Below are 57,671 nucleotides of genomic sequence, written 5' to 3'. Positions count from 1 at the left end.
CTTCTGAATCGGGAAATACATTACTACTGCTTTCTTCACCCACTCATTCACCTGCCATCCGTTTTCTGTAGGCTCAGCTGTACGAAGCTCGCCTTTGTCAACCAAAGAAATAACCTCTCTTATAGCCTTTTGGCTGTCTTCATTCTGCAATAATTCTCTGTTGTCCCAGATATTTTCAATAGTTTGTTGTAACGACATAATTATGTTTATAATTTGTTAAAAAATTCACTGCCAAATATACAAAAAAGTTAGGCAAAATCTTTTGAATGTTCTATTACAAAAACTAAATATTTATCCAAGATTAGTCTTTCTATCTTGTTTATATAATAAGAATAGGTGTTTTAGCTTTATTAAAAAAAATGATTGTAAAACGAGTATAAAAAAGATCTACATAAAATTTATGCTAGATAAAGCGTTTCATTTATTTTGAATAAAAAATGCATTTCTCTTGCAAAATTTATTGAAACTATAAAACTCTTTGTGCGTGTAGATAGGCTTTGTTCCAGTATTTTTCCTTTAATGAAGATATGATTACTCCTTTAGAAGTAGAGGCATGGATAAATTTTACTTCACCATCATTTTCAATGGTGTGAACAATCCCTACGTGGGAAACCCTACTTCCGCCAGCCGTAGCAAAAAACAGCAAATCGCCTGGTTTTACGGTTTTAATATCAATAGATTTCCCGGAATCTGCCTGATCTGAAGATCTTCTGGGTAAACTGAAATTATTATCCTGAAAAACCTTCACGGTAAATCCGGAACAGTCAAAACCTGAAGAACTATTGCCTCCAAATTTATACGGAGCTCCCAAATACGTTTCAGCATCTTTTAAAAGACTCTTTACAGAGCCCGGAACTTTACCATCGAAATCAGAATCCAATTTTCTTAGATTTTCAGCTTTACTTATACTTTTCGATGATGTTTTCTTAGAATTAGAAGAAGAAACATTTTTCGAGCTTCCACAAGAAATAATTGTTGTTGAAATTATTGCTAAAACAGCAAACCTTTTATATAATTTAATTTCCGAAAAACGCAAATCCTTATTCATTTGAAAATCAATTAGATATTTATGGTTACAAATATAATTTAATTTTTTTAATTATACAATAACTATACTATAACTATACTTTAATTATATAGCAATATATTTAATTGTCAATTTTTATGTTTATATTTGGTGCTATTTTAGAAATATGGCGACTTACGAAAGTTTCATTAAACTCAACGGATCCATTGGTGATCTGGTTTTTTATAATTTGAATGGTAAAAATATTGTTCGGAAAAAAAGTGGGTTCAATAAAACTGCCTATAAAAAAAGCCCCACTTACGAAAAGGTGAGGCAAAACAGTTCTGAATTTGGGCACTGCTCAAAAATTGGAAAGTTAATCCGTTCCTGCATCTCAAAATATATTGAATTGGCGGATGAAGCCCTACTCTATCAACGGTTTGCAAAGACGATGACCAAAATCAAAGATCTGGATATTGAAAATGAAAAAGGAAAGAGATCGGTAAAAAATGGCTTAAAAACTAAAGAAGGACGAGTAATACTCCAGCAATTTGAGTTCGGTGATATTTCTAATTTTAATCAGAATACTCAGATTTTCCTTGGATTGTGGGACAAAAGTCTGCATTTGGATAAAGCGATTTTTGCTGATGAAGTAGCAATTGTCAGTATAAAAATTGATTTTGAAAACTATCTTACAGAGTCTTTTGAAGAAAAAATAAAGTTGCAGGAAAGTCAAAATGAAGTAATTTTTGAAAATCATTTTTCAGAAGAAGATGATGAGATTCATTTTGTTGCAGTAAAGAGAGATTCTCACGTTGTACAAATGGGATTTGTTTAAATAAAAAAATCGGCTGCAAACTTTGTTTGCAGCCGATTTTTAATTTATAATAGTTGATCTATTTATTTTTCTCTCCAGACCAAGATCCGCTTCTGACAGGAGTTGGCGACTCGTTCGTCCAATTTCCACTTCCCTTTTCTTCAACGTTTAGTGTTCCGTTAAATTGTCCGTCTGCAGGTAAAACCAATTCAGCAGTCAACTGACCGGATCTGTCCAGGAATCCTGAAATATTGTAGTTTTCATTGTTTGTTTCATTGTACATTGTTCCGGTAACTTTTCCGTCGGAAGCAACTACAAATTTCCAAAGACCTTTTTCGGTTCCTTCGTAAGTTCCAGACCATGTTCCTACATAATCAACAAGAGTCTCGTCATCTGCAGTACATCCAATCAATGAAAAAATAGTCAATAAAAGTAAAAATAGTTTCTTCATAGGTTACAATAGTTTATGAAATAAGTTTATTATTCAATTTATTCTTAAAAATAAGGGAAAAAATTTCAAGATTGTTTTTAAAATTGATGATATCTCTATATTTTTTGAATTGGGCAAATATATTAATTTAATTTTATAGTTTAATCTTTTACAGATGATAATTTTTATCTGTTTAGAGGAATTTCATCTTTAAAATTGTTTTCATGACTTTTTTTATTGAGTAAGGGGTAATTCTAAAATTAAATGAAATTAAAAATTTCTAAAAGGGTATAAGTAGTTATTAGCGCATCGTTTGATTTGAGCCAATTTATAACCTCGAATATTTTATTAAGATAAATCTAAAAAAACCTTCCGAATTGGAAGGTTTTATAAAGTGGAGAATACGGGGATCGAACCCGTCACCTTTAGACTGCCAGTCTAACGCTCTAGCCAGATGAGCTAATTCCCCTTTTTCAGATTGTTATTTCTGAAGCCGTACAAAAGTAAGTATTTAAAGGACATATGCAAACTTTTTATTAAAATTTCCTTGAACTATTTTAATATTAATAATCATTTGCAAACTTTCTTTAAATGAAACGATAAAAAGAAAATTAAAAACAATCAATTTATTAACATTACTTATTGGTTGTTTTTCAATTGTAAAACTCTTTGTAAAAAAGACTGTTTGGCAATTTTTTCTTCTGCTTCATTAATTGCTTTCAATAAATGATTCTCATTATCTGCTATCTCTTCCAACACTTTAGAGATAATTTCCCATGCAGGTTTCATTTTTTCTATCAATTCAATACCTTTTGGTGCCAATTCAATTAAGCGTTTACGTTCATCCGTTTTATCTTTTTTAGATATAATCATTTGTTGCTTTTCAAGTTCTTTTAAAAGGCTGATTGTTGAAGGATGCGTGTATCCTATTTCATTAGCAATTTCTACAACGCTGAGTAAATTTTTGTGATGTAATGTAAAGATTACCGGAAACCATTTGGGTTCGAAATCAATACCAAATTCTTTATAAACTAAGGCTCCCTCTTTACGTAATTGCTCGCTAAGGCGTTGTAATCTTGTAGATAAAGCTAAAGTTCCGGATTCGTTGATGACATTCATAAGCTATGATTTTAGATTTAGAAAACAAAATACATTATCAGCAGTCATTAAAGGAAATTTTAAGGGAAGCTGTTCTTTTTCAATTCGTATAAAGTGATTACGTTCGTAAAAACGCAATGCAGCCTCGAGTATCGATACAGTTCCTAAATATACTTCATCTATTCCGTTTTTCTGGCAATAAGCAATCAGGATTTCCAATAGCTTTTGAGCGATACCGTGTTCTTTACCTCTGAATTCTTTTTTTACAAACATCTTTCGGATTGCAGCTGCTTTTTCATCAAATTTAACCAAAGCAATGGTTCCAACAAGTTCACCGTCTATGAAAGCTCCCCAAAAACTTCCGCCATTGGCAAAATAAAAATCTTCGATTTGCATAAGGTCTGGCTGATCTTCTATCGTAATGGGAACATTAAATTCCTTTTGCTGAATAGTAAGAATTAAGTCTATTATTTCTTTTGAATAGGTATTGTTTACAAGATTAATTTCTAACATGACTTTTAATTTATGTACAAAACTACGTAGTTAGCTACATATATGTAATGGAAAATTGAAATATAATTTTAAAATATAGAAAATCAGTTGTTTGTAATTTTAATTAAATAAAAAACGTGCACTGTTTCCAGTACACGTCTTAACAAGATTTGAATATATAATAACTAACTTTTCATTATTTCCATCCGCCGCCTAAAGCCTGGTACAAATCTACTGCAGCTTTCATTTTACTGTATTCTGCATTTGAAATATTAAGCTCGGCATTCAATGAATTTACACTTGCATTTAAAACTTCAAGGTAGTTTGCCATACCATAGTTGACCAATTCCTGAGAATAATCAACTGATTTTTTGTAAGAATCCAGCTCTTTTTTCTTTAAATCTATAAAAGAATCCTGAACCGAAAATACTCTTATTGCATCAGAAACTTCTTTTCCAGCCATCAAAATAGATTTTCTGAAATTCAGATAAGCCGTTTCTTTGTTTGCTAAACTTACATCGTAATTGGTTTTGATCTGTCTTCTGTTTAAAATTGGTTGCGCTAAACCAGCTACAACATTGGCAAAAAGAGAGTTTACACTAAACAAATGGTCGATGTCTACTGATTGTACTCCACCGCTTCCAGTTAGTTTTAGCGTTGGATAAAACTGAGCTTTGGCAACATTTGTCAACTCAAAAGCATTCATTAAATTAAATTCTGCCTGCATCACATCCGGACGGTTTGATAACAAACTTGCAGGATATCCTAAAGCAAGACTTTCTGGTAACGACTGTGATCTTAAAGATGATCTGGCAATAGTCTGCGAAGGCTCACCCATCAACATGCTTACTGTATTTTCCAAAAGTTGAATTTGAGTATCAATGTCGATCAGTAAAGATTTAGCATTATAAACCAAAGCTTCACTTTGCTGCACAGCAACTTCCGTCAATGTTCCTGCTTCCTTTAAAGCTTTTGTGGTTTCTAAATTATTTTCTCTTACTTTAATTGTTTCTTCAATGATTCTTTTCTGATCATCATAAGTCAACAACTGAAAATAGGCCGAAGCGATTGATGCTACCAAATCACTTTTTACCGCTTTGTGAGCCGCTAAAGTTCCTAAATAAGTAGCCAACTGAGCTTTTTGCTGAGACTTCATTTTTCCCCACAAATCTGCTTCCCAACCGATTGTTGCCGTAATATCAAACTGGTTTACATAACGTCTTTCTCCGATAATCTGACCAAACTGTGTGTTGATAGACTGTGTCTGAAAAGTGTAATTCGGACCGATTGATAAAGTGGGTTCGTATGCTGCTTTTGCCTGTTTCAGATAAGCTTCGGCAGAAGTGATATTCTGTACTGCAATTCTTACATCAAGATTGTTTTCCAAGGCTTTTGTGATGTGCGCCTGAAGAATAGGATCTGTGAAAATCTCTTTCCAGGAAACATTCGCAATACTTGTACTGTCTTGAGGCAGCATATCTGTACGGAATAGTTTTTCGTCAACTGCCGCTGCAGGTCTTTCGTACTCTTTTCTTACCATGCACGATGATAAAACGGCGAACGTGACCACTGAAAAAGCAGTTCCTTTTATAATTATTGATAATTTTTTCATTATTTAAATCTTAAAGATTTCTTATTCAGCTAAATTGATGTCTTCGTGCTTGATAGGTTTTATTTTTTCCTGTAAAGTCTGGAAAATCACATACAAAACCGGAATCACAAATACTCCTAAAATAGTTCCTATTAATAGCCCGATCGATGCACCTGTTGCAATTGATCTGTTACCAACCGCACCAATTCCGCTTGCTAAAACCAATGGTAATAAACCGAAGATAAATGCCAATGATGTCATTAAAATTGGTCTCAATCTCGCTTTGGCTGCATTAATTGCAGATTCTACAATGGTCTCGCCATGATGTCTCCTCTGAACAGCAAATTCGATAATCAAAATCGCATTTTTTGCCAATAAGCCGACCAACATAATCAATGCAATCTGGAAGTAAATATTGTTTTCTAAGCCCATTATTTTCTGTCCGAAATAAGCTCCCATTACCCCAAGAGGAAGTGAAATTACCACCACTAAAGGAAGAATGTAACTTTCGTACTGAGCAGAAAGAATGAAATAAACAAACACCAAACTCAAAGCAAAGATCAATAACGTCTGAGATCCTGAATTTAATTCTTCTCTTGTAAGACCTGTAAACTCAACATCATAATTTTGATCAAGCGTCTCTTTAGCTACCGCCTGTACCGCCGTAATTGCATCACCCGAACTGTAACCAGCTTTGTTTGCTCCTGTAATTTTCACTGAAGTAAACAGGTTATAACGACCTACAGACTGAGGACCGTAAGATTTAGTCAATGTCACAAATTGTGAAATCGGTGACATCTCTCCGGAACCGGTTTTAATATAATATTGATTAAGATTATCAGCATTTACTCTGTTTTCAGGAAGCGCCTGAATCATTACTCTGAACTGTTTTCCATATTTGGTAAAATCAGCTCCGTAAATTCCACCAATATATCCCTGCATTGTAGATAAAATATCATTTACAGAAACACCTTTTTGTTTAGCTAACGGAACATTGATTTCCATTAAATACTGTGGATATTTTGTATTAAATGAAGTCTGAGCAAATTCAATTTCCGGTCTTTGCATCAGATTCCCGATAAACTCGTTTGATTTGGCATCAAGCTGAGCAAAATCACCTCCGGATTTATCTAAAAGTACCATCTCAAAACCTGCGCTACTACCAAATCCCGGTACACTTGGAGGCTGGAAGAAAACAACTTTAGCATCAGGCACTTTTACTGCAAGACCAAATAATCTTTTTGTAATCTCTTCAGATGATAAGCCGTCCCCTTTTCTGTCGTCGAAAGGTTTAAGTTTAACAAAGGCAAGACCATTATTACTTCCGTTTCCGGATAATAATCCTCTACCTGTAGAAATAGTCACATTTTGAATTCCCGGAATTTTCATGGCATCTTTCTGCAAAGTCTTCAATACATTGTAAGTTCTTTCCATTGATGCTCCCGGTGGAAGCTGCACGTCTGTAAAGATGATTCCTCTATCTTCTGTAGGTACAAAACCTTTCTTCATACTTCCATTTGCCCAATAGATGATTCCTCCGGTAACGATAAGAATTACTAAAGTCACCCATTTATGTTTAATCAGAAAATTAAATCCTCTTCCGTAACGCTCGGTTGCCGTTTTGAAACCGATATTAAATTTGTAGAAGAATTTCTGTATGAAATTTTTATTCTTGTAATCTTCATGATGATCTTCGTGAGGTTTTAAGAATAATGAACATAAAACCGGACTTAAAGTCAATGCATTTACCGCCGAAATGATGATCGCAATAATTAAGGTAATCCCAAACTGCTGATAAAATACTCCGGTAGGTCCTGTAATAAATGTAACAGGGATAAATACCGCTGCCATTACCAATGTAATTGAAATAATCGCACCTGTAATTTCGTCCATTGCTTCTACCGTTGCCTTTTTCGCATTGGAAATTCCTTGTTCCATTTTAGCGTGTACAGCCTCGACGACGACAATCGCATCATCTACCACAATACCAATCGCTAAAACCAATGCAAAAAGCGTTAATAGGTTTAATGAATATCCAAAAAGATTCAGGAAGAAAAATGTTCCCACAATAGATACCGGAACCGCAATCGCCGGAATTAATGTTGATCTGAAATCCTGTAAGAAAATATAAACTACAATAAATACCAAGATAAAGGCTTCGATCAAAGTATGAATTACTTTTTCGATAGAAGCATCAAGGAATTCGTTGGTATCAAAGTTAAATGTATATTTTACACCTTCAGGATAAGAACTTTCATTTTCTTTAAGCTGTTTTTTGATGTTTTCGATAATTTCCTGAGCATTGGATCCTGGAGTTTGGAATACCCCCATACTGATTGATGGGTAATCTCCGTTTTCACCAACTCCACTGTAAGATAAACCGCCTAATTCTACCTTTGCAACATCTTTCAACATTAAATTCTGTCCGTCCGGAAGAGATTTGATGATAATGTCATCATACTGTTCCTTTTCACTGAATTTTCCTACATATTTAATGATATATTCAAAAGAGCTTCCGCTGTTTTGTCCTAAAGATCCTGCTGCAGCTTCTCTACTCTGATCATTAATAGCGGTGGTAACTTCATTGGGTGTAATTCCGTAGGCTGCCAATTTTGCAGGGTCAAGCCAAATTCTCATCGAGTAATTTTTACCACCAAAAACGTTGGCTTCACCTACTCCGTTAATCCTTTGTAGATTTGGAATCACGTTAATATTCAGGAAGTTTTGAAGATATACATCATCAATATTTTTATTTTCTGAATAGAAAGAAAGATACATCAAAGCACTCGTTTGTTGCTTCTGAGTTACAACACCTGCACGGGTAACTTCACTAGGAAGTAACGGGCTAGCTCTAGAAACACGGTTCTGAACGTTTACCGCAGCAATATCTGCATCTATTCCTTGTTTGAAAAATACCTGAATCTGTGCTGAACCGTCATTACCTGCTGTTGAAGTAATATAATCCATCCCTTCAACTCCATTGATCTGTTCTTCCAAAGGAACAACCACACTCTTCATTACGGTTTCAGCATTGGCTCCTGTATAATTGGCTCTCACACTCACCGTTGCCGGAGCAATATCGGGATATTGTGTAACCGGAAGTGCTGTAAGTCCCAAAACACCAAGAATAACAATCAAGATGGAGATTACAGTTGATAAAACCGGTCTGTTAATAAAGTTCTTTATCATTAGAATTTCGGTTTTACTGATTGAACGAGGCTATCCATACTTACTTTTTTAGGCTTTACGGCTGTACCCGGCTTTATATTTCCGGTTCCGGCTGCAATAATTACTTCTCCTTTTTTAACCCCGGATTTTATTAAAGCTAAATTGTCTATTCTTTCAATGACTTCAACAACTGTATTTCGTGCAGTATCCTTTTCAACTTTATAAACGTAAACAATTCCTTGCTGTTCGTAAGTTGCACTTTCCGGTACTACCAAAACGTTGTCATAACGTTTAGGGAATCTTATGGTTCCACTGTTTCCGTTACTTAAAAGTTTTTGAGCATTTTTAAAAGAAACTCTGAACTGAATAGTTCCTGTTGTAGGATCTAAAGAACCGGTAATTGCTTCGATTCTTCCTTTTTCAGGATAAATACTTCCGTTTGCCAATTCAAGTTCAACCATCGGAAGATTTTTTATTTTTTCCGGAACATTGGCTCCAACTGAATTTTCTAAGAAATCAAAATAGGATTTTTCATTCATTGAAAAATAAGCGAATATCTCTGAAGTATCTGAAATCGTGGTTAAAGCAACCTGATCTGTAGGACCTACCAAACTTCCCACTTTTAAAGGAAGTTTACCAATCACTCCGGAAATAGGAGCACGGATCACAGAGTAATCAATGTTTGCTTCTACACCTTTATAGTTGGCAACAGCTTGTCTTTTTGCCGCAATAGCCTGCTGTAAACCAGCCTGAGCCTGAGCCAAATTGGCCTGCGCCGTCTGTAACTGTACGTTGCTGATGATGTTTTTCTGAACAAGTGGCTTCAGTTTATTCACTTCTACATTAGCGGCATTTACCTGAGCCTGAGCTGCGGCGATATTTGATTCGGCAGCACCAATTCCTGCTTTTGAAGCAGCAGCGTTTTCTGTAAGAATATTGGTTTCTAGTCTGAATAAAGGTTGCCCTTTAGTTACATACTGACCTTCATCCACCAAAACCTGAGTAATATAACCCTGAATTTTTGCTCTTACATCATTATTTACTCTGCCTTCAATACTTGCAGGGAAAGTGTCGTACCCTACTACATTTTTATTCTCTACCGAAACTACAGGAAAAGGTTTTGGGCCATCCTGTTTCGGAGCTTCTTTTTTGCAGGCAGTCAGTGAAAATGCTGCTACAGAAAATAGTATAAGCTTGTTTGTCATTTTATAGTTTATTAAGAGATTCCTGAATATTTGATATGTTTTTGTTTAAAAGAGCTTTGTAGACTTCAATTCTTTCTTCGTCTTCTTTATGCTCCGTTTTTCTGAAATTTTTAAGATCGTCTAGTAGTTTCAATTCATCTTGCATTTTTTGAACAATTTTCTCGAACCTTATTTTTTTGTAATCATCATTGGCAAAAAAATAACGTTTTCTTTCATCCATCTTATTAACATCAATGATTAATTCTGAATTGATAAGTAAATTGAGGTTGGTAGAAACCGAGCTTTTGCTTGCTGAAAAGACTTCAACAAACTCATCAAAAGTAATTCCCACCTTATCAAAATCGAAAATGAGGTACGAATAAATTTTTGAAGCCAAAGGCGGTAGATTAAGAACGGTACCGTAAAACTTCACAGCATCCTGAAAGATTTTCTCATCTACTTCTAAACTTTTTTTCATTATTGAAAAATTTTGACAAATGTAGAAATTAGTTCGGAACTAAACGAACAAAGGTGATAGAGTTTATAAATAAACAGTTTCTTAAAGAATCAATGAGTTTTTAATTTAACCTTTTGTGTTTTTTTAAATCAACACTTTTTCAAAGGCTTTTCTTACGCCTCCTGCAAGAACAACTTCACCACAATAAGTGTATCCTTTAGATTCTAAAATCTTCAGCATGGCAATGTTGTCATAATTGGTATCAACTTTTACGCTAGCAACATTCTGAGACTTCGTAAAATCTTCAATATAATCGAAAAGTTTTTTGGCAAGTCCTTGTCCGGCAAATTTTTCTGAAACTGCAACTCTATGTACAACTACAAACTCTCCGGTTGTTAACCATTCACCATCAATTGAACTGTAGGCTGGTTCGTCGTTGAAAATCAGTGCAACGTAAACCGCAACATCATTATTAACTGTCAAAACATGGCCAAACCCTTTAGAAACATCACTTTCTACGGTTTGTAAATTGGGATATCCGTTTTGCCATTGATCACTGCCATCTTTTCTTCTGCGTTCGATAGACTGCTGTATAATTTTCCAGATGGTATCAATATCATTCGATTCCGCTTTTCTAAAATGGATTTCATTTTTATCGGTCATAAGAAGTTTATATTACAAATTTGAAAATAAAGAAATAACATATTCAATGCTACAGATTTTACCTTAAAATTTTATTAAGAATATTTTTTTAAGCTTAACACCAAAAAAACCGAAAATTAATGAGAATTAATTTTCGGTTCCGAAGTAGTAAAATTTAAAATTATGAAATTGTTTTTATTGATTCTGATTTTGTTGAAGATAAGCATCAATAATTTCAAATGCTTTCTTCTCGTCATGTAAATCTACCATTACTTTTAAACTTGTTGCTGTAGGCGTAGTTGTAAAAGTGAGATAATTATTTTCAACATCATTAGTGATCTGTGCATCGTCTAATTTAGACTTAATTAACTGAATTTCTGCAGATTTATCGCTTTCAAAAACTGAGACTCTAGTGTTACGTTCCATATAATTACATTTTGAGTATCTAAATATAGAACGTTTTTTTTAAAATTCCAAATTTGAAAGTTTTAAATTTTATTAATATTGTTTTCGATTTTGTCTATTGCAATTTGAATTTCCTCTGTTGTAACATTCAAATGTGGTCTGAATCTGATTGACTGATCGCCACAAGAAAGAATAATTAAACCATCGTTGTAAAGCTCATTTCTTAAATGATCTCTTTGCTGAGGAGATGGTAAATCTATTGCGCACATCAAACCTTTTCCTCTTGCATTAGATAATTTTTCAGGATATTTTTGAGCTAAATTCTGAAGACCTTCCAGTAGATATTCACCAACAATATTGGCATTTTCTAAAAGGTTTTCTTTTTCGATAACTTCCATTACCAATTGAAAACGCAACATGTCTATAAAGTTACCTCCAAAGGTAGAATTGATTCTTGAGCTTTCTCTGAAGACATTGTTTGGTATTTCATCAAATTTTTCTTTATTCGCCAAAACTCCACAAACCTGGGTTTTCTTGCCAAAAGAAATAATATCCGGTCTCACGCTTAAGTGTTCAAAAGCCCACATTTTGCCTGTTATTCCTATTCCGGTTTGTACTTCATCGAATATCAAAAGAACCTCATGCTCGTCACAAATATTTCTTAAACCGACAAAAAATTCGTCTCTGAAATGATTATCACCACCTTCAGCCTGTATTGGCTCTATAATGATGCATGCTACCTGATCAGGATTTGATAAAATAGCTTCTGTAATTTGAATTAACGCTAAATTTTCGTTCTTAATAGTTTCTTCTAAATTTTCTTCTGTAATTGGAAAATGTAATTTAGGATTCAGAATTCTTGGCCATTCAAACATTGGAAAATATTGATATTTTCTAGGATCTGAAGTGTTGGTCAAACTTAAAGTATAGCCGCTTCTTCCATGAAATGCCTGTCTGAAATGGATGCAGATTCCAGCTTCAATATCCAATCCTTTGTCGAAATTTTTTCTTGTTTTCCAGTCAAAACATGCTTTCATCGCATTTTCAACACCCAAAGCTCCACCTTCAATAAAAAATGCATACTGTAATTCTTTTGGCAAAACAACTCTCTCGAAAACTTCCAGAAAATGAGCATATTCTTTAGAATAAACATCTGCCAAAGTAGGTTTGTTAATTGCCATTTTTCCCAGCCAATCAGATTTTTCAACCAGATAAGGGTGATTGTACCCAATAGAAGCCGAGCCGAACATTGAGAACATATCAAGAAAATTTTTCCCTGAAACAGAATCATGAATCCAAGATCCGTGAGAGTTTTCGATATCCATTACAAAATCAAAACCGTCTGCCAAAACATGTTTACCAACGGTTTCTTTTATTTTATTTGACTGAATTTCTAATATATTGTTCATATTAATTTTAAAATTTTAAGTGAAATGGATCAGGAGATTCTGTACATTCATCTCCAAAATCTCCTGATTCTAAATTATTTTAAAGATCAAATTTAATTCCCTGAGCTAATGGAAGACTTGCTGTGTAATTAATAGTATTGGTTTGTCTTCTCATGTAGTATTTCCAGACATCAGAACCAGATTCTCTACCGCCTCCAGTTTCTTTTTCGCCACCGAAAGCTCCACCGATCTCGGCACCTGAAGTTCCAATATTTACATTGGCAATTCCACAGTCTGAACCCGCATGAGAAAGGAATAATTCTGCTTCTCTTAAATTCTGAGTCATGATTGCTGAAGATAAACCCTGTGGAACATCATTCTGAATGGCAATTGCTTCTTCTAAAGTTTTGTATTTAATTAGATATAAAATGGGTGCAAAAGTCTCGTGCTGTACGATTTCGTAAGAGTTTTTAACTTCAGCGATACATGGTTTTACATAACAACCAGATTCGTAATCTTTACCTTTCAGAACTCCACCTTCAACAACGAATTTCCCACCTTCTTTCTTACATTTTTCGATTGCCAATTCGTACTGATTGACAGCTTCAACATCGATAAGCGGCCCAACGTGCATATTTTCATCCAAAGGATTTCCGATTTTTAATTGTCCGTAAGCTTTTGCCAAGCGGTTTTTCACTTCGTCATAAACAGATTCGTGAATAATCAATCTTCTCGTAGAAGTACATCTTTGTCCTGCAGTTCCTACCGCTCCGAAAACCGCTCCGATAATTGACATATCAAGATCAGCATCTTTAGAAATAATGATTGCATTATTACCACCTAATTCTAAGATTGATTTACCAAATCTTTCAGCAACTTTAGAAGAAACCATTCTTCCGACTCTTGTAGAACCGGTGAATGAAACCAAAGCAATTCGTTTGTCATCAACCAATTTTTGTCCGATTGTGTGGTCTGCAACCAATACACTGGAAATTCCTTCAGAAAGATTATTTTCTGCTAAAACTTCATTCATAATATTCTGACATGCGATTGCACAAAGCGGAGTTTTTTCTGATGGTTTCCAGATGGTAACGTTTCCGCAAATCCAAGCTAAAGCGGTGTTCCAAGCCCAAACAGCTACCGGAAAGTTGAATGCTGTGATGATACTTACAATTCCTAGCGGATGATATTGCTCGTACATTCTGTGACCAGGTCTTTCTGAATGCATGGTGTACCCGTGAAGCTGTCTTGATAAACCCACTGCAAAATCGCAGATGTCTATCATTTCCTGCACTTCACCAAGACCTTCCTGCAAAGATTTCCCCATTTCGTAAGAAACCAGTTTACCAAGATCGTCTTTGTATTCTCTTAATTTTTGCCCAAGCTGACGTACAATTTCACCTCTTTTCGGTGCCGGTACCGTTCTGAATTCCAGAAATGCTTTTTGAGCAGATTCTATTACTTTGTCGTAATCTTTTTCGTTTGATAGTTTTACTTTGGCTATTAATCTTCCGTCTGCCGGAGAATAACTTTCTATAGATTTTCCTGATGCAAAAAATTTACCTCCTGTAGAAGTTCCCTTATTTTCATCTTTGATTCCTAAATTTTGTAATGATTTTTCAATCCCGAAATCTTTGATTTTCTTTGACATAAAAATTTAACTTTTCGTTTCCCCTAAGATAAAAAATATTATGAACCTGGAAAATTTTAATTTTTTGAATGATTTTATTTGGACTAATTATAAACATGTTTATCTTTGTAAGTAAACCTTTATAATTGCAGAAATGGAAACGAAAGAAGCTACAAACGAAGAGAATGTGGAAAAAAAGTCAAGGTGGAAGAAAATGCTGAAGAAATTCGGTATTGGCGGAATCATCTTTTTTACTGTAAAAGGAATTATCACTTCTACGCTGATTTATTTCTTAGGGAAAAACTTCTGGAGTGTAATCAGTGGTTATTTTACCGGGATTTTTCAATAAAAAAAGCAAAGAAACTTTTCTCTGCTTTTAATTTTGTTTTAATTATAAAATTTATTCTTTTTTCTTTCTTCCCGAATTGACCAAATTCTGATTAAGAAGATATTCAATCTGCCCGTTGACGCTTCTAAATTCGTCACCTGCCCATTTTTCAAGAAGTTTATAGGTAGACTCATCTATCCTTATCACGAAAGATTTTTTGCTTTTGTTTTCGGGAGAGTTCTGAGCTTTTTCTGATTTCATTTTATTATTTTTCTAGTCCAAAATTTCTTTTTAACGCAAAGGTCGCAAAGACTTTTTCTTAAAATTATTGAGTATCTTTTTCGTTCGTAAAGGCCTTCACTTAGTAAAGACCTATACTTTCTTTAATAATGAGTCTTATTTTATGAACCTTAAACTTAGCCTCAACCTTAGTTATACAAAGTTCCTGCATTTAAAATTGGCTGAGCTGCTTTCTCTCCGCATAATACCACCATTAAATTGCTTACCATTGCTGCTTTTCTTTCGTCATCCAATTCAACAATATTTTCTGCGGAAAGCTTTTTTAAAGCTAAATCTACCATTCCAACTGCACCTTCTACGATCTTAGTTCTCGCCGCTACAATTGCCGTTGCTTGTTGTCTTTGAAGCATTGCTCCTGCAATTTCAGACGCATAAGCCAAATGTGAGATTCTCGCTTCCTGAATAATAATTCCGGCTTTTGAGAGTCTGTCTGTTAATTCCTGTTCAAGTATTGAATTGATTTTTTCACCACCTTCTCTTAAAGTAATCGGCGCGTGATCGTCTTCAAGATTATCATAAGGAAAACTCATTGCCAAATGACGAACTGCCGCCTCACTCTGCATTTTTACAAAATCTGAATATCTTTCTACATCAAATGCTGCTTTGTAGGTATCTCCTACTTTCCAAACCATTACCACTGCAATTTCTATTGGATTTCCCATTTTGTCATTTACCTTCAAAGTCTGTCCCTGTAAGTTTTCTGAACGTAAAGACATTTTTTGAGATGAATACAAAGGATTAATAAAAAACAATCCGTTGTCTTTTACAGAGCCTACATATTTTCCAAAGAAATTAAGCACTCTTGAATGATTGGGTTGAATAATCATTAAACCCTTTAATAAAAAACAGGTAATAAAAAATGAAATAAGTGAAATGATGACATACGTGATATCTGGATTTTCACCATCATTGATACCATAAATAAAAAGATAAGCTGAACCTCCCAATAAAAGAAGAGAGATTACTAATGCCAAATAACCTGACATTGGTTTTAGAACTTTTTCCATGATTTTGATTTTTAGAGTGATATTATTTTGATATCATAAAGATATATATAAGTTTTGAATTATATATAATATATTATATATTATATATTATATATTATTAGTTATTAGTTATTAGTTATTAGTTTTTTTATTAAGTTTTAACCAAAAAAAATCCCGAAAGTAACTTCCGGGATTCTATATAATATATATGAATGATCTTATTTTTTCTTTAAAGCAACAAACTTAAAGTAAGATACTAAGGCTAAAGTAAACATGGTTGCCAAGCCGATGTATACCCAAGCCGGAACCGGAACCGGATCACCTGCAGCGTAAGAGTGTAATCCGCTTAAGTAATAATTTACTCCGAAATACGTCATTACCATCGAGCAGAATGCAAACATTGTTGCTACGTGGAATGCCCATCTGCTTCTCAATCCCGGAACCAATCTCATGTGTAAAACAAAAGCATATACCATGATTGAAATAAATGCCCAAGTTTCTTTTGGATCCCAACTCCAGTATCTTCCCCAAGATTCATTCGCCCAGATTCCTCCTAAGAAGTTTCCTACTGTTAATGCAAAAAGTCCGATCGTTAAAGACATTTCAGATACAATTGCCAATTCTTTTAAAGTAGAGTCATTATGAACTTTAAATAAATTCTTATCTGAGATAATATAGAATACTAATGAAATTACAGCAATAATCATTGACAATGCAAAGAAACCGTAGCTCGATACAATAATGGCAACGTGTACAATTAACCAATAAGATTTCAGTACAGGAACCAACGGTGTAATCTGCGGATCAAGCGCTGAACCTCCGTGTGCAAATCCCATCATGATAACAGCAACCATAAATCCTGCTGCAGGAATTAAAGCATTGGAAGTATTTCCTTTTTTTACAGGCTTCACTGTAGAATCTAACGTCTTTTTCCCTAAGCTTGGTTTTCCAAATCCGAAATAGAACATTAATCCTGCAGAAATTCCGACCCATGAAATGAAGATAATTGCTTCGTAACCGTTACTCCAAGGAGCGTGACCTGATATATACCATCTTGCAATCAATCCTAAGAAGTGAGCAACATACCCTGCAATTCCTACATAAATAATTCCTTTGATGATTCTGTTAAGAGTTTTATTAGGCTTAAATAATTCTACAAAACCTAAAATCAATAGTAAACCACCGATGATTGTATAGAAAATCAATAATTTGAAATTGATATCAGCTTTATTAATGAAAACTTCAAGATTCACTTTAGTTTCTGACGGAACTACTGCTTTCGCCCATTTTTGCTGATAGTCTGAAAGCTTTTTCAACTCAGCATCTGCTTTGCTCCAGTCGCCTGTTTTTTGTGCCTGAAGTGCTTCTGCGAAATACGGTCCCATTACTTTCTGAGATTCCATATCCGGCTCCATTTTTTGGTCTAACCAAGAATGCCAGGTATGATTCGGGTCGTTTTTCACAGGAACGATTCTCATAAACTGTCCGCTGAAGAATTCATTAAAAATCTGTACTCTTTCGTTTAGTTTAATAATTTGCTTATCGTATTCAGATTGTTCTGCTGGTTTTTTACGGAATGCGGTGTTGTAATCGGCATCCAAAATATAAGTAAGGTTTCCGCTTCCATCAGACGGGAAAAGATTCATCAAAGAAGTGTAACCATCTTCGTCGGCTTTTGTTTTTCTCAGAAGTTCTTCACCTCCTTTTGCATCCACTTTGATTAAAGGAACCATTGTCCAGCTTGGTGTATCTGTATTGATCGATAAGAACCATTGTTCAGCCGTTAGGTATTTTCCGTCAGTTCCTTTAAATTTATCTCTTTTATAAAGTTTTCTTAAAACATCCAAAGCCTGAGTATTGATCGGTACAATTCTACCTTCATAATTCTGTACCAAAAGATAACCAAACTTATCTGCATGTTCTTTAGTGATTTTATTTCTGGCAATTATTTCGTCAGGCGAAATCATTCTCATTTTCGTTAAAGGAGCTGCCAAAGAATTCTGTTGATTTCCTTGTGGCTGAACTGCTTGAGGAGCAATATCATGAGTATGACCGTCTCCTTCTACATGTACGTGTTCTCTGCTACCGTCTGAAGTACCGTGAGTTTCGATTTTCTGAGCGCTCAAACTTAAGCTTAAGAATAATAAAATTACCGTTGCAGCTCTTTTCTTGTTGATGTCTTTCAGCATTTTATTAAGCTTCCAGAAGTGGGTTCCTTTCCAGAAGAACATCACAAACATACCTCCGAATAAAAATGCATAACCAATATAAGAAATTAAAGTTCCCCAAAAGTCATGATTTACAGATAATAAAGTTCCCATTCTGTCTGGCGTATAACTCGCCTGGAAAAAGCGGTAACCTTTATAATTAAGAACGTTATTCATATAGATTTTATAAGGAGTCTGTTTTCCTTCATCGATGATTTTTATGTGACTTTCGTATGCACTGGGAGATGAACTTCCGGGATAAGTTTCCATTACGAAATCATCCAGTTTTATAGCAAAAGGAGTGGTATAAATTTTAGGGCCAAAACCAACCATAATATTCAGACCATCCATTGTTACTTGTTTGTAAGCATTGGGGTTTCCTCTTTCTACAGAGAGTTCTACGATTTGTTTCGTTTTCGGGCCTTCAATTTCTATCGTCATCGCATCAGGAACATTCTGATCTTTCTTTCTATCGCCTTCAAAAGCCATTAGTTTACCTTTTCTAAGACCTTCCGGAACAACCAGTTTCAATTCATTAATGCTGTAAAGACTTCTCAAAACCAAAGGTTGGTACTGATCTTTAGCAGTATTTCCTGTTGCCTGAGTAGCCATCGTCATATAAGTTGCATCAACAGGAGTTTTAATCATCATTTGCCCGTTTACTTGTTTAAATTCTACAGCTCCGTCAATAGCTCTGTTGAAAGTAACCAAAGTTCCGTTGATTGATTTTGTTTCGCCGGATTTGATGTAAATATTCTGTCTTCCTGTTTCTGCAGTCGACACCAAATGAAGATATTCTGCTCCGTTTTTATCAGCAACTAAACTGTCTTTTTTTCTCTGAACATAGTCCAAAGTTTTTATCTTAACCGGTTTTCCGTGGAAATCATAAGTTGCTTTAAAATCTTTATGTAGCGGAGACATCAAATAAGGAACATCCTGATAATTCAGCACATCACCTTTATCTTCGATCTGAATTTTAAAGAATTGTTTGTCGGTAACAATTTCGTTTGAAGTTTCACCTTCTCTGATGCTCATTTGACCTTCAAAACTGATGTATCTGGTAATAGCGCCTCCAACGAAAATAAAGATAAATGAAAGGTGAAATACCAATACAGGCCATTTTTCTCTTTTCCAAAGACGGTATCGCCCAATGTTTCCCACAAAATTGATGATGAGGAGAAGCATAATGAGTTCAAACCATTTTGCTTCATAAATTAAGGCTTTTGCGGTTGGTGTTCCGTAATCGTTTTCTAGGAACGTTGCATATGCCATGGCAAATGCATAAACCAGCAATAGAACAGCCATTGTTCTGGTGGAGATAATTATATCCTGCAGCTTCTTCATGATATTTTTTACTTGACATGCAAAAATAAGGATGATAAACCGAAAGGAGGCTAAAAAAAGCTGTTTTTTGTCACTTAAAAAGGGATTTTGCTTATTTTTAAACGTTCTTAATAAGCTTTATTTTATTAAATTAACCATAAAAATAAGGCGTAATTATCTTCCTAAAATGTCACATCAAAAAACAAACGTGTTTTCTCCTAAAAAATATTTAAAATCTAAAAAAAACATTAAATTTGCCCAGACTGACATTATGGAAAAGAAATCACAAAAAAACCAACAGGAAATGCCTGAGGCAGGCAAAATCTTATCAAAACCACGTATTTTTTTCGGACTTACATTTATTGTTTTTGCCGGAGTGCTTACGCTGTCTTTTATTTCATATTTAATGAACTGGAAGGCAGATCAGAGCCAGGCCGGAACTATATTGGATAAGACGATAAAATCATCAAACATATTTGGAAAACTTGGCGATTGGCTTGGTAATATTTTCATTTTTGAAAGTATTGGTATTGCTTCATTTATTGTTGCTTTTCTATTTGTAGTCTTCGGAACAATGATTTTAAAGAAAAAAATCTTTAAACCGTGGATGACTTTCGGGCACTCGCTTTTTTTCATTTGCTGGTTACCAATTTTATTGGGTGCTATTACAAGAGGCAATGGTAATGGTGGAGTGTTAAGCGGGGTTTACGGCTATCAAATTATGGATTCCCTTTCTGCGATTATCGGAAATGTTGGTCTTTGGGTGGTCTTAATTGTGAGTATTGCCCTGTATTTTATTCTTGAATTTAATCTTCGGCCAAGCTCAATAAAAGCTAAACTTGATGTAATTAATGAAAATACCATCGGTAAAGTAAGATCGATGATGCCAAATTCTGATCAGAGTTTTGATGCCGATCAGGAATTGGAAGAAGAAGTAATTGAAGAAACACCAAATATTACCGTAACCGATCTATCCGAAAATAGAAAAAAACCTGAAGCGACCAAGCAAGCTCCGGTTATTCAGGAAACTCAGCCGATTGCAGAAGTAGAAACAATTGTGACACCGAATCAGACTTCTTTTGAGGAAGACAAAGAAGCGGCGCCTACTTTAAACTTAAATATTACAACAACACCTACAATTCCTGCTATAAAACCTGAAGATGCTTTTGATGCTCCTGTTTTAAGCTCTTCTGAAACGGATGACATCAAATTTAAAGTTGAAGTTGCTCCGGTTATTGATATTATTGATGATGCAGACAAGCAGTCTCAGGATTTGGTTGATAAACATGGTTTGTATGATCATCGATTAGATTTGGCAAAATTCCAAATGCCGACTTTAGATTTGTTGAAAGAATACGGAAATGAAGAAATTTCGATTAATAAGGAAGAATTAGAAGAAAATAAAAATAAAATTGTCGGACTTCTAAAAAACTTTAATGTCGGAATTGCTGAAATTAAAGCGACGATCGGGCCAACAGTGACTTTGTATGAAATTGTTCCGGAAGCTGGAATCAGAGTGGCTTCAATTAAAAAATTACAGGATGATATCGCCTTGAATCTTTCTGCTTTAGGAATCAGAATTATTGCGCCAATGCCTGGAAAAGGAACGATTGGTATTGAAGTTCCGAGAAAAAATCCGACGATGGTTTCTATGAGATCGGTGATTGCTTCTCAGAAATTCCAGAATACAGATATGGATTTGCCTGTTGTTTTTGGTAAAACAATTTCGAATGAAGTGTTTATGGCAGATTTAGCAAAAATGCCTCACCTTTTGATGGCGGGAGCAACCGGACAAGGAAAATCTGTCGGAATCAATGCAATCCTGACTTCCCTACTCTACAAAAAACACCCAAGTGAATTGAAGTTTGTAATGGTAGATCCTAAAAAAGTGGAACTCTCATTATATTCAAAAATTGAAAGACATTATCTGGCAAAACTTCCGGATTCTGACGATGCAATCATTACAGACACCAATAAAGTAATCAATACTTTGAATTCTCTATGTATTGAGATGGATCAGCGTTATGATTTACTTAAAAATGCATTCTGTAAAAATTTAAAGGAATACAATAAAAAATTCACCGAAAGAAAATTAAATCCTGAAAACGGTCACCGTTATTTACCTTATATTGTTTTGGTAGTCGATGAGTTTGCAGATTTGATTATGACTGCCGGAAAAGAAGTTGAACTTCCCATTGCGAGATTGGCACAGTTGGCAAGAGCGGTAGGAATTCACTTGATCGTAGCGACACAAAGACCTTCTGTAAATGTTATTACAGGGATGATTAAAGCCAATTTCCCTGCAAGAGCTGCATTCAGAGTAATTTCGAGTGTAGATTCCAGAACAATTTTAGATTCTACAGGTGCAGATCAGCTGATTGGTAAAGGAGATATGCTTTATTTTAACGGAAACGAAATTTTAAGACTTCAATGTGCATTTGTAGATACTCCGGAAGTTGAAAGACTTGCTGAGTTTATTGGAGAACAAAAAGGATATGCTTCTGCCTTTTTACTTCCCGAATATGTTTCAGAAGAAGCGACAAGTACAGTTGGTGCATTTGATCCTAACGAAAAAGATGCTTTGTTTGAAGAAGCGGCAAGAATTATTGTTTCCACTCAGCAAGGCTCTACTTCAATGCTTCAAAGACAATTGAAATTGGGTTATAACAGAGCCGGAAGAATTATGGATCAATTGGAGGCAAGCGGTATCGTTGGCGGATTTAATGGTGCTAAAGCCAGAGAAGTTTTGATAAGCGATCTGTATTCTTTGGAGCAATTTTTAGAAGATTTAAGAAATTAATAACAACTTTAAAAATATAAAAGATGAAAATTTTAAAATTTACAAAAGGAATTTTTCTTGTTTCGACAATATTGATGTTATCTTCCTGCGCTTTGAAATCAATTCCCAGTGATTATAGTACAGTAAAATTAGATATTGTAAACACAGAAAGTTTGGGCAATGGCAAAGTTTTGATTTATAATGGTGCAGGAATATTACATTCAGCAGACAATACCGCAAGATTAAATGTTTGGGTTGATGCTAAATCGCTCGGACAAATCAAAGCTCGAGAATATCTGATTGTTGATCTTAATAAAGGAAATCACGAGTTTAAAATTCTTCACATCGATATGGTAAATATGAGAAGCACTCATGAGATTAATATTAATGAAAATACAAAAGTAATCAGATTAGAACCTACTATCACATCAAACAAAGCAACTGTTACAAATATTTTGCCTGATAATTTCGATAAATACAGATATAGAATTGAGCATAATAAATAGATAAGCTTTTTTGTATCGATCATTTGGAACAGTTTTTGGAAGATTTGCGAAATTAAAATTTAAAAACATCCAATTTTAACTTTCAGGTTGTACGAAAGTCTAAAGAATAGGAAAAATCAGAAAAATAGAAATGAAAAAAATAATATCAAAAATAGTTGTAGGAACATTAGTCGTAGGAAGTATCGATTCTGTACAGGCTCAGAAAATTGATGCTAAAGCAAAAAAAATATTAGACGATATTACGGCCAACTACAATTCTAAGAAAAACTCATATTTCAAATTTGCTTTTGGAAGCGGAATGAACGGAGCGGTTTCTAAAACTGAGCCCGGCATTTATTATTCGGCAGGTAATAAATACAAGTTGAAAATCATGGAAACCGAGCAGATTTTTGACGGAAATAAAATCTATAATATCAATACTGAAGACATGGAAGTAACGGTGGCAAAACCAAATGCAAACAGTACCATGTTCTCTCCTATCAATTATCTTACGACTTACAGAAAAGATTACAATGTTGTGTATGGCGGTAAAAAGGCTGTTGACGGTGTGAATGCAGACTTGATTAAATTAACTCCGGTAAAAGCAAACGGATTAAAGTATATCTATCTGTATGTAGACTCAGCCAAAAAACAAATGCTGAAACTAGAGCAATACGGAAACAATAAAGATATCTCTGTAATTGCGATAAAAGAATACAAAGAAAATCAGCAATTAGACCCGAATATGTTTGTTTTTGACAAAGCAAAATTCAAAAATTATCTTGTTACAGAATTATAATTCTAAATAAATATTAAAATTTAAAAGTCACAAAGAAAACTTTGTGGCTTTTTCATTAATTTTGGCGAATGTTTAAAATCTTAGACCGATATATCATCAAGACCTTTTTTGGTCCGTTTTTATTTATATTCAGTGTACTGTTTTTTATATTTATTGTAAACATTATCTGGATTCAGCTTGGTCAGTTTATGGGTAAAGGTTTAACGACTTTACAGATCATGAAGCTCCTTTTCTATCTTGGAGTAAGTGTTGTAAGTATGGTTTTACCGTTGACGGTTTTATTGGCAAGTATCATGTCTTTCGGTGAACTGGGAGAACGCTACGAACTTGCAGCAATGAAAGCTGCCGGAATTTCTTTAACGCGAGTGATGATGCCGCTTTTAGGGGTAACAGCTGTTTTAGCAGTCATGCTCTATTTTTTCTCAAATAATATTATCCCCGACTTTCAGAGAAAAGCAAAAAATATGCTTTTTAATATTGCTCAAACCAAGCCGGCATTAAATTTTACTCCGGGACAGTTTATTGATCAGTTACCCGGTGTGATGGTAAAATTTGATAAAATTAAAGGCGAAGATGGTAGAGATCTGGAAGGTATTTTCATTCATAAAAAAGCCGGCAATTATGAAAACCAGCAGACAATAGTAGCTGAAAAAGGAAAGTTTGCTAATGCAAAAAACCGAAAATTCATGAAGCTTATTTTGTATAACGGAAGTGTCATTGAAGACAGTTATGCCGGAAAAGCTGATAATGTAAGATTAAAGCAACCCGATCAGGCTACAAAATTTGACACCTTAACGATTCACTTCGATATCAGTGAATTGATTGATAAGGCTATCGAAAAAGAACAGATCACGGATGATTACCGTTTTCAGACCTATACAGAGCTTCTGGCCACGATTGATAAAACTAAAAAAGATAACAACAGAACGGTAGATAATATCAGTAACGATATTATTAACCAAACCAATTCTGTAGTTACTTATATGGATAAAAACAAGACCAAAGCTCCTGTAAAATCACAATATAAGCTCGATTCTATAAAAGGCGAAAAAAAATTGCAACTTCTTACGAATGCATATTCGAGGCTTGATAATCTGAAAACAAGTTTAGATACAAAAAATAAAGAGCTGGATCCAAGCGTTAAATATTTCAGTAAAGTCGTTATTTACCAGCAAAGAATCCTTACCTACTCTTTTACGTGTATCATTTTCTTTATGATTGGGGCGAGTTTAGGATCTATTATCAGAAAAGGAGGAATGGGAGTTCCGGTAATTATAGCGATTGTAATATTCATTATTTTCTACGTAATAAATGTAGGTTTTGAAAATATTGCATGGTCGGGGAAAATGAGCCCGTATTTGGCGGCCTGGCTTCCAAACATTATATTATTCCCGTTCGGAATTTTAATGACTTATAAAGCCTTGACAGATTCTCAGTTGTTTGATTCTGAGAAATACAAAGCCTTCTTCAAACCAATTACGAAACTTTTCGTAAAACAGAAAGAGCATCAGCGTTATCAATAACAATCAAATCCGGAAGAAATTTCGGATTTTTTTATTTAAATTAAATACTTAAATTAATATCTCCAAAAATACATGTGAATTTGATATTTAAACCCAAACACAAAATATGAAAAGCCTTCTTCAAATACTTATTCTTATTTCTTCTAGTAATTTTATAGCTGCTCAGGACCAGTTATTAAAAGATATAGATTTTGATTCGGTGAAAGATTCGATCTTCTTAGACAGGAAAGATTCTGTAATTATTTGTAAGCTTTCTTCAAAAGATTTTAAAGTTCAAAAAAGTAAACCTATTGAATATTTAAATGAAATTTCGTCCGGATTAAGTGAAACTAAAAATGGTTTCGAACTTAATAATAATTGGATGCGCAGCGGATATTCTGCACAATTCAGGTTTGAGAAAAAGGAAAAACGTATTCGTTTAATTGGGATGAGCCGTTATGAATTTGGAAACGCAGTCAACGACGGCAGCGGAGAATCAAGCGTAAATTTGCTTACGGGAAATTATATAGGCGATTGGAATTATTTTGACCATTTGGCCAATAATGAAAATGGAGAGTTAATCAAAATTCCGACAATTAAAACTAAGATGGTATTTAGAAAAATTTATCTGGAAGATTTTAATGATGAAATTCCTTCTAATTTTACTTCTGAATGTGCGCAACTGTATGAAAAATACAAAAGTGTAGAAATGAAAAAAAGAAATGAACATTGAAAACAGGTTTTGAAACAAAACTTGAAAAACTAGAATAATACAAATGTTTTAGTGAATTCATTAGCATATTTTTTGTTGCTCTCAAAAAAACAAAATATTATTAATGAAAAAACTCATTCTGCTACCAAGTCTTGTCTTTCTGTTTTCTTGTGAAGACAAAAAGAAAGAACCGATTGATGTACATTCTCCAACAGACACTTCACAACAAATTTCTTCCAAAGATTCTCTTAATAAAAACAATTCACCGCAAACGATTGAAGAAATTAAAGCAGAATATGCTTTGGTTAATAATCAATTAATCGGCAAAAAGCTTGATTCTGCAAGCTTTGATTATGAATGTGATGAGGTGTCAGGAAACGTTGTTTATTACAGTTCAAATGGTGAGTTGAAAAGTATAAAGCATTTTCATGGTGACAGCCATTTTTCATCTGTAGAAAATTATTACTTAAAAAATGGAAAGCCATTTTTTATTTTTCAGGAAGAAACCGTTTGGAATTTTGACGGAGGAACACCAGAAAAACCGGAAACAAAAGATGATGTAGAAGAAAAACGATTTTATTACATCAATGACAAATTAATTTCGTGCAGAGATAAAAAATACACACTGCGAACTAAAAATCAATCAAAACCTGAAAATGTTTCTGACGGAGAAAGTAAAAAATGTAATGATACAGAATTAAGAAAAACATTTGAAGTGCTTCTGAAAAATAAAGACAAAAAAGGAAAAACAGACTGTATTTTATAAAATAAAAAAGAGGATTCATCGCTGAATCCTCTTTTTTAATATTTTCAATAACTGAAAATCATACTTTCATAATTTCAGCTTCTTTTGTTTTAAGATGCTCGTCACAAAGTTTTACATGCTTGTCTGTAAGTGCCTGAATTTCTTCTTCAACACCTTTAATAGCATCTTCAGAAACACCTTCCAGTTTTTTCAATTCTTTGATGCCGTTTTGTCTGGCATTTCTTACAACGATTTTAGTATCTTCTGTTTCTCCTTTAGCCTGCTTTGCCAATTCTCTTCTTCTGTCCTCCGTCAAAGGTGGAACGTTAAGAATAATATTTTCACCATTATTAGATGGCGCAAAACCCAAATTTGAATTGATAATTGCTTTTTCTATAGCCCCAATCGCAGTTCTATCCCAAGGTTGAATAGAGATGGTCATCGCATCTGGTACAGAAACGTTAGCAACCTGATTAAGAGGAGTCGGCGCACCGTAGTATTCTACCATTACATCCTGAACCATGCTCGTAGACGCACGCCCCGCTCTGATTCTTTGAAATGCATGATCCAAGTGCTTTATAGCCGCTTCCATATCATGTTTTACAGATTCTACGATAAGATCTAATTCTTCCATTATATAATAAAAATTTGATAAGTTACACATTGTATGAGCAATCAATAATAAGTAATAAGTAATTAGGGTTTTGTACTTTAAACTTTTACCTTTTTACTTTGCTCTTTTTTTTTAAAGATTCACTAATGTTCCTACATTTTCTCCGTCTACAATTTTCAATAAATTACCGTCTTTATTCATATCAAAAACGATGATTGGCAATTTATTTTCGTGGCTTAATGTAAAGGCAGTCATATCCATTACCTTAAGGTCTTTTTCAAAAACTTCTTCGAAAGTTAAAGAATTATATTTTACTGCATTTTCATTTTTTTCAGGATCGCTGTCGTAGATACCGTCAACTCTGGTTCCTTTAAGAATAACATCAGCACCTATTTCGATGGCTCTTAATGTAGCTGCAGTGTCTGTTGTGAAATAAGGGTTTCCTGTTCCTGCCCCGAAGATTACTACTCTGCCTTTTTCAAGGTGTCTTACCGCTCTTCTTTTGATGAAAGGTTCAGCCACTTTATCCATTTCGATAGCAGACTGTAGTCTGGTTCTGATTCCGGCATCTTCCAAAGCACCTTGTAAAGCCATTCCGTTGATAACGGTTGCAAGCATTCCCATATAATCGCCCTGTACTCTATCCATTCCTTTTGCAGCTCCTGCTACACCACGGAAAATATTTCCTCCTCCGATTACAATTGCAATTTCGCAGCCTCTGTCAACCACTTTCTTGATTTCCTGAGCATATTCTATCAGTCTTTCGGTATCGATACCGTATTGTCTGTTCCCCATTAATGCCTCACCACTCAGTTTCAGAAGGATTCTTTTATATTTCATCTTTTATTTTAATAATAGTTTTTGAGAATTAATTTCCCTGGAAATTAACTTTGCAAATATAATCATTAAAAATATTGAAAAAAAGAAAAATATTATACATAAATAATGTCAGAAATATTTTGATAAGTAGCAAAAAGGATTATTTTTGCATTAATTAAATACTGATTTGAAGAAAGTTCTAATTTTTTCACTATTTCTTTCGGGAATTGTTTCATTTGCACAAACTGGAACAAACGTTTATTCTTTCTTAAATATTCCTGTCTCTGCAAGACAGGCTGCTTTAGGTGGCGATGCTATTACCATTAGAGATTATGATGTGTCTTTTGCCATTGCCAATCCTGCTTTGTTGAATAAAGATTCAGATAAACAGCTTTCAGTAAACGCTTCTACTTATCTGGCAGATTCGAAGTTTGGAACGGTAGCCTTTGCAAAAGATTTAGATAATGGGCATATGGTTACCTTAAATGCGAGATATTTAAGCTATGGAAATATCCCAAGAACCGATGAAAGTGGTTTTGAAATGGGAGAATTTTCTGCTTCTGATGTTGCTGTAGGCGCAGGATATGCTTATCAGTTTGAAGAAGACTGGACGATTGGTGGAGGATTAAATTTTATCACTTCAAAAATCGACACTTATACTTCTTCTGCCCTATCCGGAACTGCAGGTGTCACGTATCACAACAAGCAAAGTAAAGAAGTTGCCTCTGTGGTTTTCAAAAACTTCGGATATCAGTTTAAATCTTTCAATGGCGAACGAGAAAATCTTCCGTTTAGAATAGATTTGGGATATACAAAAATATTAAAGGCGATTCCTTTAGCGATTACCATTACAGCGCACGATTTGCAGAAATTTGATATTTCTTCTGATTATAATGTCAACGGGCAGGAAATTGGTTTCGGTAGAAAAATTGCCGATCACTTTTCTCTTGGTGCCGAACTTTTCCCTGAAAAAGGGTTCAATATAAGATTAGGCTATAATGTAAGAAGAGGAAATGAGCTTGCCGTTGTTGATCAGCGAAATTTTACAGGTTTGTCTGCAGGTTTTGGTCTGAAGATTTCAAAATTCCGTTTAGATTATGCTCATGTAAGATATCATAATTCTTCAAATGTTAATCAAATAGGGATTTCTGTAGATTTGAGCGGTCACCAAGGACAGTAACGAACCGCAAAACTTAAAATATTAAACTTTATCGTTCATTCATACTTGATTTTTTAATAAAATTTCTTGAAATTTGTGATATGAAAAAACCAGTAATCGCTATCGATGGATTTTCTTCTACGGGGAAAAGTTCAATCTCAAAAATTATTGCCGAAAAATTGGGCATCGTCCATTTAGACACCGGTGCTTTATATCGTGGGATTACGTGGTTTGCTCTGCAAAACTGTATGGACGAAGATGGTAAAATCGATTTACCTGAACTTTTCAAATCATTTCATTTAATTGAGCTGGAATTTAAAAGAGAAGATGAAGAATTGATTCTTTACCTTAATCATATTAATGTTTCCAAAGAAATCCGTACCAATGAAGTGTCTGATAATGTAAGTTTAATTGCAAAACAGAAAGAAGTAAGAGACTTTCTGCTGGATGCACAAAGACTAATTGCAAAAAATGGCGGCGTGATAATGGACGGAAGAGATATCGGAACTGTAGTTTTACCCGATGCCGATTTCAAATTTTTTCTTACTGCAAGCATCGATGAACGGACAAAGCGCAGATACAGCGAGCTTTTATCTTTAGGAATAGAAGCTGATGAAATAAGTGTAAAAGAAAACCTTATAAAAAGAGACCGTATTGACAGTGAAAGAGAGATTTCGCCATTGCGACAGGCAGAAGACGCCATCGTAATTGACAATACAAATCTGACAAAAAGGCAAACTATAGAAAGTATATTGCAATATCTTACAAAAATTAACAATTTTTATTAGTCATAAACCTTGATTGGTATATTAATTGTAACCTTTTAAAACGAAAACTAGTATTTATTAACTATTAAAAAAACAAAAAATGTCTAGAAAAGGAAATAATACAGCAGGTATTTTGGCAGGTCTATTAGCAGGTGCTGCAGCAGGTGTAATTTTAGGAATGCTTTATGCACCTGAAGAAGGAAAAGAAACAAGAAAAAAAATCAAGACTAAGGCTGAAGATTTGAAGGATCAGGCTAAAAATAAATATGGTGAAGTATCTGAAAAAGTAAAAGATCAGTACGATAGTATCTCTTCTACTTTCAAAGAAACTGCAAGCAATGTAGCGCATACCGTAAAAGACGGATATGACAAATACAAAGATCAAATTGTTTCTAAAACTACCGATATGGTAAAAGATGTAGAATCTGGATTGAACGATCTTAAGAATTAATATTTAATTTTTATTAAATATAAAAAAGGAACTTAGTTAAAAGAGTTCCTTTTTTTGTAACTTTTAAAAAAATATAAGGATGATTGAGACAATTAAAGAATACGCATCTAAAAGAATAGATTTGCTAAAAATTGAGGCCACAGAGAAATCTTCAATTTCTGCAGGTGTTATTGCATATTTGGTGATATTGTTGGTGGCTTTTGGTTTTTTTATCATTCTCTTCAATTTTGGATTAGCATTTCTTATAGGAAAAGCATTAGATAACTATTCATATGGATTCTTTATTGTTGCAGGATTTTATTTTGTGATAATGTTTTTAGTTGTTACCTTTAAGAAAAGAATCGTACACATGGTGGCAAATAAAGTAATCGAATTTTTAAATCACTAAACTATGGGCAGAAATTACGAGAGTCTGGAAGAACTTAAAAGGAAGAAGAAACTTTTGAAAAGTGAAATTAATGATCTTGAAGCTCTTTTAACTTTTAAAAATACAAAAGAAAGCCTGAGTGCATTTACCAATGGTCTTAGCGATCAGTATTTAAAGGAAAAAATTGATGAAGACGGCGAAGAAACTACAGTGATCAGAAAAGATGTCATCGCAAAACAGATCACCTCTGAGGTAAAAGATCTTTTCTTAAGTAAAAATACAGCAATGGGAATTGCCGGAAGCGCTTTTAAAGGCGATGCAATAGACACTGTTATGAAACTTGCAGTAACTGCCTTTGTGGCAAACTATGCAAAGAAAAATATGAAAAGCTCAAACTGGAAAAAGAAGATTTTGGGAGCAGCATTAATTTATGTAGCACCAATGGCTTTGAAATTTATCCGTAAGAAGTTGGAGGCTTATCAAAAAACAAAAAGTGTATCCAGCATGGAGCAACTTATATAAATTTGTTTGAGAGTTTTAGAGTCGGAGCGTTTAGTGTTTTTACATTCTCTCCCACTCTAAAACCCTCCAAACACTATAGCTCTCAAACTCTGAAGAGCTGTCCCAAAATTATCCCCGCTGCCATAGAAACATTCAGGCTTTCTGTAGACTGCGATTTTCCGAATCTTGGAATACTTATTTTTTGGTGAAGAAATTTTTCTGTTTCGTCACGCATTCCATTTCCTTCGTTTCCTAAGATCAAATTTATTTTTTTTGGTTTTGCGAAATGATAAATATTCTCTCCTTCCATATCGGTTCCCACATTGATGTTTTCAGTTTTTGAAAGATATTCTACCAAGTTGCAATACACAATATTCACTCTGGTAAAAGAACCCATCGTTGCCTGAATAACTTTCGGATTGTAAAAATCTACGGTATCTTCACTGCAAATAATTTGTTCGATTCCGAACCAGTCTGCCAAACGGATAATGGTTCCCAAATTCCCCGGATCCTGAATTCCATCTAAAACCAACTGAAAATCTTTGTCAGTAAACTCAGACTTTTCTGATAACTCACAAACAGCTACAGAATCTTTAGGATTTTGTAGAAAACTTATTTTTTTAAGTTCATTTTCAGTAATGTGCGTAAATTGAACATCTTTGGAAAGAAAATTGCTAGGTTGTGTAGAAAATATTTCTTTAATTTTAAAGTTAGATTTAGGAAGTTCAAGAATAGTTTTATTCCCTTCAACCAAAAACAAGTTGTATTTTTGCCTGAACTTCTTTTTATCTAAAGACTGTAAAATTTTAATTGTATGAGCTGTAAGCATTTTAAGAATTCTCCTCAAAAATATTATAAAATAATATCATTTGCAACATTTGTAGGTTTACTTTATGCATGTAGTACCACAAAAAAAGTTCCGGATGGTGAATATCTGCTTACTCAGAACAATTTTGAATTTGAAGATAAAAAGCAGTTTTTTGATGACGAGCTGGAAGATTATGTGCAGCAGAAACCCAATAAAAAGCAGTTGCTTTTCATGCCTTTAAGTCTTCTTTTCTATAATGCTGCAAATCCTAAATACGATACTATTCTTAATGAATATATGACCTATCCAAGTGAAATGAGAAATCAGAAACTGCGTGATTCTCTTTTCATTAAATATAATATGCAAAGCAGTGTGGGGAAAAGTCTTTTCATGGATAGATTATATCATAATTGGGGAACTCCACCGGTGATTCTGGATCAGACAAGAACTGAAAAAAGTGCGGAATCTATTGAAAAAAGAATGGTCTACAGAGGTTTTTGGGATGCAGAAGTGAAACACGCTCACAAGCTTGATTCAGCAGCTAAAAAGGCATCTGTAAAATATTCTATTACACATAACAGCCCGACCAATATTAAAGAATACTATTATAATATCCCAGATTTGGGCATCAAAGGGCTTTATCAGCAAAAAATGCATGAAAGTTTGGTAAAAAGAGGGCAATTGCTCGATCAAACGGTATTAGAAAAAGAAATTACCCGAATCAATGATTGGATGCGTGAAAATGGCTATTATAAATTCAATGCTGGTAATGATGAAGTAGGTTTCGTAGCTGATTCTCTTTTGAGCCGTAAAGAAGTTCCTTTGGTTTTAGAGATTCGTAAAGACTCTGTCAATAGACCTTACAAAAGAGCTACTTTTGGAAATATTGATGTTGCAATTGTCGATAATCACAACGATTTTCCAAGAAAAACAGTAAAAGACAGTCTTCGAAGAATTCGTTTTCATAAAATGAACGAAAACTACAAGACTTCGTCGTTATGGAGAACCATTATTGTTGATAATAAAGCAGTTTATGATCAGAAAAAATTAGACCTTACCAAAAGAAATCTTTTGGCCATGAATAATTTCAGTATTCTAAAAGCTAAAGATTCTTTGCGACAAGGCGGCGCAAGTTCTCCGAATGACAGTATTGTGGATGTTTTATACATTCTAAAACCTTTAGATAAATATGAACTGAAGATAGGAACAGATATTAATTATTCACAGTTATTAAACTTAGGGATATCACCTTCGGTTGATTTAACGACCAGAAACGTATTTCATGGTGCCGAAAACCTTACAACAAGTTTAGCAGGAACTTTCGGATCTATCAGAAATCCTAAAAATCTGGATAAAAGAATTTTAGCGTATGAATATTCTGCGCAGGCTTCTCTTAGTTTCCCTAGATTACTGCTTCCGTTTAACTATTACAAATTGATTCCTAAAAGATATACTCCCACATCGTCGATCGTTTTGGGAGCATCGGTACAGAATAATATCGGGTTGGGAAGAACCAACTTCAATACCGGTCTGAATTATTTTGCCAATGTAAATGATCAGGTTTCGCACCGTTTAACGTTATTTAATACACTTTTCAGTTTAACGAAGAATAAAGACAGTTATTATGATTTCTTTATTGGTGATGATGTGGTGAGAAGAGCTGCTTTCGCAGATTATTTTCTTTATAATCCTCAGTTAGAGCAAGAGTTCAATGCCGGACTTGTTACAAGAGATCAGGTTTCTCAACGAATTATAGAAGATCTCGGATATGTAGGTACACTTGATAGAGAAAAAGCAGAGAGACTTTTAGATTTTACAGGTACTTTAGTAAACAAAGACAGGCAAACTCAGGATGTTTTAATTTCATCAATGGTTTATAATTTTATTTATAATGAAATTGGTAAAAAAGATTATCCCAATGCTTTTTATTTTAATGGAAAAGTAGAATTGGCGGGAAATATTCCAAGTATATTTAATCAGAAAAGACAAGATGAAGGCGGGATTTTAAGAAGTCCTGAAAGAACAATTTTCGGAATTCCGTATGCGCAATTTGTGAAATTTGATTTTGATGTCAGAAAGTATTTTAAATTTAATGGTAATCAGACTTTAGCACTTAGACAGTTTATAGGAATTGGTATTCCTTACGGAAATTCTTCAACAATGCCGTTTGTAAGATCTTATTTTAATGGTGGTTCTAATGATATCCGTGCTTGGGTTGCATTTGGAGGCTTAGGCCCGGGTGGCTCGCAGATTGACGAGAAAGTTCGTACTTATTTGATGGGAAATATTAAACTGACAACAAATATAGAATACAGAATTCCTTTTACCGATATGTATGAAGGTGCTATTTTCACAGATATTGGAAACGTTTGGAATACTGAAAATAATGGTTTTGATGACCAGTTTAAATTCAATAAATTCATCAAAGAGATGGGGATTGGTAGTGGTTTTGGTCTGAGAGTAAATGTTGCTTACATTACATTAAGAGTCGATTTAGCGTATAAAATTTACGATCCAAACAAGCCTGATGGTGACCGATGGAGATTCCATGATATTAAACCATTAAAACCTACATTGAATATTGCTTTCGGATATCCTTTCTAATCGGAAGAAATTCCAAAAATAAAATAAACTACAGCGGCCACTCTTGCAAGTATTTCGCGGGATTGGTTTCTGTAGTAACTCTCCGGTTTTGTAACGTCCTGAGCGTCAAATCCTAAAGCATTCATATTATTGTTTCTTGCAAAAAACAAAGCTCTCAGATTGTGAAAACCCTGGGAAACAATAATCACATTTTTCTTGTTGTACACATCTTTACACCGCAAAATGCTTTTATAGGTATTAAAACCTTCCGGATCTTCCATTATGATTTCTTCGGGCACACCTTCCTGATAAATAAGATAATTTTTCATCGCAGCGGGCTCATTATATCCTTTACTTTTTTCACCGCTTACAATGATCTTTTTTATTTTTCCGTGATGATAAAGCAACGCCGTGGCATCCATCCTTTTGGTAAAATACGGGTTTGAAAGTCCGGAACGCATTCTTGGTGATGTTCCTAAAACCAAAGCAACTTCTCTAGGCGGAATTTTTGATATTTTGGTATATGTTCTCCCATTGGTGAGTCCGAAAACCCAGGCATTAGACAAACATATCAGAAGAAAAACAATTTCTACTGATACAAAAAATAATTTGAATATGTTTCGGATGAATCTCAATTGAAATCAAAGTTAAGCTTTATTTTCTTACTTTTTGCAATCGACATACATGCTAATATTTTCCCCTGTGCTTCTTCTTTTTCGGTAAGATATTCGTTTTCCAAAAGCTCTACTTCGCCTTCTTCCAAAGTACATTCACAGCTTCCGCAAATTCCGGATTTGCAGGAATAAGGAACCGGAAATTTTTGAGTCAGAAGCTGCTGTAGAATTTTCTCCCGGTTATCTGGAAGCTCAATTTGATAGTTTTTTCCTAAAAGTTTAAAATCTACCTGTACATCCTCAATCAACGGAAATTCTTTTTCTACAGGATAAATATCATCATTAAACTCTTCAAACAATTCAAAGTGAATATTCTTTTTTGGAATTCCGTGATGATAGCATGCATTGGCCAACGTTTTTATCATCTCCCCTTTTCCGCAGATTAAGACTTCGTCAACGGCATCCCAAATTGTAGATTCTTCATCCGTATCATCCAGATGCAAAATCTGATTGATAATTAAGTTTAATTTTTTTGCGTCCAGTCTTCCGTAGAAAAATTGATCTGCTGTTTTTTCTTGCGAATAAAAATAAAAAATCTGCAGTCTGTTATGATGCTTACTTGCAAGATTATCGAGAAGTTCGCGATAAACAAGTTCTTCAGAACTTTTGTTTCCAAGAAATAAAAAAAGTCTCGTTCTCGGTTCGGTATGAAGGATGTTTTTAAAATGGCTTAAAATCGGTGTAATTCCGATTCCTGCAGCAAAACCTACTATCGTTCTGAATTCACTGGGTTTAGAAACTAAAGTAAATCTTCCACCAGGTTCGCTCACCAAAATTTCATCTCCAATTTCGTAATTTTCAAATAGCTGCGAAGTAGCACTTTGCACTGAATTTATTTTGATTCCCAAAACTATTTTTTTCTCATACGGAGCCGACGTCATCGAGTAATCATTGATAACATTTTTACCGTGAGACTGAAATTGAATGCTTACATACTGGCCGGCCTCAAATTGAAAATTTTCTTTTAAATCCTCAGGAATTTCGAGCTCCAAAGAAAAAGTATTTTTGGTCAGCTTTTCTTTTTTAGCTATTTTTAACCGATGAAACTGCGTGAGTTTCCCTTTATAGATTTGTTGTTCCATACTGCAATTCAAAAATAATAAAAAATAATTATGAAACCGCCATTGCTGAGATTTTCTTGATAACAGAATTGTTTGCAATGATCATAATAAATAACAAAAAATAAATAGGCCGTATGAAAAAAATAATTTTAACTGCTCTTTTGGCTACTGCATTGCTAAGTTGTAAAAAAGAAGCAGAAAAAACGGAAGAAAATATCGCCGTAGCAGATTCAGCGGATATTAAAAAGGATGCAGAACCTGAAACTTCTAAAATAGCACTAAAGGAAGTTGATCAGAAAGGATTAACTGAGATTCTATCCAAAAATAATGATACTTTATATGTAACCAATTTTTTTGCAACGTGGTGTGGCCCATGCATGATGGAAATGCCTCATTTTAAAAAGAAAATTGAAGAATTAAAAGACAAACCTGTAAAATTTACATTTATAAATATTTATAACAAGCCAGCTTGGGAAACCGAAGTTCCAGCTTTTGCACAAAAAAGTGGTCTGGCAGATAAAATTCTTCTTCTTGATGATAGTAAATTAAATCAAGACTTTTTTGTCAATTTTCAACAATGGAGAGGAAATAATATTCCATTTACTTTTTTCAGAAAAGGTGATAAGGTAGAAGAATCTGAAGGTTCAATGACTGAAGAAATGCTTAATTCACAAATTGATTCTTTTCTAAAGTAAGATTATTCTAGTTCGAAGATGTCTAAAAAATTTAAAATCCTGTGTTTATTTTTACTGATCGCAGTTACTTTGACGGCGCTCATTAATCTGAATACAGGATTTTTGTCTTTAAATTTCCAGGATTTTTTCCAGGATTCTACCAATAGCCAGATTGCAGAAATTCGTGTAAATCGGGTTTTAGTAATGCTTTTGGCAGGAATTTCAATTCCGACATCGGGCTTTCTGATGCAGGAATATTTTCAAAATCCTCTTGCTGGGCCAGATATTTTAGGAATTACATCTGTCGCAAGCTTATCTGTCGCATTTTACATTTTCTTTTCACATAATATTTTACTGCCTGAATTTCTTCAAAACAGTTTTCTAAGTTTATCAGCAATTATCGGAAGCTTGTTGTTGATGCTTGTTTTGCTTTCAATGTCAAATAAGTTTCAGGATAAATCATATCTTATTATCTTCGGATTTTTGGTGTCTGCTTTAGCGGGAGCTATCGTTTCTCTGCTTCAGTTTTATGCAGAAAATCAAAGTTTAAAAAACTATATTTTATGGTCTTTTGGAGCCAATAATATGGTGTCGAGAAATCAGATTATCGTGCTGTCTGTTTTAGTTTTTATTGGATTGTTAATCTGTTTTAAAACAATAAAACCTTTAATCGGAAATTCTCTCGGAAGTTCGTATGCACAGAGTTTAGGAGTTAATTTAAATCATCTGAAACTGATGATCATTGTTGCCTCTTCTTTGCTTTCTGCTTCGGTTACGGCATTTTTAGGACCTATTCTTTTTATAGGAATTATTGTTCCTCACTTTTGCAGATTGATTTATAACCCTGCAAAACTTTGGCAGCAATGGATTCTGAATATGTTTTTGGGAATGTTGATGATGTTGTTTTTCTCAATTATTGCAGAAAAATCGCAGATTCCTTTAAATGTTATTAGTTCGGTTTTTGGAATTCCTGTAATTTTGATGATGCTTTTGAAACAGAATAAGGTGTAAAGTGAATGGTGAATGAAGTCAATAGTCAATTTTAAATTCTCTCGTAGATTTTGCAGATGAAGCAAATGATTGAGAATATTACTTAAAGTTTAAATAGATGTTTGTCATTCCGCAGGAATCTAAAACTAATTTTGTAGAGATGCTTTCAGCATGACAAACAGAATGTGAAAAATTAAAAACAAAATCAAGGAGAAAAAATAAAAGTCTGTGTAAATCTGTGAAACGTAAGTTCGAGTAAGTCAAATCTGCAGAAAATTAAAAACCAACAAATGCACCTACAAATAAAACAAGCCAATATTGGTTACGATAAAACCTTAATCTCAAATGCTAATGCATCTTTGAATTTAGGAGACGTTTGCTTGTTAATAGGAAATAACGGTGTTGGAAAAACTACTTTAATAAAATCGATTCTTCATCAAAATCCTTTGTTAGATGGAGAAATTTCGATTAACAATAAAAATGTAAAACATCTATCTGTAAAAGAGATTGCCGAAAATATTGCCATCGTTTTTTCCAAAGCGATTATTCCGCAAAATTATACAGTTGAAGATTTAATTTCGTTGGGGAAATATATTTATTATCCTTTTTATTTTGAACTTAAAAAAGAAGACCGGGAAGAAGTTTCAGATATTATTGAAGAGTTAGATTTAGTAGAATACAAAAATACCCCTTTAAAAAATCTATCTGACGGAAATTTGCAAAAGGCTTTTATTGGACGTGCATTAACACAGAACTCCCCTATTATTATTTTGGATGAACCAACTACTCATTTGGATGAAAAAAATAAAATTATTATTCTAAAAACACTTCGAAAACTCGCAAAAGAGCAAAACAAACTGATTTTGTTTTCATCACACGACTGGCGTTTGGCAAAAGAATTTGCAGATAAAATCTGGTATGTAAAAAATCAGGAACTGTTTTCTGGAATTGTAGAAGATGTTTTACTTGATCATAATGAATTAACCAACGCATCACTGTTTCAGGTGAATGAAAATTTTGTGGCTCCTTCCATTATTTCACCCGAAATTCAAAAAGAAATGCTGTATTCTTTATTGCAAAAAAACTTTCAAAAAGACCTTTCATTATTTCAATTTAAGTATAACAACACATTTTGGGAGATTTCGTACAAAAATGAAATGCACAAATGCGAATCCTTTGAAGAAATCATTAATTTAATCTCAAAGCTTTATTAATACGCTATTTTAATTGTTTATTCTATATACTATGCATGCATAGTATTATGCTTGTCATACATTTTAACATGCTGTAATTCAATTAATTAATAAATTTTACTATTAATTAATACTATGCATGCATAATATTTACTACATTTGATAAAACCGATAAGCAAAAAATATGATGGATAACAATAAAGAGAAAACAGAAAATGTAGATCTCATTCTGAAACAGACTTGGTTGGCTGTTTCGAAAATGTATACTGAGCTCGCACAAGAGCACGATTCTACTGCAGTACAAGCCTTAACTTTATTAAAAATTGATCCCAAAGAAGGTACAAGAAGTACCAATTTAGGCCCCAAAATGGCCATTGAGCCAACTTCCCTCACAAGGATTATTAAACTCCTTGAAGACAACGGCTACATCTACAAAGAAAAAACAACTACCGATAAACGAGAAGTCATCATTAAGCTTACCGATAAAGGATTAAGTTCAAGAAATATGTCTAAAGAAGTGGTGGTGAATTTCAACAAAAAAGTAATGGAAAAAATTGCTCCCGATAAGTTGGAAACCTTCAAAGAAGTAATGAGTGAAATCATGAAAATTGCTGCCGACTTGAATAACAGGAAATAAAAATCTCTTCTTGAAAAGGTGGAGAGATTTGAAAAAATTTAATGGTTTGTAAATAAAACTTATTAAAATCAAAATTGAAAAGGTTTACTTAAGCGATAATAACTAAAATAAATATTAATGAAAAGAAGAATCAAACACGTGACGGTATTAGGTTCAGGAATTATGGGAAGCGGTATTGCTGCGCACTTTGCCAATATTGGCGTGCAGGTTTCGCTGCTCGATATTGTTCCGTTTGAATTAAATGAAGCCGAGCAGAAAAAAGGTTTGACCAAAGATGACAAAGCTGTTCGTAACAGAATTGCTTCAGAAAACTTTGAAAAACTGAAAAAATCAAGTCCGGCTCTACTCTATTCTCCGAAATTTGCGGATAGAATTAAAGTTGGGAATTTTGATGATGATTTAGCTAAAATAAAAGACACTGACTGGATTATTGAAGTTGTCGTTGAAAAACTAGACATTAAAAAATCAGTTTACGAAAAAATCGAACAGTTCAGAAAACCGGGAACTTTAGTTTCTTCAAATACTTCAGGAATTCCAATTAATATGTTGGTAGAAGGAAGAAGCGATGATTTCAAGCATTATTTTGCAGGAACGCACTTCTTTAATCCGGTAAGATATCTTCCATTGTTGGAAATTATACCTACAAAAGATACAGCACCGGAAATCATTGATTTCTACATGAGCTATGGCGCAAAATTCTTAGGTAAGACAACTGTTTTAGCGAAAGATACCCCTGCGTTTATTGCTAACAGAATTGGAGTTTTCTCAATGATGGATTTGCTTCATAATGTTCAGAAATTAGGTTTAAATGTTTCTGATGTTGATAAATTAACCGGTCCGGTTATTGGTCGTCCAAAATCTGCAACGTTCAGAACTGCTGATGTTGTAGGTTTAGATACTTTGGTAATGGTTGCAAACGGCGTTCGTAACAGCGGTGTTGAAGCTAATGATTTTAATAATGTTTTTGCACTGCCTGATTACATCCAGAAAATGGTTGATAATAAATGGTTGGGTTCAAAAACCGAACAAGGTTTCTACAAAAAAGTAAAAGGAGCAGACGGAAAATCTGAAATTCACGGATTAAATCTTGATACTTTAGAATACGAACTTCAAGGTAAATCTTCTTTCCCAACTTTAGAGTTAACTAAAAGTATAGATAAACCAATTGACAGATTTAAAGTTTTAATTGGTGGAAAAGATAAAGCCGGAGAGCTTTACAGAAAATCTTTAGGAGCATTATTCGCTTATGTTTCGCATAAAGTTCCTGAAATTTCGGATGAAGTGTACAAAATCGACGATGCGATGAGAGCAGGTTTCGGTTGGGAAAATGGTCCTTTTGAAATCTGGGATGCCGTTGGTGTTCAAAAAGGAATCGAATTGGCTACAGAAGCCGGTTACGAAGTTTCAGACTGGGTTAAAAATGTAGAATCTTTCTATAAAGTAAATGATGAAGGACAAAGTATTTTCGTTGATAAAAATTCAGGAGAATACAACAAAATTCCGGGTCAGGATGCTTTCATTATTTTAGATAATATCAGAAAAAATAAAACGCTTTGGAGTAATTCGGGAGCTTCGATTGAAGATTTAGGCGACGGAATTATCAACTTCGAAATCCGTTCTAAAATGAACTCTCTTGGAGGTGAAGTTTTGGACGGATTAAACAGAGCGATTGATTTAGCTGAAAAAGAATATGACGGTTTGGTAATCGGAAATCAAGGGACAAATTTCTCTGTAGGAGCGAATTTGGCAATGATTTTAATGATGGCGATTGAGCAGGATTGGGATGATTTGAATATGGCTATTGCTTACTTCCAAAAATCGATGATGAGAGTTCGTTACTCTTCTATTCCTGTCGTTGTCGCTCCTCATGGAATGACGCTTGGTGGCGGTTGCGAAATGACAATGCACGCCGACCGAGTTGTTGCGGCAGCAGAAACATATATCGGATTGGTAGAAACCGGAGTTGGTGTAATTCCTGGTGGTGGCGGAACTAAAGAATTTGCTTTGAGAACTTCAAGAGAATTCCACAGTGATGATGTGAAAAATAACAGACTTCGTGAAGCTTTCATGAATATTGCGATGGGAAAAGTGGCAACTTCAGCTTACGAAGCTTACGATATGGGAATTCTTGAGAAAGGAAAAGATATCGTAGTGGTTGACAAGAAACGTCAGATTGCCGAAGCTAAAAAAGTAGCAAAATTATTGGCTGAACAAGGTTATACACAACCTATAGAACAAACCGTAAAAGTATTGGGTAAAGATGCTTTGGGAATGTTCTACGTGGGAACCGACCAAATGTTAACCGGAAACTTCATCTCTGAACACGACAAGAAAATTGCAGATAAATTAGCCAACGTTTTGGTAGGTGGAAATCTTTCTGAACCAACTGTTGTGACTGAACAATACCTATTGAATCTTGAAAGAGAGACATTCTTGCAACTTTGTGGTGAAAGAAAAACTTTGGAGAGAATCCAGTTTATGTTACAGAAAGGAAAACCATTGAGAAATTAATAAGGAGCTCCGTAGGAGCGAACTGTTAATAGCTACGAATAATTTTAAAAACATCGAGCCTCGTAGGGGCGACCTGTTAAATCTATGGCAAACACATACACACAAATTTATATTCAAATTGTTTTCGCTGTCAAAGGTAGACAAAACCTGATTTCAAAAGAAAACAGAGAAGAATTGCATAAATTTATTACAGGTATTGTTTCCAATAGAAATCAAAAATTATTCGCTGTGTTTGCGATGCCGGATCATGTTCATATTCTTGTAAGTATGAGTCCAGTTATTTCAATTTCAGACTTAGTAAGAGACATCAAAGCTGGTTCTTCAAAATTCATTAATGAAAAAATATGGATGAATGGAAAATTTAATTGGCAGGAAGGTTATGGTGCATTCTCTTATTCAAAAAGCAGTGTTGATTCGGTGGTAAAATATATTTTAAACCAAGAAGAGCATCATAAAAAGAAAACATTTAAAGAAGAATATTTTGATTTCTTGCAAAAATTTGAAATTGAATATGATCCGAAATATGTATTTGAATGGATTGAAGATTAACAGGTCGCTCCTACGGAGCTCCTTGATTTGCAAAATACAAACAAAAGCTATGAACAGTTTGCGTCTACAATGCAAAATTCTTAACTAATAATATTAATACAACAAAATGAAACAAGCATATATAGTAAAGGGTTTCAGAACAGCCGTTGGAAAAGCTCCAAAAGGAAGTTTAAGATTTACAAGACCCGATGTAATGGCGGCAACCGTAATTGAAAAATTAATGGCTGAACTTCCGCAATTAGATAAAAACAGAATTGATGACCTTATCGTAGGAAATGCAATGCCGGAAGCTGAACAAGGATTAAACGTTGCTCGTTTAATCTCTTTAATGGGCTTAAATACAGACAAAGTCCCCGGCGTTACCGTAAACAGATATTGTGCATCAGGAAGTGAGGCGATTGCGATTGCTTCTGCAAAAATTCAGGCAGGAATGGCCGATTGCATTATTGCAGGAGGTACAGAATCAATGTCTTATATCCCAATGGGTGGTTACAAACCGGTTCCAGAAACAGAAATTGCAAAAACAAACCCTGATTATTATTGGGGAATGGGTTACACTGCAGAAGAAGTTGCAAAACAATATAATATCACAAGAGAAGAACAGGATCAGTTCGCTTTTGAATCTCATATGAAGGCCTTAAAAGCTAATACAGAAGGTAAATTTGCCAACCAAATTGTTTCGATTCCTGTTGAATACAATTTCTTGGATGAAAACCAAAAAATGCAGACTAAGAAGTTTGATTTTTCAGTGGATGAAGGACCAAGAGCGGATACTTCTTTAGCTGGCTTGGCTAAATTAAGACCTGTATTCGCCAACGGGGGAAGCGTAACTGCCGGAAACTCATCTCAAATGAGTGACGGAGCAGCTTTCGTAATGGTAATGAGTGAAGAAATGGTAAAAGAATTAGGTCTTGAACCACAAGCAAGATTGGTTGCTTATGCAGCTGCAGGTCTTGAGCCAAGAATTATGGGAATGGGACCAATTTATGCGATTCCAAAAGCATTGAAACAAGCAGGTTTAGAATTAAAAGATATTGAATTAATCGAATTAAACGAAGCATTCGCATCTCAATCTGTTGCTATCAAAAAAGAATTAGACTTAAATCCAGATATTTTAAATGTAAATGGAGGAGCGATCGCTTTGGGACACCCACTTGGATGTACAGGAACAAAATTAACAGTTCAGCTTCTTGACGAAATGAGAAAACGCGGAAACAAATACGGAATGGTTTCTATGTGCGTTGGAACGGGACAGGGAGCAGCGAGTATTTTTGAACTTCTTTAAAAAGGATTAAGAGAGAATAGACGGATAGATAATAGAGTTGATAAACACACAAGAAATGATGAATGATTTTAAAAGACACAATTTTAAAAAGCTTAAAATTTGGCAAATGGGTATGGAATTATCAAAGTTTACATTAGACCTTACAGATACTTTTCCAGCTTATGAAAAATATGGTTTGAAGAGTCAAATGGACAGATGTTCAATCTCAATTCCTTCAAATATAGCCGAAGGTTCGAGCAGAACAAATAAGTCTTTTAGTCATTTTTTGGATATTTCTTTAGGTTCTTCATTTGAATTGCAAACCCAAATATTGTTAGCAAATCACAGAAAATATTTATCCGATATAAAGAGTGAATTTTTTGAAGCTAAAATTGAAGAATTTCAAAAAGCAACTATGGTATTTCAGAATACTTTACATAAAGACTAAAAAGATAATAGACGAAGAGAAAATCGACAATTTAATAGCTACTTTCATTGCAAAAAAATCTATTATCTATTTGTCTATTATCTAAAGTCTCTAAATAATATAAAATTTAAAAATAAACATAATGAGCAATATAGTAAAAGGCGGAGAATTCCTAATCAAGGAAATTCCTGCAAACGAAATCTTCTCTTTGGAAGAACTTTCTGAAGAGCAAAAAATGCTGCGTGATTCTGCGAAAGAATTTATTGACAGAGAAGTTGTACCGAAGCACGATCGTTTTGAGAAAAAAGATTATGCATTGACAGAAGAGACAATGCGTAAGTTAGGGGAAATGGGACTTCTTGGAATTACTGTTCCTGAAGAATATGGCGGTCTTGGAATGGGATTCGTAAGTACAATGTTGGCTTGTGATTATGTTTCAGGTGGAAATGGTTCATTAGCAACGGCTTATGGAGCGCATACCGGAATCGGAACGCTTCCGACGCTACTTTACGGAAGTGAAGAATTGAAAAAGAAATACCTTCCTGATTTGGCTACAGGAACAAAATTCGGAGCTTATTGTTTGACTGAACCGGATGCTGGTTCTGATGCAAATTCAGGCAAAACAAGAGCAAAATTGTCTGATGACGGAAAACATTATATCATCAACGGACAAAAAATGTGGATTTCAAATGCAGGTTTTGCAGATACTTTCACTTTGTTTGCGAAAATTGATGATGATAAAAACATTACAGGTTTTGTGATCAACCGTTCGGAATTAGAAGATCCAAACAGCTTATCTTTTGGTGAAGAAGAGCACAAATTAGGTATTCGTTCGTCTTCGACGCGTCAGGTTTTCTTCAATGACATGAAAATTCCTGTTGAGAATATGTTGGGTGAAAGAAACAACGGTTTCAAAATCGCTTTGAATGCATTGAATGTTGGTAGAATTAAATTAGCTGCAGCAAACCTTGACGGACAAAGAAGAATCCTGAACCATTCGATTCAGTATTCAAACGAAAGAAAACAGTTTGGCGTTTCTATCTCAACTTTCGGAGCAATCAGAAAGAAGATTGCTGAAATGTCGACAGGAGTTTTCGTAAGTGAGGCGGGTTCTTACCGTTTGGCAAAAAATGTTGAAGATAAAATCGAAGAATTGGTTGCTGGCGGGATGGATCATCAACAAGCTGAACTAAAAGGTGTTGAAGAATTTGCTGTTGAAGCTTCTATTCTTAAAGTTTTTGTGTCTGATCTTACGCAGGTTACAGCCGATGAAGGAATTCAGATTTATGGTGGAATGGGATTCTCAGAAGATACTCCAATGGAATCTGCTTGGAGAGATGCAAGAATTGGAAGAATTTATGAAGGAACCAACGAAATTAACCGTCTTTTGGCAGTTGGAATGTTGATTAAAAAAGCAATGAAAGGCGAATTAGATTTGTTGTCTCCTGCAATGGCGATTAGCAAAGAATTAATGGGAATTCCTTCATTTGAAGTTCCTGATTATTCTGCATTTATGAGTGAAGAAAAAGCAATAATTGCTAATCTTAAGAAAGTTTTCTTAATGGTTTCTGGTGCTGCTCTTCAAAAATATATGATGGATATTGAGAAACAGCAGCATTTATTATTAAACGCTTCTGAAATCTTAAACCAAATTTACATGGCAGAATCTGCAATTTTAAGAGCTGAAAAACATTTCTCTACTGATTCTGTAGAAGCTGCAATGGCTCAGTTAAATCTTTACAAAGCGATTGACAAAATTATTTCTGCTGCTAAAGAAGGAATTGTTTCTTTTGCAGAAGGTGACGAGCAGAGAATGATGCTTTCAGGATTAAGAAGATTTACAAAATACACGAACAGTCCGAATGTAGTTGCTTTAACTGAAAAAGTAGCGGCTCATTATATTGAAAAAGGACATTATTAGTCTTTATAGATAAATTTGATTTTAAAACGTCTCAATTTTTTGGGACGTTTTTTTGTTAAATAATATAAAAATTGATAGTCAAATTTTAAATAATTCTTAGAAAATGTAATATTAAAACGTTATCAGTTGTCTTATTATAATAGGTTAAAATTTAATCCCGTAAACTTTATATTATTTAATCTGATAAAAAATTAACACAATGAAAAAATTATTAGTAATTACATTATTAAGTTCAATATCATTTTCAGCACAGGTTTCATCTCGAAAACTATTGAAAATTGATACTCTAAAATTTCCAAAAATTGAAAAGCCATTTGTAAAAACTCCATTACTGCAGATCACAAATTTGGACAGTGCTATTGCAAAATTGTACAAAATGCCCGTAGCAAAGCCAAAAAATCCTGAGATTTATTCAAGTTTAAAAGCTCCGAAGAAAAATACGACATTATATAGAATGCCAAATATATTTGATGCAGTAAAACCACCGCAATTAGCAGCTAAATAGTAATCACATCAATGAAATTGTTGATAAAATTTCATTAAAATCGTTGAGTTTATCTCAGACGTTTTATATTTTTGTATTCTATTTTTCAAAAAGAGAATGACAAAGGAAGAACTTTTAAATAAAGCGATAAAAATTGCCGACAAAGCACATAAAGGCCAGAAAGATAAATATCATGCGCCTTATATTGCTCACGTAATGCGGGTCATGGAATATGGCAAAACAATGGATGAAAAAATCGTTGGCGTCTTGCATGATGTTGTAGAAGATCATCCCGAAGAATTCAGTTTTGAATATTTAAGGTCGGAAGGTTTTCCCGAGTATATACTTTTTGCGGTAAGTTGTCTTACAAAATTTGATCCTGAAGAAGTCTACGATGATTTCGTAAAAAGAACCGAAAGATCACCTCTTGCTGTTGCCGTAAAGCTTAATGATCTTCGTGATAATATGGATTTGAGAAGGGTAAACCGGGAATTAACTTCAAAAGACATTCACCGTTTCAATAAATATTTGAAAGCGTACCGATATTTATCAGAGAAATATTAGATTATTAATCTGCTCCCGGGAAATGATACGTTTTGTTATCATTATCAGTATCGTCGATATTGATATTTAAAGCCAGGTAAATAAAATGAACGTTTTTGTTTCCCTTTGCTTCAAATTCTCTTTGCCATAAATAACCGCCCAGAATACCGAAATTTTCATCAATCTGATATCCGAAGCCACCATAAAGTCGGTTTCTTGCAAATGAAGGTTTCATGGGTGTAACTACAAAAACTTCGTCGTAAACATTTGCGAAGACTGTTCCTGGTGCGATTTTTTTAGCATTCAGAGGTACAGAAACATTCAGACGGTAACGGTAGCGCATTCTTTCAGAATTTTTATCCGTTTGTGGCTCGTAGAACCATGATTTTTCTGCACGAAATCTGTTTTCAAATTTTACCACTCCACTTTTGAAATCAATCACATCCTGCAACCAAACACGGAATTCTTCTTTATTAATGGCGTGATCTTTATAAGTTGCGTATCGACCTAAACCGATAAAAGGTTTATGATTTTTGGTAAGGTTATATCCCAAACCTCCTTTTATTTCATAATAATCAGGATAAGTATAGTCTTCAATGCCTCTCAACTGTCCTTCAGCATAAAGGAAAAATTTTGGATGAAATTTATAAGTTAAGGTCAAAGCATTGAAAGCAGAAATATGTTCCTGTGCTTTTAAAATACTTAAACTGAAAAGTAAACTAAGGCTTAAAATAAATTTCATCCAAAAAAATTTTTGCAAAATTATATTATTTAACTATTCCGTAATATTAAGTTTACTTAATATTAATATTGTAAGAAAAACCAATGTGAAACCATCTTTGAGGCATAGGTATTCCAAAATTTTCAATATAATCTGTGTCAGTCACATTATTGATTAACGCATATACCGAAAAGTCTTTTTTATTAAAGCTTATTTTTTCATCCAGCAAATGATAACTTCCCGAGTTTAGCCTATCGTTGTATCTGTAAACCAATTCGTTGGTAAAGTATGTAAGAAATTTGGTCTGAAATTTTGCTATAAACTGATGTTTTAGATTATCTAATGCATAACGGGAATTCAGATCATTTAAATCTCTTAACTTATTATCGATATACGTGTAGCCCAAAGTATATTTCATCCAATCGAAAACTTTATGATCGATCTCTATTTCAATCCCTTTTGTTTCTTTATTTCCGATATTTCGCGAATACCAAACCGGGTCTTGCAGAGAATTTTTAATCCAGTCAATAGCATCATTAGAATCTCTGTAGAAACCACTGAATTTCGCTAAAATACTTTTGTTTTGATATTGATAACCGATTTCCGCATAAACCGCATTTTCAGGTAAAAGATTTGGATTTCCCTGCTCTGTTTTGCTTGTGTAATACAAATCGGTAAAAGTAGGAACCCGGTGAACTTTTGAAATACTTCCAAAAACTTTATTATTCTGATAGAATGTATAACCAACGTCTAAACCCGGATAAAAGAAGTTACCATTGGTAGAGTAATTTGCCCAGGAAGCTCCCGGACTGATGTTTAGTTTTTTATCAAAAAAAGAAAAATGATGCTCAAAGAAAACCTGCGTTACAAAACGTTCTCTGTCACCTAGATTATTGCTTGCTAAGAATTCTTTTCTTAATTCTACACCCAAACCTGTAGTTCCTAAACTTGATTGGTAGCTTGAATTAACTTCTCCTCCTACATTATTTCCGATGTGCATATTCCTGTAGATTTCAGGTTTTTCTCGGCTAAACAGATACATATCCTGGCCTCTTCTCCAGTACATATTAGAATTGAGTTTCAATTTTCCGAAAGTTTGCTGATGGGCAACACTTAAAATGGAAGCCTGAAGTTCTTCATATTGCTCAGTTGCTTGTGGTGAAGAATAAAATCCGTTGGCACCAAATTTCTTTTCAGAAAAACCAGCCTGTAAGCTGATGTCTCCATTTTTTATTTTCAACTGATTTTGATAAAATACATTTCTTATTTCAAAATCAGTATTATGTCTGTAGCCTTGCGAAGAATTTGAATTTGCCTGTAATGAGTTTGAAAACTTTTCGTTTCCAAGACTGGCATTAAATCCAAGACCATATGTTTCATAATCTCCTGCATTGGCGCTGATTTTCACATTTTTACCAATCTGAGTTTTTGTAATGATATTGATTGCTCCGGCATAAGCATTTTGCCCGAATCTTCTCGCAGATGGTCCTTTGATAACTTCTATTCTTTCAACATTATCCAAATCAACAGGAACGTTCAGAGAATTGTGACCGGTTTGTGAGTCATTCATCCTGATTCCGTTGATGAGGATTAAAACTTGTTCGAAATTGCTTCCTCTGAAGCCCACATCGCTCTGCACTCCATTCGCTCCTCTCCTTCTGATATCCATGCCGGGAATTTGCTGAAGAATTTCATCAATACTTGCTGCCGGAGAGTTGAGGATTTCATCCCTTGTAATTATAGAAATATTCTGATTTGCATTTTTGTAAGTGGTCGCAATAAATTTCCCCTGAATCTCAACAGAATCAATATCTGAAGTTTTCACCTGTGCGGTTAATGCGCAAAACGAGGCAAGAAAAAATACAGTTCCGAACTTCTTATTCATAATATTTCTTAGTTTATATTGAAGTTCCCAAAAATAGGAGACTTTGGCAAGACCAAAAAATGATACATATCATAAAAAAGATGCATCAATAATGCATCTTCCAGTTCTTGTAACTTTTTATCTTTTTTTCATTAAATGTGTAATAAAATGTCTGAAAAGCTGTATCATATTTATTACTATTTATGCTGCAATTTTACACGAAAAATATTTACAAAGCAATACTTGACGTTAAAAAATGAAATATTTTTTGGCAAATTTTCTGTCAGAAATATGATATTAAATGTTATCAAGATTTAAATTATTCTTTCCCAAATTAATAAAGTGTTACGCATTAATTCTTTTTAAAAAATTCAGCAAAAATTCGTATTTTTGTTAGTCTTAATTTTACTATGGCTTCAACAACAGAAATAGATATAAAAAAACAGGTTTTCGTTAAAAATGCACACCTTAACAACCTGAAACACATTGATGTTTTAATCCCAAAAAATAAACTCATCGTCATAACGGGAGTTTCCGGAAGCGGAAAATCTTCACTGGCTTTTGATACGATTTATGCTGAAGGACAGAGGAGATATGTAGAAAGTCTGAGTTCTTATGCACGTCAGTTTTTAGGTAAATTAGAGAAACCAAAAGTCGATGACATCAAAGGTCTGGCGCCTTCAATCGCTATCCAGCAGAAAGTAATTTCTTCCAATCCACGGTCTACGGTAGGAACTTCTACTGAGATTTACGATTACATGAAGCTTCTTTTTGCAAGAATTGGTAAAACTTTTTCTCCGGTTTCGGGTGAGGAAGTGAAAAAAGACTCGGTGACCGATGTGATAGAGTACATTAAAAGTTCTGAAAATAATGTTCCGTTTTTACTAACGGCTCCGCTGAATTTTGATGTTGAAAGTTTTACAGATACTTTAAATGTTCTAAAACTTGCTGGGTTCACAAGATTAGAAGTCAACGGAAATCTTGCCGGAATAGAAGATCTTGAAAGTTTCGGTTTCACTCCCGAAAAAGGAATGGAAATCAATTTGGTGATCGACCGTTTTTCGTATGAAGAAGATGAAAGTTTCCTTCAGCGTTTGGCAGATTCTATTCAGATGGCGTTTTATGAAGGTCACGGTTATTGTGCCTTAAAAAATACAGAAACAGGAACCGTAAAAAACTTTTCAAATAAATTTGAGCTCGACGGAATAGAATTTCTTGAGCCAAATGTTCATTTTTTTAGTTTTAATAATCCTTTTGGTGCTTGCCCGACTTGTGAAGGATACGGAAAGGTGATCGGAATTGATGAAGATCTTGTTATTCCCAACAAAGCTTTATCGGTTTTTGAAGATGCTGTTGCTTCCTGGAAAGGAGAAACGATGAGCGAATGGAAAAAAGATTTTATTAAAAAAGCGAAAGACTTCCCTATTCATAAGCCTTATCATCAGTTAACCAAAGAACAGAAAAATTATCTTTGGAAAGGTGACGGTAAGAGCACCTTCCCTTCTCTGAATAACTTCTTCAAAATGCTTGAAGAGAATTTATATAAAATTCAGTATCGTGTAATGTTGTCCCGTTATCGTGGTAAAACCCTTTGCCCTACTTGTGAAGGTTTGCGTTTGCGTGAAGAGACAAGCTGGGTGAAAATCGACGGAAACAACATTCAATCTATGATTGAGCTTCCTTTGGACGAGCTTTTACCATTGATGCAAGCTTTAAAACTTTCAGAACATGATAAAGAAATTGCTAAAAGGCTGTTATACGAAATCACAACCCGATTAGAATTTTTACTAAAAGTCGGTTTGGGTTATTTAACGATTAACCGAACTTCAAATACGCTTTCCGGCGGTGAAAGCCAGAGAATTAATTTGGCTACAAGTCTGGGAAGTTCTTTGGTAGGATCTATCTATATTTTAGACGAACCTTCCATCGGACTGCATTCCAGAGATACAGAAAATTTAATTGAAGTTTTAAAAAATCTTCGAGATATAGGTAATACAGTAATCGTTGTAGAACATGATGAAGATGTCATGAAAGCGGCAGACTATATTATTGATATTGGCCCGGAAGCTGGATATTTAGGCGGTGAACTTGTTTTTGCAGGTGATTACGCAGCATTGAAAGATGCCGATACACTGACTTCAAAATACCTTACCGGAAGACTGGAAATAAAAGTTCCGGAAAAGCGCAGAAAAGCAAAAGAATTCATTCATATTAAAGGAGCAAGATCCAATAATCTGAAAAATATAGACGTAGATATTCCTTTAGAAAGTTTAGTCGTTATTTCTGGAGTTTCAGGAAGTGGAAAATCTACTTTGATGAAAGAGATTCTGACGAATGACATTCAGATCCAGTTAGGAATGGGCGGGAAAAAGGGTGACTACGATTCTGTCGAATTTCCAAAAAAACTAATTAAGCATATTGAGCTTATCGACCAAAATCCTATCGGAAAATCTTCGCGTTCAAATCCTGTAACGTATCTGAAAGCGTATGATGATATTCGTGATCTGTTTTCTAAGCAGAAAAGTGCCAAAATGATGGGTTACAAGCCTAAACATTTTTCTTTTAATGTGGACGGCGGAAGATGTGATGATTGTAAAGGTGAAGGTATCATCAGTGTTTCGATGCAGTTTATGGCAGACATTGAGCTAGAATGTGAAACCTGTAAAGGAACCCGTTTTAAAAATGAAGTTTTAGAAGTAAAATTCGATGAGAAAAATATTTCGGATATCCTTCACATGACTGTTGATGAGGCGTTAGATTTTTTCAGAGAAAATAAAGAAGATAAAATCGTTACAAAACTGACTCCGCTACAGGACGTTGGTTTGGGATATTTACAGCTTGGGCAAAGCTCTTCTACTCTTTCTGGAGGTGAAGCGCAGCGTGTAAAACTGGCTTCTTTCTTAGTAAAAGGTGTAACGACAGACAAAACTTTATTTGTTTTTGACGAGCCTTCTACCGGATTGCATTTCCATGATATTCAAAAATTATTAAAATCTTTACAGGCTTTAATTGATCTCGGACATTCTGTGATTGTCATTGAGCATCAACCGGATATTATGAAATGTGCCGATCATATTATAGATATCGGCCCTGAAGCCGGAAAATACGGTGGCGAAGTTGTTTTTGCAGGAACTCCGGAAGCTTTGGCAAAGAATCAAAAATCGCATACCGCAAAATATATTGCTGAGAAATTGTAGTAATTAATATTTATATAAATAAAAAAGGAAGCAGATTATGCTTCCTTTTCTATTATTTAACCGTCATTTTAAAGACTTTTAGTTTTTCCGCATTCTCGGTATTTACTTCTATCAAATAGTTTCCGATACTTAGCTTACCGTGCATCGGTAGATAATGTGTTTTATTTTTGTTAAGATTTTGAGTATTCAATAATTTTCCGGACATATCAAATATTTTTACAATCGTATTTTGTTTTTCTAAAGCTTTTCCTGATAAATAGAAGTTACCATTATTCGGATTGTCATAAAGTTGAAGTTCGTTTTGCTTAGCTAAATCGGACGTTGATAATCCATCTTTCAGACTGAATTTAGCTACAAATCCAAATGGTGTATTCGGATAAGGATCGGTCATATATTGATAAGTAACACCTTCAGTTCCAATACCCGTTGGTGAACCTGTGAATCCCCATAACAGCAATGAACCATTATTCATAAACTTTGCATTGAGATACTCACCTAATTGATTACTCCCACTTCCACCATAGTAGGATGCCCAAATTCTGTTACCGTCAGAATCAAACTCAGCAAAATACATATTTGTAAGTCCTGAAGAAGTGTTGGGTGCGGCTGTGAGAAATGCTCCCGGTGTTGATATATTGCTTGTAGCTCCGTAATGGCTTCCGGTTATGATTATTCGATTCCCCAAAACAGTTAAATTACTTGTTCCAAACATGACATCGTATCCCGTACTTCCAAAATAGGTACTCCAAACTCTGTTTCCGGTAAAATCGAATTTAGAAAGAAATAAGTCACTATTTGTAAGTTGATTTTTGTAAGCACCTGTAGTTGCAAAGTAATTGGGATGAGCATCGTCTTCATTCTGCCCACTTACGTAGATTCCGGTAGAATTAACTTCAATTGCACTGATGCCATGCCCGGTAAATAAAGTAGGATTAATTGGAGTACCATAAAAAGTACCCCAGATTTTCTGGCCGGTATTTGCATCAAATTTAAAGATTAAATTATCCGACGTTGTAGTGGGTTGAAATGTCCCCGGATTCGTAAAATTACCAGTCATATGCTGCGCATACGCTGCTACAAGATATAAATTATTGTTAAACCATTTAAAATCAAAAATTCCGGGAGTAGAAAATGTACCCCATACTTTCTGACCTGAAGAATTAAGTTTTACAAGATAAGAATTGTCCTGAATCATTCCTCCTGCGTAGTAAGGAATAAAATTTTCCTGAAATGCACCGGGTGTTGCTAATCCGGGCAGGTCATATCGTATTCTTCCCAGTACATAGATATTTTGATTGTCATCAAACCTTATACTCATTGTATTGCTTGGTACATAGGTAGTCCAGACTACATTATGGGACGAATTATATTTTGTAAGTGTAAATGTGTGGCTCGTTGCAGTGTTTACATTTTGACTTAGCCAGGCTCCCGATGTAGCTAAATTTGGTACTTGTGTAGGATAATTTTTTAATACGTACATGTTTTCAGAGCTATCGACTCCAACAATTTGTTCAAAACTATTTCCAATACCATCATAACTCCCTTTAATCATTTGGCCAGTGGGAGAAATTTTTGCCGAATAGAAATTCTGTTGACCAGCAATAATTGTATTACCACCTCCTGTTACGAATTGATTATAATAAGATGAGGTATAACTGTTTTGATATGATGTTTGCCCATTGACAAGAATATTTTGTTGAGGGTCAATAAAAAATGCATTCCCATTTAAACTAAAGTCACTGAGATAAGTGCCTGAACCTCCTACATAGGTTCCCCAAGTACGTTCGTAAGGAAATGACTGTGCATTATAAAATATAGAAAGCGTGCTAAACGCCATTAATAGGAGTGATTTTGATATCATGGTGTGTTATTTAATTCACCGGCAATATAGTTATTTTAATTAAAATATGTTTAATTGATAAGTGACTGAAATAAAGTATTATCTTATCCACAAAAAAATGTGGATAACTGGTGAATTTTAACATTAAATTCATATAGCGTATGAAAATAATTACTAAATTTACTATGTAATAAAAATGAAATGAATCTTTTTTTTGCCTTTTTCAACTTCGAAATCGCAATTAAATTTGAAATAAAAATTTAAGCACAGCATCGTCGGCTGTGCTTTTTTGTTGTTGTTTAATTAAAAAAATGAGATGTATTTATCTATTGAATCCACTTCTAAAGAGTGGGTTCTTTCTTTGGTTTAAATTTACCCAAAGGTTTTTCTTTAGAAACCAATATTCCGTAAATAACGTTTTGGTCACGGTAAATCCATACACTTATAAATTGTACATCTTTTGAATTTTCAAAATTTGCTTCGAAAATGATAAGCTCTACTGGATCTGTTTTTTTTGTGTAATCGTAAATGTAAGCAGAATTAAATTTTTGCGAGATAATCCTCCCATACTCTCTGACTGATTCTTCGCAACTCTCTTGAAATTCGGGATAAAATCTTCTCTCAAATCTTTTATCCAAAATAAAATTGCTGAATCCGGAGTAGTCTTTATTCTCACATTTTTTATAATATGCATTAATGAAATTTTCACTCACATTTACTCTTTCTGCACTGACTTTTGAACTGCTGATTTTTGTGTAATTTTTTTGAGATAATGCAAAAAGTGAACTGCATATCGCAGTTAAAAGTATAATTTTTTTCATGTGTTTGTGTTTATTACTCTCAAATGTAAAAATTTAAATTAATAAATCGCTGACAAATAAAAATAAAAACCGACAAGTCAGGCTTATCGGTTCTTGAAAAATGAAAAATTAATATGGATATGAACTGTTTTAAATACTTTAAATGTGTTTTAATTCTAAAGCAAATTTATATTTATTTAGAATAAATATAAATAAATACTATGCTGACTTTTATCAGCTTATTGTATTTAGTTCATCCTTCTCTCTTGTTAGCTGATCAAGCTTTTTCAATAATGTTGGTATTCTGTAAGCTCCGTGCATATTTTCAACATTGATTTTGGTTTTATCTGCATCAATTCCTTTAGCGGTAAGAAATAAAGGTGTTTTGCTTTCTCCGCGAAAAATAGTTTTTCTCATATTATCTTCGCTTGCAAATCCATTTTTGGCAATACCGATGACAGGATATTTTTTATTTAGAGATTCATAAAGATAGCCGCCCAACCCTATTTTTCCATTGTTATCTAATGTTACATAGCCATCAACGATAATGAGATCACCATCTTTTAAATCAATTTTCTTTATCAAACTTAAAATACAGGGTAATTCTCTTTTGTAAAAAGCTCCGCTTTCATAATCGGAACTGATTTCGGTATTTTCTGAATAGATAAAGCTTTCAGTTTCAGAATCCCATTGTTCAAAGGCAATGCAGACTGTTTTTGCATAGTCTGCATAATAAAAAGTGTCGAATGCGTAAATCATCTTTTACGATGTAAAAAATTCTCCGAAATGCCATAAAACTCCAGCCGGGTCAAGAAGAAAACATTCTTTTCCCCAAACTTCTGTTTTTGTAGGAACTAATCGGATTGAATCATACTTTTCTTTTAAATTTAAAGACACAAGTTCTTCCCAATAAAGGTCTACATTTTCTATTTCGAGGAAGATCATGGTGTTTTCAATCCATTCTTTAGAATAATAATCTTGTAGATAAAAAGCAAAATCTCCTTTTTTAAAAACCGAAAATTTGGGATCAATTTCAACTTCTTCAAATCCTAAATCTCTGTAAAATGCTCTGCTTACGGCAAAATCTTTTGCGCCGATAAAGGGTCTTATTGATTTTATTTTTTGATTCATACTATATTTGTAATTAAATGTGACAAAACTAACAGACAATGGTTTTGAACGTGCAGAGTTTACTTTTTGTCTACAACAATTCTCGCTTCACGATTGGCTAATTCCCATGCTGTGGCAAAAACCAGCTGTGTTCTTTTTTGCAACAAAGGAAAATCGATTTTCTCAACATCATCGGTCGGTTGGTGATAATCTTCATGAATTCCATCAAAGAAAAAAGCCACCGGAATACCGTGTTTTGCAAAATTATAATGATCAGAACGGTAATATAATCTGTCCGGATCTTTCGGATCATCATATTTATAATTCAATTCCAGATTATTTGTTTTTTTGTTTGCAGCTTCATTAACTAATTTCAGCTCTGAACTCAACATTTCAGAACCAATCACATACACATAATTTTTACCTCGGTTTTCTGCATCATCTCTTCCGATCATGTCAATATTTAAATCTGCAACCGTATTTTCTAAAGGAAAAACTGGATTATCTGAATAGTAAGACGAACCGAAAAGACCATGTTCTTCACCTGTTACATGTAAAAAAAGGATTGATCTTTTTGGGCCATTACCAGATTTTTTTGCTTTTTGAAAGGCTTTGGCAATCTGCATTACGGCAACTGTCCCACTTCCATCATCATCTGCGCCGTTATAG

Annotated in this window: 54 protein-coding genes and 1 tRNA gene (2 of these 55 running past the window's edge); 26 read left to right on the top strand and 29 right to left on the bottom strand. The window is 34.1% G+C overall.

From position 1 onward, the window contains the following. On the bottom strand, positions 1–198 hold the beginning of the coding sequence (locus OH814_RS01380; protein WP_115619041.1) for a 2,3,4,5-tetrahydropyridine-2,6-dicarboxylate N-succinyltransferase. It extends 615 nt beyond the left edge of the window; 198 of the gene's 813 nt are visible here — the first part of the coding sequence; it begins with the start codon at positions 196–198; the stop codon falls past the left edge of the window. A 268-nt stretch (positions 199–466) separates the two neighbouring features. After that, positions 467–1,048, bottom strand: coding sequence for a C40 family peptidase (locus tag OH814_RS01375; protein ID WP_308826820.1), 582 nt, complete (start codon positions 1,046–1,048; stop codon positions 467–469). Positions 1,049–1,193: 145 nt separating this feature from the next. Between OH814_RS01375 and OH814_RS01370 the strand changes: the two genes are divergently transcribed. Beyond that, positions 1,194–1,844: a hypothetical protein gene (locus OH814_RS01370; protein WP_279197315.1), complete on the top strand. Its 651-nt coding sequence runs from the start codon at positions 1,194–1,196 to the stop codon at positions 1,842–1,844. A 58-nt stretch (positions 1,845–1,902) separates the two neighbouring features. Here OH814_RS01370 and OH814_RS01365 read toward each other — a convergent pair whose 3' ends face one another. The 12 genes from OH814_RS01365 to OH814_RS01310 all read right to left on the bottom strand — a co-directional run bounded on the left by OH814_RS01365 (position 1,903) and on the right by OH814_RS01310 (position 14,329). After that, a complete protein-coding gene (locus OH814_RS01365; RefSeq protein WP_123885029.1) occupies positions 1,903–2,274 on the bottom strand; it encodes a hypothetical protein in 372 nt (123 codons plus the stop codon). A 374-nt stretch (positions 2,275–2,648) separates the two neighbouring features. Then, positions 2,649–2,722 (bottom strand) — tRNA-Ala (locus tag OH814_RS01360). 170 nt (positions 2,723–2,892) lie between these two features. Beyond that, complete coding sequence (locus OH814_RS01355) at positions 2,893–3,372, bottom strand: MarR family transcriptional regulator (RefSeq protein WP_308826819.1); 480 nt, start codon at positions 3,370–3,372, stop codon at positions 2,893–2,895. A gap of 3 nt (positions 3,373–3,375) precedes the next feature. Next, complete coding sequence (locus tag OH814_RS01350; protein WP_308826818.1) at positions 3,376–3,864, bottom strand: GNAT family N-acetyltransferase; 489 nt, start codon at positions 3,862–3,864, stop codon at positions 3,376–3,378. A gap of 175 nt (positions 3,865–4,039) precedes the next feature. Continuing rightward, the gene (locus OH814_RS01345; protein ID WP_308826817.1) at positions 4,040–5,455 is read right to left on the bottom strand and encodes an efflux transporter outer membrane subunit; all 1,416 of its coding nucleotides are present in this window, start codon (positions 5,453–5,455) and stop codon (positions 4,040–4,042) included. A gap of 21 nt (positions 5,456–5,476) precedes the next feature. Beyond that, positions 5,477–8,623: an efflux RND transporter permease subunit gene (locus OH814_RS01340; protein ID WP_308826816.1), complete on the bottom strand. Its 3,147-nt coding sequence runs from the start codon at positions 8,621–8,623 to the stop codon at positions 5,477–5,479. Continuing rightward, complete coding sequence (locus OH814_RS01335; protein ID WP_076558343.1) at positions 8,623–9,807, bottom strand: efflux RND transporter periplasmic adaptor subunit; 1,185 nt, start codon at positions 9,805–9,807, stop codon at positions 8,623–8,625. Before OH814_RS01335 ends, OH814_RS01340 begins: the two co-directional genes overlap by 1 nt. Position 9,808: 1 nt before the next feature. Beyond that, complete coding sequence (locus OH814_RS01330; RefSeq protein WP_115619049.1) at positions 9,809–10,264, bottom strand: GbsR/MarR family transcriptional regulator; 456 nt, start codon at positions 10,262–10,264, stop codon at positions 9,809–9,811. 123 nt (positions 10,265–10,387) lie between these two features. Then, the gene (locus OH814_RS01325) at positions 10,388–10,906 is read right to left on the bottom strand and encodes a GNAT family N-acetyltransferase (RefSeq protein ID WP_308826815.1); all 519 of its coding nucleotides are present in this window, start codon (positions 10,904–10,906) and stop codon (positions 10,388–10,390) included. 174 nt (positions 10,907–11,080) lie between these two features. After that, positions 11,081–11,311 carry a DUF2007 domain-containing protein gene (locus OH814_RS01320; RefSeq protein WP_076558336.1) on the bottom strand — a complete coding sequence of 77 codons (231 nt, stop codon included), beginning with the start codon at positions 11,309–11,311 and terminating at the stop codon, positions 11,081–11,083. A 62-nt stretch (positions 11,312–11,373) separates the two neighbouring features. After that, the gene (gene lat / locus OH814_RS01315) at positions 11,374–12,699 is read right to left on the bottom strand and encodes an L-lysine 6-transaminase (protein WP_076558334.1); all 1,326 of its coding nucleotides are present in this window, start codon (positions 12,697–12,699) and stop codon (positions 11,374–11,376) included. 79 nt (positions 12,700–12,778) lie between these two features. Further along, positions 12,779–14,329 (bottom strand): aldehyde dehydrogenase family protein, encoded by a 1,551-nt coding sequence (locus OH814_RS01310; protein WP_123885036.1) that lies wholly within the window; start codon positions 14,327–14,329, stop codon positions 12,779–12,781. A gap of 133 nt (positions 14,330–14,462) precedes the next feature. Between OH814_RS01310 and OH814_RS01305 the strand changes: the two genes are divergently transcribed. After that, positions 14,463–14,657, top strand: coding sequence for a hypothetical protein (locus OH814_RS01305; RefSeq protein WP_115619052.1), 195 nt, complete (start codon positions 14,463–14,465; stop codon positions 14,655–14,657). A 51-nt stretch (positions 14,658–14,708) separates the two neighbouring features. Here OH814_RS01305 and OH814_RS01300 read toward each other — a convergent pair whose 3' ends face one another. The 3 genes from OH814_RS01300 to ccsA all read right to left on the bottom strand — a co-directional run bounded on the left by OH814_RS01300 (position 14,709) and on the right by ccsA (position 19,473). Next, positions 14,709–14,897 carry an Arc family DNA binding domain-containing protein gene (locus tag OH814_RS01300; protein ID WP_115619053.1) on the bottom strand — a complete coding sequence of 63 codons (189 nt, stop codon included), beginning with the start codon at positions 14,895–14,897 and terminating at the stop codon, positions 14,709–14,711. 167 nt (positions 14,898–15,064) lie between these two features. Further along, positions 15,065–15,943, bottom strand: a complete 879-nt coding sequence (locus OH814_RS01295) for an SPFH domain-containing protein (protein ID WP_115619054.1) — start codon at positions 15,941–15,943, stop codon at positions 15,065–15,067. 197 nt (positions 15,944–16,140) lie between these two features. Beyond that, a complete protein-coding gene (ccsA, locus tag OH814_RS01290) occupies positions 16,141–19,473 on the bottom strand; it encodes a cytochrome c biogenesis protein CcsA (RefSeq protein WP_308826814.1) in 3,333 nt (1,110 codons plus the stop codon). 250 nt (positions 19,474–19,723) lie between these two features. Between ccsA and OH814_RS01285 the strand changes: the two genes are divergently transcribed. The 6 genes from OH814_RS01285 (at position 19,724) to OH814_RS01260 (ending at position 26,495) form a co-directional block, all read left to right on the top strand. Further along, positions 19,724–22,252, top strand: a complete 2,529-nt coding sequence (locus OH814_RS01285; RefSeq protein WP_308826813.1) for a DNA translocase FtsK 4TM domain-containing protein — start codon at positions 19,724–19,726, stop codon at positions 22,250–22,252. A gap of 23 nt (positions 22,253–22,275) precedes the next feature. Next, positions 22,276–22,737 (top strand): hypothetical protein, encoded by a 462-nt coding sequence (locus tag OH814_RS01280; protein ID WP_308826812.1) that lies wholly within the window; start codon positions 22,276–22,278, stop codon positions 22,735–22,737. A gap of 130 nt (positions 22,738–22,867) precedes the next feature. Next, positions 22,868–23,515 carry an outer membrane lipoprotein carrier protein LolA gene (locus tag OH814_RS01275; protein ID WP_308826811.1) on the top strand — a complete coding sequence of 216 codons (648 nt, stop codon included), beginning with the start codon at positions 22,868–22,870 and terminating at the stop codon, positions 23,513–23,515. A 68-nt stretch (positions 23,516–23,583) separates the two neighbouring features. Continuing rightward, positions 23,584–25,038: an LptF/LptG family permease gene (locus OH814_RS01270; protein ID WP_123885041.1), complete on the top strand. Its 1,455-nt coding sequence runs from the start codon at positions 23,584–23,586 to the stop codon at positions 25,036–25,038. 106 nt (positions 25,039–25,144) lie between these two features. After that, a complete protein-coding gene (locus tag OH814_RS01265) occupies positions 25,145–25,750 on the top strand; it encodes a hypothetical protein (protein ID WP_123885042.1) in 606 nt (201 codons plus the stop codon). 103 nt (positions 25,751–25,853) lie between these two features. Next, the gene (locus OH814_RS01260; RefSeq protein ID WP_308826810.1) at positions 25,854–26,495 is read left to right on the top strand and encodes a hypothetical protein; all 642 of its coding nucleotides are present in this window, start codon (positions 25,854–25,856) and stop codon (positions 26,493–26,495) included. 58 nt (positions 26,496–26,553) lie between these two features. Here OH814_RS01260 and frr read toward each other — a convergent pair whose 3' ends face one another. After that, positions 26,554–27,108, bottom strand: coding sequence for a ribosome recycling factor (gene frr, locus OH814_RS01255; protein WP_076558307.1), 555 nt, complete (start codon positions 27,106–27,108; stop codon positions 26,554–26,556). 111 nt (positions 27,109–27,219) lie between these two features. Next, entirely contained in the window at positions 27,220–27,927 is a 708-nt protein-coding gene (pyrH, locus tag OH814_RS01250) for a UMP kinase (RefSeq protein WP_076558305.1), read from the bottom strand. Between the two features lie 166 nt (positions 27,928–28,093). On the opposite strand from pyrH, the gene porQ reads away from it, so the two are divergent. The 5 genes from porQ (at position 28,094) to OH814_RS01225 (ending at position 31,172) form a co-directional block, all read left to right on the top strand. Further along, positions 28,094–29,086, top strand: a complete 993-nt coding sequence (gene porQ / locus OH814_RS01245; RefSeq protein ID WP_076558303.1) for a type IX secretion system protein PorQ — start codon at positions 28,094–28,096, stop codon at positions 29,084–29,086. Between the two features lie 80 nt (positions 29,087–29,166). After that, entirely contained in the window at positions 29,167–29,853 is a 687-nt protein-coding gene (cmk, locus tag OH814_RS01240) for a (d)CMP kinase (RefSeq protein WP_076558301.1), read from the top strand. A 79-nt stretch (positions 29,854–29,932) separates the two neighbouring features. Next, positions 29,933–30,283, top strand: a complete 351-nt coding sequence (locus OH814_RS01235) for a YtxH domain-containing protein (RefSeq protein ID WP_076558299.1) — start codon at positions 29,933–29,935, stop codon at positions 30,281–30,283. A 79-nt stretch (positions 30,284–30,362) separates the two neighbouring features. Further along, on the top strand, positions 30,363–30,671 hold the full coding sequence (locus OH814_RS01230) for a phage holin family protein (RefSeq protein ID WP_076558297.1): 309 nt from the start codon (positions 30,363–30,365) through the stop codon (positions 30,669–30,671). Positions 30,672–30,674: 3 nt separating this feature from the next. Next, positions 30,675–31,172 (top strand): phosphoribosyl-ATP pyrophosphatase, encoded by a 498-nt coding sequence (locus OH814_RS01225; protein ID WP_076558295.1) that lies wholly within the window; start codon positions 30,675–30,677, stop codon positions 31,170–31,172. Positions 31,173–31,254: 82 nt separating this feature from the next. On the opposite strand, the gene OH814_RS01220 is transcribed toward OH814_RS01225, so the two are convergent. Continuing rightward, positions 31,255–31,980 (bottom strand): RNA methyltransferase, encoded by a 726-nt coding sequence (locus tag OH814_RS01220; RefSeq protein ID WP_308826809.1) that lies wholly within the window; start codon positions 31,978–31,980, stop codon positions 31,255–31,257. Here OH814_RS01220 and OH814_RS01215 point away from each other — a divergent pair. Continuing rightward, positions 31,966–34,563, top strand: a complete 2,598-nt coding sequence (locus OH814_RS01215) for a BamA/TamA family outer membrane protein (protein WP_076558291.1) — start codon at positions 31,966–31,968, stop codon at positions 34,561–34,563. The two genes, OH814_RS01220 and OH814_RS01215, sit on opposite strands and share 15 nt — an antisense overlap. Here the strand turns inward: OH814_RS01215 and OH814_RS01210 are convergent. Together OH814_RS01210 and OH814_RS01205 are read right to left on the bottom strand one after the other, a co-directional pair. Further along, the gene (locus OH814_RS01210; RefSeq protein WP_308826808.1) at positions 34,560–35,177 is read right to left on the bottom strand and encodes an ElyC/SanA/YdcF family protein; all 618 of its coding nucleotides are present in this window, start codon (positions 35,175–35,177) and stop codon (positions 34,560–34,562) included. The genes OH814_RS01215 and OH814_RS01210 overlap by 4 nt on opposite strands. Beyond that, positions 35,174–36,298, bottom strand: coding sequence for an iron-sulfur cluster-binding domain-containing protein (locus OH814_RS01205; protein WP_308826807.1), 1,125 nt, complete (start codon positions 36,296–36,298; stop codon positions 35,174–35,176). Before OH814_RS01205 ends, OH814_RS01210 begins: the two co-directional genes overlap by 4 nt. Positions 36,299–36,411: 113 nt before the next feature. Between OH814_RS01205 and OH814_RS01200 the strand changes: the two genes are divergently transcribed. The 11 genes from OH814_RS01200 (at position 36,412) to OH814_RS01150 (ending at position 47,491) form a co-directional block, all read left to right on the top strand. Then, positions 36,412–36,972: a TlpA disulfide reductase family protein gene (locus OH814_RS01200; RefSeq protein ID WP_308826806.1), complete on the top strand. Its 561-nt coding sequence runs from the start codon at positions 36,412–36,414 to the stop codon at positions 36,970–36,972. A gap of 18 nt (positions 36,973–36,990) precedes the next feature. Further along, positions 36,991–37,962, top strand: a complete 972-nt coding sequence (locus OH814_RS01195) for an iron ABC transporter permease (RefSeq protein WP_308826805.1) — start codon at positions 36,991–36,993, stop codon at positions 37,960–37,962. A gap of 269 nt (positions 37,963–38,231) precedes the next feature. After that, entirely contained in the window at positions 38,232–39,155 is a 924-nt protein-coding gene (locus OH814_RS01190) for an ABC transporter ATP-binding protein (RefSeq protein ID WP_308826804.1), read from the top strand. Between the two features lie 166 nt (positions 39,156–39,321). Beyond that, positions 39,322–39,771, top strand: a complete 450-nt coding sequence (locus OH814_RS01185; RefSeq protein WP_076558283.1) for a MarR family winged helix-turn-helix transcriptional regulator — start codon at positions 39,322–39,324, stop codon at positions 39,769–39,771. A 117-nt stretch (positions 39,772–39,888) separates the two neighbouring features. After that, entirely contained in the window at positions 39,889–42,282 is a 2,394-nt protein-coding gene (locus OH814_RS01180; RefSeq protein ID WP_308826803.1) for a 3-hydroxyacyl-CoA dehydrogenase/enoyl-CoA hydratase family protein, read from the top strand. An 84-nt stretch (positions 42,283–42,366) separates the two neighbouring features. Next, positions 42,367–42,831 carry an IS200/IS605 family transposase gene (gene tnpA, locus OH814_RS01175; protein ID WP_308826802.1) on the top strand — a complete coding sequence of 155 codons (465 nt, stop codon included), beginning with the start codon at positions 42,367–42,369 and terminating at the stop codon, positions 42,829–42,831. 106 nt (positions 42,832–42,937) lie between these two features. After that, entirely contained in the window at positions 42,938–44,116 is a 1,179-nt protein-coding gene (locus tag OH814_RS01170; protein ID WP_115619067.1) for an acetyl-CoA C-acyltransferase, read from the top strand. Positions 44,117–44,174: 58 nt separating this feature from the next. Next, complete coding sequence (locus OH814_RS01165) at positions 44,175–44,543, top strand: four helix bundle protein (RefSeq protein WP_115619068.1); 369 nt, start codon at positions 44,175–44,177, stop codon at positions 44,541–44,543. Positions 44,544–44,664: 121 nt separating this feature from the next. Further along, complete coding sequence (locus OH814_RS01160; RefSeq protein ID WP_123885051.1) at positions 44,665–46,443, top strand: acyl-CoA dehydrogenase family protein; 1,779 nt, start codon at positions 44,665–44,667, stop codon at positions 46,441–46,443. 199 nt (positions 46,444–46,642) lie between these two features. After that, positions 46,643–46,948 (top strand): hypothetical protein, encoded by a 306-nt coding sequence (locus OH814_RS01155; protein WP_115619070.1) that lies wholly within the window; start codon positions 46,643–46,645, stop codon positions 46,946–46,948. A gap of 96 nt (positions 46,949–47,044) precedes the next feature. Further along, positions 47,045–47,491, top strand: coding sequence for a phosphohydrolase (locus tag OH814_RS01150; RefSeq protein WP_076558268.1), 447 nt, complete (start codon positions 47,045–47,047; stop codon positions 47,489–47,491). A gap of 4 nt (positions 47,492–47,495) precedes the next feature. Here the strand turns inward: OH814_RS01150 and OH814_RS01145 are convergent, their stop codons facing one another. Both OH814_RS01145 and OH814_RS01140 read right to left on the bottom strand, forming a co-directional pair. Further along, the gene (locus OH814_RS01145; RefSeq protein WP_115619072.1) at positions 47,496–48,212 is read right to left on the bottom strand and encodes a DUF2490 domain-containing protein; all 717 of its coding nucleotides are present in this window, start codon (positions 48,210–48,212) and stop codon (positions 47,496–47,498) included. A 52-nt stretch (positions 48,213–48,264) separates the two neighbouring features. Then, positions 48,265–50,076 carry a TonB-dependent receptor domain-containing protein gene (locus OH814_RS01140; protein ID WP_308826800.1) on the bottom strand — a complete coding sequence of 604 codons (1,812 nt, stop codon included), beginning with the start codon at positions 50,074–50,076 and terminating at the stop codon, positions 48,265–48,267. Positions 50,077–50,465: 389 nt separating this feature from the next. Between OH814_RS01140 and uvrA the strand changes: the two genes are divergently transcribed. Beyond that, positions 50,466–53,252, top strand: coding sequence for an excinuclease ABC subunit UvrA (gene uvrA, locus OH814_RS01135; protein ID WP_308826799.1), 2,787 nt, complete (start codon positions 50,466–50,468; stop codon positions 53,250–53,252). 52 nt (positions 53,253–53,304) lie between these two features. Here the strand turns inward: uvrA and OH814_RS01130 are convergent, their stop codons facing one another. The 5 genes from OH814_RS01130 to OH814_RS01110 all read right to left on the bottom strand — a co-directional run. Next, the gene (locus tag OH814_RS01130) at positions 53,305–55,113 is read right to left on the bottom strand and encodes a T9SS type A sorting domain-containing protein (RefSeq protein WP_308826798.1); all 1,809 of its coding nucleotides are present in this window, start codon (positions 55,111–55,113) and stop codon (positions 53,305–53,307) included. Between the two features lie 320 nt (positions 55,114–55,433). Next, positions 55,434–55,913, bottom strand: coding sequence for a hypothetical protein (locus OH814_RS01125; protein WP_308826797.1), 480 nt, complete (start codon positions 55,911–55,913; stop codon positions 55,434–55,436). 213 nt (positions 55,914–56,126) lie between these two features. Then, complete coding sequence (locus OH814_RS01120; protein ID WP_308826796.1) at positions 56,127–56,651, bottom strand: endonuclease V; 525 nt, start codon at positions 56,649–56,651, stop codon at positions 56,127–56,129. Between the two features lie 3 nt (positions 56,652–56,654). Then, positions 56,655–57,023: a VOC family protein gene (locus tag OH814_RS01115; protein WP_308826795.1), complete on the bottom strand. Its 369-nt coding sequence runs from the start codon at positions 57,021–57,023 to the stop codon at positions 56,655–56,657. 59 nt (positions 57,024–57,082) lie between these two features. Continuing rightward, positions 57,083–57,671: the 3' portion of a M28 family metallopeptidase gene (locus tag OH814_RS01110; RefSeq protein WP_308826794.1), read on the bottom strand. Its footprint extends 461 nt past the window's final position; only the last 589 of its 1,050 coding nucleotides appear in the window; its start codon lies beyond the right edge, outside the window — the gene reads right to left on this strand; it ends in the stop codon at positions 57,083–57,085.

Source organism: Chryseobacterium sp. CFS15 (assembly GCF_031118795.1).
GTDB classification, from domain to species: Bacteria; Bacteroidota; Bacteroidia; order Flavobacteriales; family Weeksellaceae; genus Chryseobacterium; species Chryseobacterium indoltheticum.
This window is presented reverse-complemented; position numbering and strand designations above follow the sequence as displayed.

Coding starts and splice junctions, on each gene's coding strand:
- OH814_RS01375 (WP_308826820.1), bottom strand. CDS start 1,048: ATGAATAAGGATTTGCGTTTTTCGGAAATTAAATTATATAAAAGGTTT.
- OH814_RS01370 (WP_279197315.1), top strand. CDS start 1,194: ATGGCGACTTACGAAAGTTTCATTAAACTCAACGGATCCATTGGTGAT.
- OH814_RS01365 (WP_123885029.1), bottom strand. CDS start 2,274: ATGAAGAAACTATTTTTACTTTTATTGACTATTTTTTCATTGATTGGA.
- OH814_RS01355 (WP_308826819.1), bottom strand. CDS start 3,372: ATGAATGTCATCAACGAATCCGGAACTTTAGCTTTATCTACAAGATTA.
- OH814_RS01350 (WP_308826818.1), bottom strand. CDS start 3,864: ATGTTAGAAATTAATCTTGTAAACAATACCTATTCAAAAGAAATAATA.
- OH814_RS01345 (WP_308826817.1), bottom strand. CDS start 5,455: ATGAAAAAATTATCAATAATTATAAAAGGAACTGCTTTTTCAGTGGTC.
- OH814_RS01340 (WP_308826816.1), bottom strand. CDS start 8,623: ATGATAAAGAACTTTATTAACAGACCGGTTTTATCAACTGTAATCTCC.
- OH814_RS01335 (WP_076558343.1), bottom strand. CDS start 9,807: ATGACAAACAAGCTTATACTATTTTCTGTAGCAGCATTTTCACTGACT.
- OH814_RS01330 (WP_115619049.1), bottom strand. CDS start 10,264: ATGAAAAAAAGTTTAGAAGTAGATGAGAAAATCTTTCAGGATGCTGTG.
- OH814_RS01325 (WP_308826815.1), bottom strand. CDS start 10,906: ATGACCGATAAAAATGAAATCCATTTTAGAAAAGCGGAATCGAATGAT.
- OH814_RS01320 (WP_076558336.1), bottom strand. CDS start 11,311: ATGGAACGTAACACTAGAGTCTCAGTTTTTGAAAGCGATAAATCTGCA.
- lat (WP_076558334.1), bottom strand. CDS start 12,699: ATGAACAATATATTAGAAATTCAGTCAAATAAAATAAAAGAAACCGTT.
- OH814_RS01310 (WP_123885036.1), bottom strand. CDS start 14,329: ATGTCAAAGAAAATCAAAGATTTCGGGATTGAAAAATCATTACAAAAT.
- OH814_RS01305 (WP_115619052.1), top strand. CDS start 14,463: ATGGAAACGAAAGAAGCTACAAACGAAGAGAATGTGGAAAAAAAGTCA.
- OH814_RS01300 (WP_115619053.1), bottom strand. CDS start 14,897: ATGAAATCAGAAAAAGCTCAGAACTCTCCCGAAAACAAAAGCAAAAAA.
- OH814_RS01295 (WP_115619054.1), bottom strand. CDS start 15,943: ATGGAAAAAGTTCTAAAACCAATGTCAGGTTATTTGGCATTAGTAATC.
- ccsA (WP_308826814.1), bottom strand. CDS start 19,473: ATGAAGAAGCTGCAGGATATAATTATCTCCACCAGAACAATGGCTGTT.
- OH814_RS01285 (WP_308826813.1), top strand. CDS start 19,724: ATGGAAAAGAAATCACAAAAAAACCAACAGGAAATGCCTGAGGCAGGC.
- OH814_RS01280 (WP_308826812.1), top strand. CDS start 22,276: ATGAAAATTTTAAAATTTACAAAAGGAATTTTTCTTGTTTCGACAATA.
- OH814_RS01275 (WP_308826811.1), top strand. CDS start 22,868: ATGAAAAAAATAATATCAAAAATAGTTGTAGGAACATTAGTCGTAGGA.
- OH814_RS01270 (WP_123885041.1), top strand. CDS start 23,584: ATGTTTAAAATCTTAGACCGATATATCATCAAGACCTTTTTTGGTCCG.
- OH814_RS01265 (WP_123885042.1), top strand. CDS start 25,145: ATGAAAAGCCTTCTTCAAATACTTATTCTTATTTCTTCTAGTAATTTT.
- OH814_RS01260 (WP_308826810.1), top strand. CDS start 25,854: ATGAAAAAACTCATTCTGCTACCAAGTCTTGTCTTTCTGTTTTCTTGT.
- frr (WP_076558307.1), bottom strand. CDS start 27,108: ATGGAAGAATTAGATCTTATCGTAGAATCTGTAAAACATGATATGGAA.
- pyrH (WP_076558305.1), bottom strand. CDS start 27,927: ATGAAATATAAAAGAATCCTTCTGAAACTGAGTGGTGAGGCATTAATG.
- cmk (WP_076558301.1), top strand. CDS start 29,167: ATGAAAAAACCAGTAATCGCTATCGATGGATTTTCTTCTACGGGGAAA.
- OH814_RS01235 (WP_076558299.1), top strand. CDS start 29,933: ATGTCTAGAAAAGGAAATAATACAGCAGGTATTTTGGCAGGTCTATTA.
- OH814_RS01230 (WP_076558297.1), top strand. CDS start 30,363: ATGATTGAGACAATTAAAGAATACGCATCTAAAAGAATAGATTTGCTA.
- OH814_RS01225 (WP_076558295.1), top strand. CDS start 30,675: ATGGGCAGAAATTACGAGAGTCTGGAAGAACTTAAAAGGAAGAAGAAA.
- OH814_RS01215 (WP_076558291.1), top strand. CDS start 31,966: ATGAGCTGTAAGCATTTTAAGAATTCTCCTCAAAAATATTATAAAATA.
- OH814_RS01220 (WP_308826809.1), bottom strand. CDS start 31,980: ATGCTTACAGCTCATACAATTAAAATTTTACAGTCTTTAGATAAAAAG.
- OH814_RS01205 (WP_308826807.1), bottom strand. CDS start 36,298: ATGGAACAACAAATCTATAAAGGGAAACTCACGCAGTTTCATCGGTTA.
- OH814_RS01200 (WP_308826806.1), top strand. CDS start 36,412: ATGAAAAAAATAATTTTAACTGCTCTTTTGGCTACTGCATTGCTAAGT.
- OH814_RS01195 (WP_308826805.1), top strand. CDS start 36,991: ATGTCTAAAAAATTTAAAATCCTGTGTTTATTTTTACTGATCGCAGTT.
- OH814_RS01190 (WP_308826804.1), top strand. CDS start 38,232: ATGCACCTACAAATAAAACAAGCCAATATTGGTTACGATAAAACCTTA.
- OH814_RS01185 (WP_076558283.1), top strand. CDS start 39,322: ATGGATAACAATAAAGAGAAAACAGAAAATGTAGATCTCATTCTGAAA.
- OH814_RS01180 (WP_308826803.1), top strand. CDS start 39,889: ATGAAAAGAAGAATCAAACACGTGACGGTATTAGGTTCAGGAATTATG.
- tnpA (WP_308826802.1), top strand. CDS start 42,367: ATGGCAAACACATACACACAAATTTATATTCAAATTGTTTTCGCTGTC.
- OH814_RS01170 (WP_115619067.1), top strand. CDS start 42,938: ATGAAACAAGCATATATAGTAAAGGGTTTCAGAACAGCCGTTGGAAAA.
- OH814_RS01165 (WP_115619068.1), top strand. CDS start 44,175: ATGAATGATTTTAAAAGACACAATTTTAAAAAGCTTAAAATTTGGCAA.
- OH814_RS01160 (WP_123885051.1), top strand. CDS start 44,665: ATGAGCAATATAGTAAAAGGCGGAGAATTCCTAATCAAGGAAATTCCT.
- OH814_RS01155 (WP_115619070.1), top strand. CDS start 46,643: ATGAAAAAATTATTAGTAATTACATTATTAAGTTCAATATCATTTTCA.
- OH814_RS01150 (WP_076558268.1), top strand. CDS start 47,045: ATGACAAAGGAAGAACTTTTAAATAAAGCGATAAAAATTGCCGACAAA.
- OH814_RS01145 (WP_115619072.1), bottom strand. CDS start 48,212: ATGAAATTTATTTTAAGCCTTAGTTTACTTTTCAGTTTAAGTATTTTA.
- OH814_RS01140 (WP_308826800.1), bottom strand. CDS start 50,076: ATGAATAAGAAGTTCGGAACTGTATTTTTTCTTGCCTCGTTTTGCGCA.
- uvrA (WP_308826799.1), top strand. CDS start 50,466: ATGGCTTCAACAACAGAAATAGATATAAAAAAACAGGTTTTCGTTAAA.
- OH814_RS01130 (WP_308826798.1), bottom strand. CDS start 55,113: ATGATATCAAAATCACTCCTATTAATGGCGTTTAGCACGCTTTCTATA.
- OH814_RS01125 (WP_308826797.1), bottom strand. CDS start 55,913: ATGAAAAAAATTATACTTTTAACTGCGATATGCAGTTCACTTTTTGCA.
- OH814_RS01120 (WP_308826796.1), bottom strand. CDS start 56,651: ATGATTTACGCATTCGACACTTTTTATTATGCAGACTATGCAAAAACA.
- OH814_RS01115 (WP_308826795.1), bottom strand. CDS start 57,023: ATGAATCAAAAAATAAAATCAATAAGACCCTTTATCGGCGCAAAAGAT.